Here is a 57,671-nt window from a genome sequence, read left to right on the forward strand (position 1 = left end):
AGGCGCAGCTCGACGGTGAGCCGCTGGCAGTGCATAGCCTGGTGGTATTGCCGCCAGGGCAAGAGATGACATTGTTTGCCGAAACCGACTGCCATGTGATGGTGTTTGGTGGGGCGCCGCTGGACGGGCCGCGGCGGATCAACTGGAATTTCGTGGCGAGCGATCCGGCAGTGATCGAGCACGCCAGACAGCGCTGGGCTGCTGGGGATTGGCCGACGGTGCCGGGGGAGTCAGAACGAATTGAGTTGCCTGTGAAATAGCTATCGCAGGCAAGCCAGCTCCCACACTGGATGGGTGTGCACCTTGAAATGTGGGAACAGGGCTTGCCCGCGATGGCGTCAGAATCAGCCCTTGAACACTTCATCCAACAAGTTATGCATCGACTGGAAAGCCCGCGCAGCGGTCTTGGCGTCGTACATCATCTTGCCTGGCACATTGGCATGGGGATCGGTGAAGGAATGCACTGCGCCGCCGTAGCTCAGCAACTGCCAATCCACACCCGCTGCGTTCATTTCCTCTTCGAACGCTGGCAGTTGCTCTTTGGGCACCAATGGGTCGGACGCACCATGCAATACCAACACTGAACCCTTGATGTTTTTCGCATCCGCCGGGTTCGGCGTGTCGAGGGTACCGTGGAAAGAGACAGCCGCCTTCACCGGCGCACCGGTACGTGCCAATTCCAGAGCGCAGCAACCGCCGAAGCAGAAACCGAAGGTTGCCAGCTTCGACGTATCAACGGCTGTCTCGGTCTGGCCTTGCAGTTGCTCGAAGGCCGCCTGCATACGCTTGCTCAACAATGGACGATCATTTTTCAACGGCATCATCGCTGCGCCGGCTTCATCGCCATTGGTCGGGCGTACAGTTTGCCCATACAAATCGGCAATCAGCACCACGTAGCCTTTGCCGGCAACACTCTTGGCGATTTCTTCGGCACCCGCACTCACGCCCATCCAGTTCGGTGCCATCAGCAGCCCCGGCAGTGGGCCCTTGTGGCTGGCATCGAACGCCAGGCGGCTTTCATAAGACTGGCCATCAATCTGATAGACCACGGAACGTACTGTGACTTGGCTCATCATTTTCTCCAGTTGAGGAGGATTAACGAAAAAACCCGCCGAAGCGGGTTTTTTCTACACCGGTGTTAAACCGACAATTCAACCAACAGCTTGTTCAGTCGGCGCACATAGGCGGCCGGGTCTTTGAGGCTGTCGCCAGCGGCCAGAGCCGCTTGGTCGAAGAGGATGTGCGACAGGTCGCCAAACCGCTCTTCGCTCTGCTCGCCATCGAGTTTCTCGATCAGCGGGTGAGCCGGGTTGAATTCGAAGATCGGCTTGGAGTCCGGGACCTTCTGGCCGCTGGCTTCAAGGATCTGACGCATCTGCATGCCCAGGTCCTGCTCGCCAATGGCCAGGATCGCCGGGGAGTCGGTCAGGCGGTGGGAAACCCGCACTTCACTGACTGCTTCGCCCAGGGACGCCTTGATCCGTTCAACCAGGCCCTCTTTGGACTTGGCGACTTCTTCGGCGGCTTTCTTGTCTTCCTCGGAATCCAGGTTGCCCAGGTCCAGGTCGCCACGGGCAACGTCAACGAACGACTTGCCGTCGAACTCGGTGAGGTAGCTCATCAGCCACTCATCGATACGGTCGGTCAGCAGCAGCACTTCGATGCCTTTCTTGCGGAAGACTTCCAGGTGCGGGCTGTTTTTAACCTGCGCGTAGGTTTCGCCAGTCAGGTAGTAGATCTTGTCCTGACCTTCCTTGGCGCGTGCCAGGTAGTCAGCCAGGGACACAACCTGCTCGCCGTCTTCGCCCTGAGTCGAAGCAAAACGCAGCAGGCCGGCGATTTTTTCCTTGTTGGCAAAGTCTTCCGCCGGGCCTTCCTTCATCACCTGACCGAAGTTTTTCCAGAAGCTCTTGTATTGCTCAGGCTCGTTCTTCGCCAGTTTTTCCAACATGTCGAGCACGCGCTTGGTCAGCGCCGACTTCATGGAGTCGATGATCGGGTCTTTTTGCAGGATTTCCCGCGACACGTTCAGCGACAGGTCGTTGGAGTCGACCACGCCCTTGATAAAGCGCAGGTACAGCGGCAGGAAGGATTCCGCCTGGTCCATCACGAACACGCGCTGCACGTAGAGCTTCAAGCCCTTCGGCGCTTCGCGCTGGTACAGGTCGAACGGAGCACGGGCCGGTACGTAGAGCAGCGAGCTGTATTCCAGCTTGCCTTCAACCTTGTTGTGGCTCCAGCTCAGCGGGTTTTCGTAGTCGTGGCCGATGTGCTTGTAGAACTCCTGGTATTCCTCGTCCTTGATCTCGGTACGCGGACGGGTCCACAGGGCGCTAGCGCGGTTGACGGTTTCCCATTCCTCGGCAGGCTTCTCTTCGCCTTCGGCAGCCGTCTGTTCTTTCGGCAGCTCGATCGGCAAAGCGATGTGGTCGGAGTATTTCTTGATGATGTTGCGCAGGCGCCAGCCATCAGCGAATTCGTCTTCACCGGATTTCAGGTGCAGCACGATGCGGGTACCGCGATCTGCCTTGTCGACAGTGGCGATTTCAAACTCGCCCTCGCCTTTGGACGCCCAGTGCACGCCTTCGCTGGCGTCGAGGCCCGCACGGCGGCTGAATACTTCAACCTTGTCGGCAACGATGAAGGCCGAATAGAAGCCCACGCCGAATTGGCCGATCAGATGAGAATCTTTTTTCTGGTCGCCCGACAGGTTCTTCATGAAATCTGCGGTGCCGGATTTGGCGATGGTACCCAAGTGGGTAATCGCGTCTTCACGGCTCATGCCGATACCGTTGTCTTCGATCGTGACGGTCTTGGCGTCCTTGTCGTAGCTCACACGGATTTTCAGTTCCGCGCCACCTTCCAGCAACTCAGGCTTGGACAGGGCTTCGAAACGTAATTTGTCGACAGCGTCAGAGGCGTTCGAGATCAATTCGCGAAGGAAGATTTCCTTGTTGGAATATAGCGAATGGATCATGAGGTGCAGCAGTTGCTTCACCTCGGTCTGGAAGCCCAGGGTTTCCTTTTGAGTTTCCACACTCATGGTCATCAAACTCCAATTGGATGGCAGTGGCCGCGCCCGAAAGGGTTGGCGGCGGGTTGTCATCAAAGTTGGGGGCTAAGACCGGGATTTCAAGGGCGTGCCAATTCCTCAATCTTGAAATGTGCGCGGGCGGTGGCAATCGGCTCGGCCTCGGTGGTTTGCCAGGCGGTGATCGCCACATTGGCGACGCGCCGGCCCTGGCGGCACACCTGGCATTTGGCGTAAGTGTCGCGAAACTGGCCGGCGCGCAGGTAATCCAGGGAAAAGTCGATGATTTTTGGCAGGCCCGGAGCCCCGGTAAATACCCTTAGATGCAGGGCCGCCGACAGCTCCATGAAGCCGGCGATCACCCCGCCGTGCAACGCCGGCAATATGGGGTTACCAATATTGTCCTTGTTGGCCGGCAGGCGAAACAGCAGCTCATCTCCCAGACGGGTGCATTCGATACCGATCAGCTTGGCATAGGGCACCAAGCCCAGCAGTGCGTCGTAGTTGCCACGCTCGAGAGCCTGCTCCAGACGGGTCTTGAATCGATGCGTCATGCCTGCTCTCCCTTGATCGTGCTGCCCAGCCCTTGCGTGCCTTTTAGGCGCTTGCCCATACGCATGAACGTGCCCACTACATGGGCGATGGGTTGTTGCGGGTCATCCTGATAGGCGAACCCGCGCGTGAAGATCACATCGGTGGTCACCCGGTAACATTGCGCGAAGCCATACACCGGCTTGTGCGGCTCGGCTGCACGCATGTAGTCGATACGCAGGTCCAGGGTCGGGCACACCTCGAATTCGGGTAATACGCACAAGGTGGCCATGCCGCAGGCTGTGTCCATCAACGAGGTCAGGGCGCCACCATGAATCACACAGGTTGCGGGATCACCAACAAGATGTGGCCCATACGGCAACACCAGGGTCATGCCCTCCTCGCTTGCAGCGTGGACAGCCACACCCAGCACCTGACAATGGCGCAGCGCCGAGACAAAGCGCGCGGCACGCTCTAACAAGGGGTTTTCGGTCATTGTTTTTAGACTCTTATTAGTGTGAAAGCAGCGGACTAAATCGCCGGAAAAAGTTTTTGTACGAAAAGCGTTATATATCTGTGAGACAAAAGGAACTAATGCTGGCCCCTTGGGTTCGAAAGGCCAGTAGATATCTTCAATAAGGAGAAACACCCCATGCGCAAGACATTAGCTATTTCCATGATGCTGGCCGCTGCACTCGGTCTGGCTGCCTGCGACAAGAAATCCGAAGACAAAGCCCAAGATGCCGCTGCACATTCTGAGCAAGCACAGCAAGACATGGCTAAAGCACAGGATAAAGTGAACGACGCTGCGAAAGAAAACGCCGAAGCTGCCAAAGCTCAGGCTGAATCGAACGCCGAAGCTGCAAAAGAAGCTGCACCTGCAGAACCTGCCAAGCAGTAATTGCCGGGTGTGAACCTGTAGTGCTGCAAAAGAAAGCCCGCTTATAAAGCGGGCTTTTCTTTGCCAGCTGTTTTATCCGGCCTTTAAGAAACACTCTCTTTTGCAGCATCCGAAGCTTGCATATTCGTCGGGGTATACACCATCACCTGCAAGACGTCGGAGTGAAACTCGCGGCGATAAAGCACCAATACCACCCCGCTGCTCATCAACATGAACAACCAAGGGCTGACAAACCAGGCCAGCATGGTCATGCCGAAGTAATAAGCGCGCAGCCCAAAGTTGAACTGGTTGGCCGCCATCGAAATCACCCGCGCCGCCCGCAAGGCAAATGCATTGCGCTCCTGCTCCGACACGTGCCGCTCACCAATCATCGGCGCCGAGCCCACCAGCACCGCAGCGAAGTTGTACTGACGCATGCACCAGCTGAAAGTAAAAAACGCATAGACAAATACCAGGGCCAGGCACAGCAACTTGATCTCCGACATGCCTTGGGAGGCCTGCTGCACCATAGGAATGTCTGCCAGCAACGACACCGCCCGCTCGGAAGCACCGAGCACGGTCAGAATACCCGCAAGGATGATCAAGGTGCTGGAGGCAAAGAACGAGGCATTACGCTCCAGGTTGCCGATCACGCTGGCATCGGCGATGCGGTTATCGCGCAACAACATGCGACGCATCCAGTCTTCACGGTACAGGTGCAATACGCTGGCCAGGCAGGCCGTATCCCGGGCTTTCCAGGTGGCATAACGGGTGTAGCCACCCCAGCACAGGATGAACCAGAGGGCGGCAAGCAGATGGACTTGATTGGTTTCGACGAACGACATGCGGGTCCTTGTACACAGGATGATAGGGCCGACACGGTTCAAATGTGGGAGCTGGCTTGCCTGCGATAGCGTCTTTGCAGTCACCACCGCGCCAACCGATGTACCGCCATCGCAGGCAAGCCAGCTCCCACACCGACCGGTGTTTTCAACTTGAGATTTTTGACGCCATCCCCAAAAAAAAGACACTGCCATCGACTCAAAAAAAATGCCCCGTATCGTTTGATACGGGGCATTTCAGTGCAGCACAAACCGCGGGTTATGCGACGGCTTCGCTACGCTTGCCCAGCATACGGTCGATCACCACGGCCACCACCAGCGTCATCACTGATGGCACCAACCACGCCAAGCCTTGCTCGCTCAGCGGCAAGTTTGCCAATTGTGTAGGCATCCAACCCGCCAGGCCCGCGCCCTTGAGTGCGTCGATACAACCAAAGATGAATGACACCAGCATCACCGGGCCGACGATACGGCCCTGTTCCTGCCAGAAGCCTTTGCAGAAACTCAGGGCTACCAGCACGATGCACGGCGGGTAGATCGCTGTAAGCACCGGAATCGAGAACGCGATCAGTTTGGTCAGGCCCAGGTTGGACACGAACAGCGAGAACAACGCCAGAATCACCACCAGTGTCTTGTAGGACAGCGGCAGGATTTTGCTGAAGTACTCGGCGCAGGCGCAGGTCAGGCCGACGGCAGTGACCAGGCACGCCAGGGAGATCAGCACGGCGAGGAAGCCGCTGCCCAGGGAGCCGAAGGTGTGTTGCACATAAGCGTGCAGTACGGCTGCGCCGTTGCTGGCACCGGCAGCCACGGCATGGCTGCCCGAACCCAGGCGGAACAGGCTGATGTACACCAGCGCCAGGCCCACGCCGGCAATCAGGCCGGCGATAATGGCGTAACGGGTGATCAGTTGGGGCGACTCGACACCCCGTGAACGGATCGCGTTGACGATCACGATGCCGAACACCAGCGCACCCAGCGTATCCATGGTCAGATAACCATTGATAAAGCCCTGGGAGAACGGTGCGGCCACGTATTCCGGCGTAGCGACGCCCACTTCACCGGCCGGCAAGGCAAACGCGGCAATGCCGAGGATGGCCAGGGCGATGATCTTCAGCGGCGCGAGGAAGCGGCCCACGGTGTCCAGCAGTCGACCTGGGTACAGGGACACAAAGAACACCACCAGGAAATACACCGAGCTGTAGAGGAACAGCGCCAATGGGCTTTCACCGGTCAGTGGCGCCAGGCCCACTTCGAATGACACCGTCGCGGTACGCGGGGTAGCGAACAGCGGCCCCACCGCCAGGTACGCCGCCGCCGCCAGCAGGCCACCGGCGATCTTGCCAATCGGGCTGCTCAGCGCATCCATGCCACCACCGACCTTGGCCAGGGCAATCACGGTGACCACCGGCAAACCGACCGCGGTGATCAGAAAGCCAAGCGCGGCCATCCAGACATGGGGCCCGGACTGCAAGCCCACGATAGGCGGGAAGATGATGTTGCCAGCGCCCACGAACAGGGCAAAGGTCATAAAGCCCAGCGCCAGGATATCCTGGCTTTTCAACACTTTCATTTGAGGAAATACCACACTACTGAATCGGAATTTAGAGAGGGCTTCCCTATGGATGAGGGAAATGCTGCCGGCCCTTATGGGGACCGACCGGTCTAGCGCGCAGCTTCCTTTTGGGATGCGGACGCATAAAGAGGCGGCTAGAGTACAGAATCAGGCTGACAAACGCACTGTTGCGGGGCGAACTGTCCGATAAGCGACATTTTAATGTCGCGTTTCCGTACTTAATTTGGCAAGACAAGCAAAGAATGCGGGAGGGGCGGTGCGACGATTCGACTTGCTCCCTCCCACATTTAATTTTCAGCAACCTGCAGAATGCACAAAGGCCACCCGAAGGTGGCCTTTGTGTGATGAGGCGTCAGCTAAGCGCGAGGCTTACTTGACAGCCCAACCGGTCAGCTCGGCCAGGGCCTTGCCGATGTCTGCCAGCGAACGCACGGTTTTCACGCCTGCGTCTTGCAGAGCAGCGAATTTCTCGTCTGCAGTGCCTTTGCCGCCAGAGATGATTGCGCCAGCATGGCCCATGCGCTTGCCCGCAGGGGCAGTCACACCAGCGATGTAGGAAACAACCGGCTTGGTCACGTGTGCCTTGATGTAGGCAGCCGCTTCTTCTTCAGCCGAACCGCCGATCTCACCGATCATCACGATCGCTTCGGTCTTCGGGTCTTCCTGGAACAGCTTCAGGATGTCGATGAAGTTGGAGCCTGGGATCGGGTCACCGCCGATGCCGACGCAAGTCGACTGACCGAAACCGGCGTCAGTGGTCTGCTTCACAGCTTCGTAGGTCAGGGTGCCGGAACGGGAAACGATACCGACTTTACCTGGCAAGTGAATGTGACCTGGCATGATGCCGATCTTGCATTCGCCTGGGGTGATCACGCCTGGGCAGTTAGGGCCGATCAGGACTACGCCCAGCTCGTCGCACTTAACTTTAGCGTCCAGCATGTCCAGGGTAGGAATGCCTTCGGTGATGCACACGATCAGCTTGATGCCGCCGAATGCTGCTTCCAGGATCGAGTCCTTGCAGAAAGGAGCCGGAACGTAGATCACGCTGGCAGTGGCGCCAGTGGTTTCTACCGCTTCTTTCACGGTGTTGAACACTGGCAGGCCCAGGTGCTCGGTGCCGCCCTTGCCCGGAGTTACGCCGCCAACCATCTGGGTGCCGTACTCGATGGCTTGCTGGGTGTGGAAACTACCTTGCGAACCGGTAATACCCTGGCAGATAACTTTGGTGTCTTTATTGATCAGGACGCTCATTACTTGCCCTCCGCAGCTTTGACAACTTGTTGAGCAGCGTCGGTCAGGCTGGTAGCCGCGATGATGTTCAAACCGCTTTCTGCCAGTACTTTAGCGCCCAGTTCAGCGTTGTTACCTTCAAGGCGAACAACAACCGGGATTTTAACGCCAACTTCTTTCACTGCACCGATGATGCCTTCGGCAATCATGTCGCAACGAACGATGCCGCCGAAGATATTGACCAGTACTGCAGCGACGTTGGAGTCGGACAGGATGATCTTGAACGCTTCGGTAACGCGTTCCTTGGTAGCGCCACCACCTACGTCGAGGAAGTTGGCTGGTTTGCCGCCATGCAGGTTGACGATGTCCATGGTACCCATGGCCAGGCCAGCACCGTTGACCATGCAACCGATGTTACCTTCCAGGGCTACGTAGTTCAGTTCGAACTTGGCAGCGTCCGCTTCACGCTTGTCGTCTTGCGACGGGTCGTGGAAGGTCTTCAGCTTAGGCTGACGGTACATGGCGTTGGCGTCGATGTTGATCTTGGCGTCGAGGCAGTGCAGATCGCCGTCAGCCTTGATCACCAGTGGGTTCACTTCCAGCAGGGCCAGATCGTGATCCTGGAACAGTTTGGCCAGACCTACGAAGATCTTGGCGAACTGGGCAACTTGCTTGCCTTCCAGACCCAGTTGGAACGCCAGTTCACGACCCTGGAATGGCTGAGCGCCAACCAGTGGATCGATAGTAGCCTTCAGAATTTTCTCTGGGGACTCTTCGGCAATCTTCTCGATGTCCACGCCACCTTCGGTGGAGGCCATGAACACAATGCGACGGCTCGAACGGTCAACGACAGCGCCCAGGTACAGCTCTTTAGCGATATCAGTGCACGATTCAACCAGGATCTTGGAGACTGGCTGGCCATTGGCATCAGTCTGGTAAGTCACCAGACGCTTGCCCAGCCACTTCTGTGCGAAGGCCTTGGCTTCTTCCCGGCTCTTAACCAGCTTGACGCCACCCGCTTTACCGCGACCACCGGCGTGGACCTGGGCTTTGACAACCCACTCGCTGCCGCCGATTTTGTCGCAAGCTTCTGCTGCTGCTTCCGGGGTGTCTACTGCGTAGCCCTTGGAAACTGGCAGGCCGTATTCAGCGAACAGCTGCTTACCCTGATACTCGTGAAGATTCATGCTTTTTACCGTCTTCGTTAGGTACTGCGCATTCGGCGCTGCGCTCATTATGAGTGCCGCACCACCTGTGACTGCTGCTTGCGCAACTTGCGGGGCTTATGGCCCGTAAAGCTGCGCAAGGCTGCGTCCAGCGGATATTCCGCGGTGAGTCTTGCGCGCAAGGCTCACGACGGGCAACTCCGCCGTGGTTTCTTATTATCTCGCTTAGCGCTTCTTCTTGTTGGCGATGTGGATGGCACCGCCATTCACTGCCAACGCGGCTTCATGCAGCGCTTCGGACAGGGTCGGATGGGAGAAGACCATCATACCCAGGTCCTCGGCACTGGTGCCGAATTCCATACCGATCGCGCCTTGCTGAACCAGTTCTGCAGCGCTTGGGCCAATCACGTGGACGCCCAATACGCGGTCAGTCTTGGCATCAGCGATGACTTTGACAAAACCACCGGTGTCGTTGGCTGCCATGGCACGGCCGGAAGCGGCGAACGGGAAGGTGCCGACGTTAACTTCAACGCCTTCAGCTTTCAACTGCTGTTCGTTCTTGCCGACCCATGCGATTTCCGGGTGGGTGTAGATAACCGACGGGATCAGGTCGTAGTTCATCTGGGTCTTGTGACCCTTGATGCGCTCGACGACCATGATGCCTTCCTCGGAAGCCTTGTGGGCCAGCATCATGCCACGAACCACGTCGCCGATCGCATATACGCCCGGTACGGTGGTTGCGCAGTGATCATCAACGTGGATGAAGCCACGCTCGTCGATGTTCACGCCGCTGTCGGAAGCCAACAGGTCATTGGTCACTGGACGACGACCAACGGCAACGATCAACTTGTCGAAGGTGATGGTCTGCTCGCCGTCTTTATCGGTGTAGGTCACCACGACTTCTTCGCCGTTGACCTTGGAGCCGGTGACACGGGCGCCGAGCTTGATGTCCAGACCTTGTTTGGTCAGGGTTTTCAGCGCCTCTTTGGAGACTGCAGTGTCGGCCGCCAGCAGGAACGTGTCCAGGGCTTCCAGCACGGTGACTTCAGCGCCCAGACGGGACCATACCGAACCCAGTTCCAGACCGATTACGCCAGCGCCGATCACGCCCAGGCGCTTAGGCACAGCCTGGAATTCCAGGGCGCCGGTCGAATCAACGATCACGTTGTTGTCAACTGGAGCAGGCGGAATGTCGATTGGACGCGAGCCGGGTGCCAGGATCACGTTTTCGGCTTCGATGACTTCAACCGAACCATCTGGTTTGGTGACTTCGACTTTCTTGCCGGCCAGCAGCTTGCCGTGGCCTTGAATGGAAGTCACACCGTTGGCCTTGAACAAGGTGGCAACGCCGGAAGTCAGGCCTTTGACGATGTTGGCTTTACGGCCGACCATTGCTGGCACGTCCATGGTTACGCCAGCATGGTTGATGCCGTGGATCGCGAAGCCGTCTTGGGCTTCGTGGAATTTCCAGGAGCTGTCCAGCAGCGCCTTGGAAGGAATGCAACCAACGTTCAGGCAGGTACCGCCCAGCGCCAGTTTGCCTTCCTTGTCGGTGTACTTTTCGATGCAAGCAGTCGAGAGGCCCAGTTGCGCAGCCTTGATGGCGGCAACATAGCCGCCAGGGCCTGCACCAATCACTACAACGTCAAATTTCTGTGTCATGAAAATAGATCCTCTATTTGCGACAAGCTTCTAGCCACAAGCTGCAAGCCAAGCTGCTTTTTCCTACAGCTTGTAGCTCGCAACTTGCAGCTGCTTCTATCAGATGTCCAGGAGCAGGCGAGCCGGGTCTTCCAGCAGGTTCTTGATGGTCACCAGGAACGTCACGGCTTCTTTACCATCGATCAGGCGGTGATCGTAAGACAATGCCAGGTACATCATTGGGCGGATCACGACCTGGCCGTTGATGGCCATCGGACGCTGGATGATGTTGTGCATGCCCAGGATCGCGGCTTGCGGTGGGTTGACGATCGGCGTCGACATCATCGAACCGAAGGTACCACCGTTAGTGATGGTGAAGGTACCGCCGGTCATCTCGTCGATGGTCAGCTTGCCGTCACGGGCTTTCTTGCCGAAGCCGGCGATGCCGCCTTCGATTTCGGCCAGGCTCATCAGCTCGGCGTTACGCAGCACTGGAACCACCAGGCCACGGTCGCTGGACACGGCAACGCCGATATCTGCATAGCCGTGGTAAACGATGTCGCCGCCGTCGATGGAAGCGTTGACTGCCGGGAAGCGCTTGAGTGCTTCGGTGGCCGCTTTCACGAAGAACGACATGAAGCCCAGGCGCACGCCGTTGTGGGACTTCTCGAACAGGTCCTTGTACTTGGAGCGCAGAGCCATGACTTCGGTCATGTCGACTTCGTTGAACGTGGTCAGCATCGCCATGTTCGACTGCGCTTCAACCAGGCGCTTGGCCACGGTGGCACGCACGCGAGTCATCGGTACGCGCTTCTCGGTACGGTCGCCGGCAGCGAACACCGGGGCAGCAGCCGCTGGAGCAGCAGCCTTGGCAGGCGCGGCAGCCGGAGCGTTCTTCTTGGCTTCAACCGCAGCAACCACGTCTTCCTTGGTCACGCGGCCGTCTTTGCCGGTGCCCTTGATGGAAGCCAGGTTGATGCCGTTCTCTTCAGCCAGTTGACGCGCAGCTGGCGCAGCGATTGGATCTTCGCCACCGACTGCCGGTGCAGCGGCAGGCGCCGAAGCAGCCAGTGCAGCCGGTGCAGCAGCAGCGGCGGCAGGAGCAGGAGCTGCAGCAGCGCTGCCCTCTTCGATCGAACCCAGTACCTGGTTCGACAGAACGGTAGCGCCCTCTTCAGCCACGATCGCGCCCAGCACGCCGTCAGCTTCGGCCAACACTTCCAGTACGACCTTGTCAGTCTCGATGTCGACGATCAGGTCGTCACGCTTGACGGCCTCGCCTGGTTTCTTGTGCCAGGTGGCAACGGTGCCATCGGCAACCGATTCCGGGAATGACGGGGCTTTGATTTCGATAGCCATTATCTGTAGGTCCTTAAAATTCGGTTTCAGTCAGCGCGAAGGCGTTAAACAGTGAAAGCATCTTGCAGCAGTTTTTCCTGCTGCTCGGCGTGCATCGACGCATAGCCACACGCAGGTGCAGCAGAAGCATCACGACCGGCGTACTCAAGGACCAAGGCCTTGTTGTGGTTGCCGATGCTGCGACGCAGATGATGCTGGCTGCTGTACCAGGCGCCCTGGTTCATCGGTTCTTCCTGACACCACACCACGTTCGTGAGGTTGGTATAAGGCGCGATGATCTCCATGAGGTCATCTTCCGGGAACGGGTAAAGCTGCTCGATACGCACGATGGCGATGTCTTCGCGGCCTTCGGCACGGCGTTTTTCCAACAGATCGTAATAGACCTTGCCGCTGCACAGGATCAGGCGAGTGACCTTGGCGGCGTCCAGTGTATCGATCTCTGGAATCACGGTCTGGAACGAACCTTGGGCCAGATCTTCCAGGGTCGAAACGGCCAGTTTGTGACGCAACAGCGATTTCGGGGTCAGCACGACCAGCGGCTTGCGCAGCGGGCGGATCACCTGGCGACGCAGCAAGTGGTAGATCTGCGCCGGGGTGGTCGGCACGCACACCTGGATGTTGTGCTCGGCGCACAATTGCAGGTAACGCTCCAGACGGGCCGAAGAGTGCTCCGGACCCTGGCCTTCATAACCGTGTGGCAGCAGCATGGTCAGACCGCACAGGCGGCCCCACTTGTGCTCGCCGCTGGTGATGAACTGGTCGATAACCACCTGGGCACCGTTGGCGAAGTCGCCGAACTGGGCTTCCCAGATCACCAGCGCATTAGGCGTGGTGGTGGAGTAGCCGTATTCGAACGCCAGTACGGCTTCTTCGGACAGGAACGAATCGTACAGGTCGAAACGTGGCTGGCCTTCGTACAGGTTCTGCAACGGAATGTAGGTGCCCGCGTCTTTCTGGTTGTGCAATACAGCATGACGGTGCGAGAACGTACCGCGGCCGATGTCCTGGCCGGTCATGCGGATCGGGTGACCTTCGAACGCCAGGGTCGCGTACGCCATGGTTTCGGCGTAACCCCAGTTGATCGGCAGGCCGCCGGCTTGCATCTTCTGACGATCTTCGTAGATCTTCGCCACCTGGCGCTGTACGACGAAGCCTTCGGGAATTTCCAGCAGCTTGGCGGACAGTTCCTGCAACGTCTTCAAATCGAAGGATGTATCGTGACGTGCAGTCCAGGTGTGGCCCAGGTAAGGACGCCAGTCAACGAACAACTCTTTGTTCGGCTCCTTGACCAGGCTTTTCACTACATGCAGGCCATTGTCCAGCGCGTTGCGGTATTCATCGACTTTCGCCTGAACACGCGCATCGTCAACCACGCCGGCCTTGGTCAGGCTTTCGGCGTACAGCTCACGGGTGGTGCGCTGCTTGGTGATCTGCTGGTACATCAACGGCTGGGTGCCGCTTGGCTCGTCCGCTTCGTTGTGACCGCGACGGCGGTAGCAAACCAGGTCGATCACCACGTCACGCTTGAACTGCATGCGGTAGTCGACTGCCAGTTGGGTCACGAACAGCACGGCTTCCGGATCATCGCCATTCACATGGAGGATCGGCGCCTGGATCATCTTGGCAACATCGGTGGCGTACTCGGTGGAACGCGCGTCCAACGGGTTGCTGATGGTGAAGCCGACCTGGTTGTTGATGACGATGTGAACGGTACCGCCGGTCTTGAAGCCGCGAGTCTGCGACATCTGGAACGTTTCCAGGACCACGCCTTGACCGGCGAATGCCGCGTCACCGTGGATGGAAATCGGCAGAACCTTCTCACCGGTGGCATCGTTACGACGATCCTGGCGCGCACGTACCGAACCCTCGACCACTGGCGAAACGATTTCCAGGTGGGATGGGTTGAACGCCATGGCCAGGTGAACTTCACCGCCGGTGGTCATCACGTTGGACGAGAAGCCCTGGTGGTATTTAACGTCACCGGAACCCAGCTCGACCTTCTTCTTGCCTTCGAACTCGTCGAACAGCTCGCGCGGGTTCTTGCCGAAGGTGTTGACCAACACGTTCAGGCGACCACGGTGAGCCATGCCGATCACGATTTCCTTGGTGCCGTAGGAACCGGAACGCTGGATCAGCTCGTCGAGCATCGGAATCAGGCTTTCGCCGCCTTCCAGGCCGAAACGCTTGGTGCCCGGGTATTTGGTACCCAGGTATTTTTCGAGGCCCTCGGCCGCGGTCACGCGCTCCAGCAAGTGGCTGCGGACATCGGCGGACAAGACCGGACGGCCACGCACGCCTTCCAGGCGGTGCTGGAACCACTGGCGCTGCTCGGAATCGGTGATGTGCGTGAACTCAGCGCCGATGGTGCGGCAATATGTCTGCTGCAACGCTTCGTGAATTTCGCGTAGGCTCGCTTCCTCTTTGCCGATGAACAGGTCGCCGGCACGGAAGGTCGTATCAAGATCGGCATTGGTCAAGCCGTAATGATTGATCGACAGGTCTGCAGGTGCAGGACGCTGCCACAGCCCCAGCGGGTCAAGCTGGGCTGCCTGGTGGCCACGCATACGGTAGGCCTGGATCAGTCGCAGTACTTCAACTTGCTTCTTCTCGTGCTCACTGCTCACGCTGCCGGCGGAAACCGGTTGGGCGCGGCGCTGGTTCTTTGCCAGCAGCACGAACTGATCGCGAATTGTTGCGTGCGATACATCGGTGGCAGCGTTGCCGTCTGAAGACAACGTCTGAAATTTGGTGCGCCATTCTTCTGGCACAGCGTTAGGGTCGTGCAGGTAGAGCTCATAAAGCTCTTCCACATAGGCAGCGTTACCACCTGAAAGATAGCCGCTGTTCCACATGCGCTGCATCACGCTTTCTTGCATGCTTGGTCACCCTCGATTTGGGGACACCACCGGCGAAAACACCGAGTCTGCTTGCAAAAGGCCAAGTGCAGCGACCAAAACAAGCCACTTAGGATCACGCTGATAGTTCGGGTACCAACCCGAATGCCCCTGCTTGTCTCATTTCTTCAAAATAAGAGCCGCGGCTTTGTAAGTCGCTGCTCAAGTTAAAACTACGGCGCCGGTTGAAGCCTGCGCCGCAGCATTTACGGGCACAACGGTCCTGCTATTACTACAACGTCAGTTACACGCCGCTGTGCAGCAGCATGTTACGGATGTGACCAATGGCCTTAGTCGGGTTCAGGCCTTTGGGACATACGTTGACGCAGTTCATGATCCCGCGGCAGCGGAATACGCTGAACGGGTCATCCAGCGAAGCCAGGCGCTCGGACGTCTTGGTATCACGGCTGTCTGCCAGGAAGCGGTAGGCTTGCAGCAAGGCAGCTGGACCCAGGAACTTGTCCGGGTTCCACCAGAAGGATGGGCACGAAGTCGAGCAGCAAGCGCACAGGATGCACTCGTACAAGCCATCGAGCTTTTCACGCTCTTCCGGGGATTGCAGACGCTCGATGGCCGGAGCCGGCGTGTCATTCTGCAAGAACGGCTTAACTTTCTCGTATTGCTTGTAGAAGATGCTCATATCGACGACCAGGTCACGGATAACCGGCAAACCTGGCAGAGGACGAACGATCAGCTTGTTGCCTTTGACAACAGCAGACAGCGGCGTGATGCACGCCAGGCCATTCTTGCCGTTGATGTTCATGCCGTCGGAGCCGCAAACACCCTCACGGCAAGAGCGACGATAGGAGAAACCTTCGTCCTGCTCTTTGATCAGTGCCAGTACATCCAGCACCATCAGGTCTTTACCACCGGTATCGACCTGGAACTCCTGCATGAACGGCGCAGCGTCCTGATCAGGGTTGTAGCGATAAACACTGACTTTCAACATGGCAGCCACCCTTAGTAAGTCCGAATCTTCGGTTCAAACGTCGGCACCGTCTTCGGCGAGAAGTTCACGGCACGCTTGGTTACGCGCTTGTCACCCGGGAAGTACAGGGTGTGGCACAACCAGTTTTCGTCATCGCGATCTTCAAAGTCTTCACGAGCGTGAGCACCACGGGATTCTTTACGAACCTCGGCGGCGATCGCCGTCGCTTCAGCCACTTCCAGCAGGTTTTGCAGCTCAAGGGCTTCGATACGAGCGGTGTTGAACGCCTGGCTCTTATCGTTGATCTTGACGTTGGCGATACGCTTGCGCAGGTCAGCCAACTGGGCGATACCTTTCTGCATGTATTCGCCGGTACGGAACACACCGAAGTAGTTCTGCATGCAGTTTTGCAGCTCGCGACGCAGGGTTGCCACGTCTTCGCCATCAGTGCGCTCGTTCAGAGCGTTCAGGCGCGCCAGGGCCGCTTCGATATTGGCGTCGGTGGCGTCATCGTATTCGATGCCGTCGGTCAGCGCCTTTTCCAGGTGCAGGCCGGCCGCGCGACCGAACACTACCAGGTCGAGCAACGAGTTGCCGCCCAGGCGGTTGGCACCGTGAACCGATACACAAGCCACTTCACCTACCGCGAACAGACCATGGATGATCTCGTCCACGCCTTCGGCATTCTGGGTGATCGCCTGGCCGTGAATGTTGGTCGGTACGCCGCCCATCATATAGTGGCAGGTCGGAACAACCGGAACCGGAGCAACCACTGGATCAACGTGGGCAAAGGTCTTGGACAGTTCGCAGATACCTGGCAGGCGGCTGTGCAGCACTTCTTCACCGAGGTGATCGAGTTTGAGCAGTACGTGGTCACCATTCGGGCCACAACCGTTACCGGCGATGATCTCTTTAACCATCGAACGGGCCACGACGTCACGGCCAGCCAGGTCTTTGGCGTTCGGAGCATAACGCTCCATGAAACGCTCGCCGTGCTTGTTGATCAGGTAACCACCTTCACCACGGCAACCTTCGGTGACCAGTACACCGGCGCCGGCGATGCCGGTGGGGTGGAACTGCCACATTTCGATGTCTTGCACCGGTACGCCAGCACGCAGTGCCATGCCGACGCCGTCACCGGTGTTGATCAGGGCATTGGTGGTCGAGGCGTAGATACGGCCTGCACCGCCAGTCGCCAGCACGGTAGCCTTGGCGCGGATGTAGGTGGTTTCACCGGTTTCGATGCAGATGGCGATCACGCCGACGAACTCGCCCTTGCCGTTCTTCACCAGATCAACAGCGTAGTACTCGTTCAGGAACGTGGTACCGGCTTTCAGGTTGCCCTGATAAAGGGTGTGCAGCAGCGCGTGACCGGTACGGTCGGACGCAGCGCAAGTACGGGCAGCCTGCCCGCCTTTACCGTAATCCTTCGACTGGCCGCCGAATGGACGCTGGTAGATACGACCCTGCTCGGTACGCGAGAACGGCAGCCCCATGTGGTCCAGCTCGAACACTGCGGCCGGGCCTTCCTGACACATGTACTCGATAGCGTCCTGGTCACCGATGTAGTCGGAACCCTTGACGGTATCGTACATGTGCCAGCGCCAGTCATCGTTCGGGTCGGCGGAGGCGATGGCGCAGGTGATGCCACCCTGGGCCGATACGGTGTGGGAGCGCGTCGGGAACACCTTGGTGATCACGGCAGTCTTGTGACCACCCTGGGCCAGCTGCAGCGCAGCGCGCATGCCCGCACCGCCGCCACCAATAATGATGGCGTCGAATGAAATAGTTGGAATGTTAGCCATGAATCAGATACCCCAAAGAATCTGCACACCCCAGACGAAGTAAGCGAACATCGCGACGCCGCATACTGCCTGGAAGAGGAAACGTACTGCAGTCGCGGACTTGCCCAGCGCCATCGGCGTCAGGTAGTCGGTCGCGATGGTCCACATGCCGACCCAGGCGTGTGCGCCCAGGGCTACAAGGGCCAGCAGACTGAAGATTCGCATCGCATTGTGGGAAAACAGCCCGTGCCACTGCTCATAGCCGATGCCCGGGTTTGCGACGAGGTATCCGATCAGAAAAATGAAATAAGCCGCGAGAACGACCGCAGACACACGCTGTGCCATCCAGTCATAGAGGCCCGAACGCGACAGATTCGTTACGCTGGTTACCATATCCAAACTCCTGCCAGAACGATCAGCACCACGGAAATGGCGATGATGATTTTCGAGCCCAGGCGGCCGCCTTCCAGCGTCTCACCGATGCCCATGTCCATGATCAAGTGGCGCACACCGGCTACCAGGTGATACAGAAGAGAGGACAGGAGGCCCCATGCTACGAACTTGGCCAGCGGGCTGGTCAAGCATGCCTTCACCTCGGCGTAACCTTCCTCGGAACCCAGGGATTTGCTCAATGCATAAAGCATGATGCCCAAGCCCAGGAACAGGATGATGCCGGAAACACGGTGCAGGAACGACGTAACGCCGGTGATGGGGAGTTTGATGGTCCTTAGGTCTAGGTTTACAGGTCGTTGGCTATTCACGGCTTTTTTTCACACTGAAGAGCCCCTAACAATCAGGGCAAAGTTGTTGGGGAGTGCGACTGGTCAGGTAAGCACCACCCAGGGAGTGCGACCCCCAATGAAAGCAAGCCCAAAAGCCCTTGGCGGTCGGTGGCCGAGTATAGACAGTTAGGTTACTAATGACAACGCGCGCACCTCACCCTAATAGCTGATTGCGCTGGCGGGATAAAAGGCGTAAATGGCAGGCAATTTCGACGAAAAAGTACGGTTAAAGCCTTCTGGCGCAAGACTTTAGGCAAATTGACATCTGGATTTATATCAATATAGTGGTGCGGGCCCTGCGTGGGGGGTCTGTCTGATGATTTGAAGCATAAATAGGAGGCCACATGGCTGACAAAAAAGCGCAGTTGATCATCGAGGGCGCAGCCCCCGTCGAGCTGCCCATTTTAACCGGCACCGTTGGTCCCGATGTTATCGACGTACGGGGCCTGACGGCCACGGGCCGTTTTACTTTCGACCCAGGCTTCATGTCGACCGCTTCCTGCGAGTCGAAGATCACCTATATCGATGGTGACAATGGCATTCTGCTTCATCGCGGCTACCCGATCGAACAACTGGCTGAAAAGTCGGACTACCTGGAAACCTGCTACCTGCTGCTAAATGGCGAATTGCCAACAGCCGAGCAAAAGGCCCAGTTCGTCAGCACCGTGAAGAACCACACCATGGTTCACGAGCAGTTGAAGACCTTCTTCAACGGCTTCCGTCGCGACGCCCACCCGATGGCCGTCATGTGCGGCGTGGTCGGTGCCCTGTCGGCCTTCTATCATGACTCCCTGGACATCAATAACGCCGAGCATCGCGAAATTTCCGCGATCCGCCTGGTTGCCAAGATGCCGACCCTGGCCGCAATGGTTTACAAGTACTCCATGGGCCAGCCCATGATGTACCCGCGCAACGATCTGACGTACGCGGAAAACTTCCTGCACATGATGTTCAACACCCCGTGCGAGATCAAACCGATCAGCCCGGTGCTGGCCAAGGCAATGGATCGGATCTTCATCCTCCATGCCGACCACGAGCAAAACGCCTCCACTTCTACCGTCCGCCTGGCCGGCTCTTCGGGTGCCAACCCGTTTGCCTGTATCGCCGCCGGTATCGCCGCACTGTGGGGCCCTGCCCACGGCGGTGCGAACGAAGCCGTATTGACCATGCTCGATGAAATCGGCGATGTATCCAACATCGACACGTTCATCGCCAAGGCCAAGGACAAGAACGATCCATTCAAGCTGATGGGCTTCGGTCACCGGGTCTACAAGAACCGCGACCCTCGCGCGACCGTCATGAAGCAGACCTGCGACGAAGTGCTGAAGGAACTGGGCATCAAGAACGATCCGCAACTCGAACTGGCCATGCGCCTGGAAGAGATCGCCCTGACCGACCCGTACTTCATCGAGCGCTCGCTGTACCCGAACGTCGACTTCTACTCGGGGATCATCCTCAAGGCGATCGGCATTCCAACCAGCATGTTCACCGTGATCTTCGCCCTGGCGCGGACCGTAGGCTGGATTTCCCACTGGAAAGAAATGCTCTCCAGCCCGTACAAGATTGGCCGCCCACGCCAGCTGTACACCGGCTACGAGTCGCGTGACATTACCAAGCTGGAAGATCGCAAGTAAGCACTTAACGGCTTGCTTGTAATGAGAACGGCCTCCCTTAGCGGAGGCCGTTTTTGTTTGTGTGGCCTGATCTACCGCCATCGCAGGCAAGCCAGCTCCCACAGTCGATCGGGTTCACACAGTCAACCTGTGGGAGCCGGGCTTGCCCGCGATGAGGCCAGCCCAGGCAACACAAAAGACCCAGGCAAAAAAATACCCCGGCCTTGCGACCGAGGTATCTCTTATGCATCTGACGACTTAGTGATTAACCGCCCCGCTCGCCCCCAGGCCAGTCTGCGAACGCACAAACTGCGGGAAATACAGCGCACGCTCTTTCTCCGCCGCCGCCGACTTGTCGGTGATGGAGAAGAACCAGATGCCGATGAACGCAATGATCATCGAGAACAGCGCCGGGTATTCGTACGGGAAGATCGCCTTTTCATGGTGCAGGATCGAGACCCAGATGGTCGGGCCGAGGATCATCAGGCCCACGGCACTGATCAAGCCCAGCCAGCCGCCGATCATGGCGCCACGGGTGGTGAGGTTTTTCCAGTACATGGAAAGCAGCAACACCGGGAAGTTACAGCTGGCGGCAATCGAGAACGCCAGGCCGACCATGAACGCAATGTTCTGGCTTTCGAACAGGATGCCCAAGCCAATCGCCAGCACCGCCAGGGCGATGGTGGTGATCTTCGATACGCGAATTTCATCCTTCTCGTTGGCCTTGCCTTTCTTGATCACGCTGGCATACAGGTCATGGGACACCGCCGAAGCACCGGCCAGGGTCAAGCCGGCAACCACCGCAAGGATGGTGGCGAAGGCCACGGCCGAGATGAAGCCCAGGAAGATACTGCCGCCCACCGCGTTGGCCAGGTGCACCGCCGCCATGTTGTTACCGCCAAGCAAGGCGCCTGCTGCATCCTTGAACGCCGGGTTGGTGCTGACCAGCAGAATCGCGCCAAAGCCGATGATGAACGTCAGGATGTAGAAGTAACCAATGAAGCCGGTTGCATACAGCACGCTTTTACGCGCTTCCTTGGCATCGCTCACCGTGAAGAAGCGCATCAGGATGTGCGGCAGGCCGGCGGTACCGAACATCAGGGCCAGCCCAAGGGAGAATGCCGAGATCGGGTCTTTCACCAGCCCACCCGGGCTCATGATCGCTTCACCTTTAGGGTGAACCTTGATCGCCTCGGCAAACAGCGTGTTGAAGTCGAAGTTGACGTGCTTCATCACCATCAGCGCCATGAACGAAGCACCGGAGAGCAGCAGCACTGCCTTGATGATCTGCACCCAGGTGGTCGCCAACATGCCGCCGAACAACACGTACAGGCACATCAGAATGCCGACCAGAATCACCGCCACATGGTAATCCAGGCCGAACAGCAGCTGGATCAACTTGCCCGCGCCAACCATCTGCGCGATCAGGTAGAACGCCACCACCACCAGCGAGCCACAGGCCGACAGGCTGCGGATCTGGGTTTGCCCGAGGCGATAGGACGCCACGTCGGCAAAGGTGTACTTGCCCAGGTTACGCAGGCGCTCGGCGATCAGGAACAGAATGATCGGCCAGCCCACCAGAAAGCCGATCGAGTAGATCAGGCCGTCGTAGCCGGAGGTGAACACCAGCGCGGAAATCCCCAGGAAGGACGCGGCCGACATGTAGTCGCCGGCAATCGCCAGGCCATTCTGGAAACCAGTGATCTTGCCGCCTGCTGCATAGTAGTCAGCCGCCGACTTGTTGCGCTTGGACGCCCAATACGTGATGCACAGGGTGGCGCCGACAAACGCGACGAACATCACGATGGCCGAGACGTTCAGCGGTTGCTTGTGCACTTCACCGGTCAATGCGTCCGCCGCCCAGACGGCCGGAGCAAACAGCGAAGCGCCGAATATAGCCAATAGACGCCGGATCATTGCGCAGCCTCCTTGAGAATCGCATTGTTCAGGTCGTCAAATTCGCCGTTGGCCCGGCGTACGTAGATGCCGGTGAGAATGAAGGCAGACACAATCAGCCCGACGCCCAGGGGAATGCCCCAGGTAATCGAGGAACCGGGGCTGATCTTGGCCCCCAGTATTTGTGGCCCGTAGGCAATCAACAGGATGAAAGCGGAGTAAAGCCCTAGCATGATCGCCGAGAGAATCCAGGCGAATCTTTCCCTTTTCCTGACCAGCTCCTTGAAACGCGGGCTGTTTTGAATCGAGAGGTAAATGCTGTCGTTCATTGTTTTTATCCTCGCAGCACAGCTTTTTTATTATTTTGGAACATATCCACTGTATGCGGCTGCGGAAGAGGTTCCAGACGACCTTAGTAGTAGATCGAGTGTAGCGAGGGATGGCCAAAGCGCAGGAAGATTTGAGGCGGTGCGAAACCAATGTGGGAGGGGGCTTGCTCCCGATAGCGATGTGCCAGTCAAAAAATCTGTGACTGGCCTACCGCTATCGGGAGCAAGCCCCCTCCCACAGGGGTACATCAGCGGCTTTTATTTAGCGGTCCACTCAGCGACGCGCTCAGGGTGCTTGGCCACCCAATCCTTGGCCGCTGCGTCTGGCTTGGTGCCTTCCTGGATAGCGAGCATGACTTCACCGATTTCATCCTTGGAGGCCCACTGGAATTTTTTCAGGAAAGCTGCCACTTCCGGCGCTTTCTTTTCCAGGCCCTTGCTGCCGATGCTGTTGACGGTTTCAGCAGCACCATAAATCCCTTTTGGGTCGTCCAGGAAACGCAGTTTCCACTTGGCGAACATCCAATGGGGCACCCAACCGGTTACCGCAATGGATTCCTGCTTGTCTTCGGCACGTGTCAGCTCAGCGATCATCGCCGCGCCCGAGCTGGCTTGCAGTTTGTAGTCCAGGCCGTATTGCTTGATGGCGTCGTCGGTCTTGAGCATCACGCCTGAACCGGCGTCGATGCCGACGATCTTGTTTTTGAAGGTGGTGTCGGTCTTGAGGTCTTCGATGGATTTGGCCTTGACGTACTCCGGTACGATCAAGCCAATTTTTGCATCCTTGAAGTTGGGGCCGTAGTCGACCACCTTGTCCTTGTTCTTGGCCCAGTATTCACCATGGGTCACCGGCAGCCAGGCAGACAGCATGGCATCGAGCTTGCCGGTGGCGACGCCCTGCCACATGATCCCCGTGGCGACCGCTTGCAGTTTCACGTCATAACCAAGCTTTTGCTTGATCACTTCCGCCGCCACATGGGTCGTGGCAACGCTGTCGGACCAACCGTCCACGTAACCGATGCTCAGGGTTTTGCTGTCGGCACTGACCAGTGTGGAGCCCATCGCAACTACCAGCGTGGCAGCTGCGCCCAAGAGTCGTCGCATCTTCATATGTACTTCCCCGAAAGTGCTGCGCCCGACGGATGCCGAGCGACATCAACCTGTTGTTATGCGGTGCACCGCGCCCCCTTCACGCGCATCGATCCGGTTGCTGAGGCATCAGTGGAGTACTGACAGTTTTATCATCAACCTGCGTAGGCCTTTGCCCTGCTCTGTGGGCGACCTTGGTTGAGCAAGAAACGACATCACATCGCCAGCAGGACATTTTGTAGGAGTTATCCTCAGAATCCCGCCCGAAGTTTGCATGTCAAAATTATGCAGCCGCACTGGCACGCGCCAAATCCGGGTAAGATGCGCGCCTTTGCTCCCCCAGATAAGCCGACCATGCCTGCGACTGCCCGCTTTCCTGCCCTGCCCTATTTTCTTGCCTTGATCCTTGGTGTGCTTGCCCTCGCCGGCTACTGGTATGGCCTCGGCCGGCCGGTAGTGCTGCCGGATGTGGCGAGCGCCAGTCACAAGTTGCAGTGTGCGTCCTACACGCCCTTCGACAAGGACCAGTCGCCGTTTGACCAGCCATTCAAGCTGCGCCCCGAACGCATGGATGCCGACCTGGCCTTGCTGGCCACACGCTTTGAATGCATCCGCACCTACTCCATGACCGGCCTGGAAGCCTTGCCGGGCATGGCGCGCAAGCATGGTTTGAAGGTCATGGCCGGCGCCTGGGTCAGCAGTGATCCGGTGGCGACCCAGAAAGAAATCAACGAACTGATCGCGGCGGCCAACACCAATCCCGACATCGTCACTTCGGTGATCGTCGGCAACGAGGCGCTGCTGCGCAAGGAAGTCACGGCCAAGCAACTGGTGGCGCTTATCCATCAAGTCAAAAGCCAGATCAAGCAACCGGTCACCTATGCCGATGTGTGGGAGTTCTGGCTGCAACACCCGGAAATCGAGCCGGCGGTGGACTTCCTGACCATTCACCTGCTGCCGTACTGGGAAGATGAGCCGTCCGGCATCGACCAGGCGCTCAAGCATGTAGGCGATGTACGCCAGACCTTCGGCCACAAGTTCGCGCCCAAGGACATCGTGATCGGCGAGACCGGTTGGCCCAGCGAAGGCCGTCAGCGCGAGACTGCTGTGCCGAGCCGGGTGAATGAAGCCAAGTTCATGCGCGGCTTTGTCGCCATGGCCGAAGCCAATGGCTGGCGCTACAACCTGATCGAAGCGTTTGACCAGCCATGGAAACGTGCAAGTGAAGGCGCAGTGGGCGGTTATTGGGGGCTGTTCGATGCAGACCGCCAGGACAAGGGCATCCTCGCAGGGCCGGTGACCAATGTGCCGTACTGGCCGTTGTGGCTGGGCGTAGGCGCAGTGATTCTGCTCGGCACCCTGACGCTCGGTGGCCGCGTTCGCAGCAAGCGCTCCGCGGTGCTCCTGCCACTGCTCGGTGCGGTGGCTGCCTGCTCCATCGGCACCTGGGCCGAACTGACCCGCGTCACTGCGCGTTTCAACGATGAATGGGTATGGGCAGGCTTGCTGGTGGTCTTGAACCTGTTGGTGCTGGCCCACGCCGCCCTGACCCTCGGCGCCCGTGACGGGTGGCGTGAGCGAGCGTTCAACTGGCTGGAGCAACGCGCAGGCTGGTTGATGGCAATCGCTGGGTTTGCGGGAGCCATCATGATGCTGGCGCTGGTGTTTGACCCGCGTTATCGCAGCTTTCCAAGCGCGGCGCTGGTGCTGCCAGCCCTGGTGTACCTGGTGCGCCCGGTGACCGGGCCGCGTCGGGAGATTGCGCTGCTGGCCTTCATTATCGGTGCCGGCATTGCGCCACAGCTGTACCGTGAAGGTCTGTTGAACCAGCAGGCTTGGGGTTGGGCGGTGGTCAGCGTGCTGATGGTTGCGGCTTTGTGGCGTTGCTTGCGAGTGCGCAAGGCTTAAGATCGCTATCGCAGGCAAGCCAGCTCCCACATTTGACCGTGCTCACAGATAGAAATGTGTGAACCCAATCAACTGTGGGAGCTGGCTCGCCTGCGATGAGGCCACATCAGGCGCCGCCAGGCTTCCTGACCAACCGCAACCCCGCAATCACCACCGCAAACACCGCAAACGTGGTGTTATACAACGCCAAGGCCGGTAACCCGAACACCATCCCCAGCACCGCCAAGCCCCACCCCGCACGCCCCGGTACAAAAAAGCCCAACACCGAGGTGATCAACGCCGCCCAGCCCAGCACCTTGAAGTGAATCATCAACCCCAGGTTCGCACGCACCTGGCACTCCCAGCGGCTGGCCTCCTCTGCGCAGAGGCCGACCCACTGCCCATCCTCCATAAAGCCATAACGTGCGGCATAACTGGCAGCCAGCCATAACGGCAGAGCAACAAGCAGCAAAATCAACGGCAAGCGGCGGGACATGGGGCACTCCGATAGGCAAAAACGGCGCTCAGCTTAATCCCACCGCGGCCGTTAGCAAGGTGTTCGCGCAGATATCTGTTCAACAATGCATGGCAAAGTGTATCGTCTGGCTACTATTACCCCGATTCCGACGTTTTTTCCGACTTTTCGTGCCGCTGCCTGGCACTTCGGTGGTAACGCGGTGGTCATAGCCTGCGAATTTCATTCAGCACGTTTCCTCTTAGGGATTAAGTCATGCTCCGTTCCTTGCGCTGTGCTGCCTTGCTGGGCAGCCTATTTTTGAGTGCGTCAGCACTGGCCGTCGATATCGACCAAGCCAGCTATGGCTACCCTTTGACCAACCCGTTCGAAGCGACCATCGCCACCACGCCTCCCGATCTTCGGCCAACCTTGCCGACCGATGATGAGATCAACCAATCCGATTACACCCTGAATATGCGCCCCGAGCGTGAGTTCAGCCTGCCCGATAACTTCTGGGCAGTGAAGAAGCTCACCTATCGCATCGCCAAGCAGGACCGCGCCGCGCCGCTGATCTTCCTGATCGCGGGCACCGGTGCGCGGTTCGACAGCAGCATCAACGAATACCTGAAAAAGCTGTATTACCAGGCCGGCTACCACGTGGTGCAGTTGTCATCGCCCACCAGTTTCGACTTCATCAGCGCCGCCTCGCGCTTCGCCACCCCGGGTATCACCCAGGAAGACGCCGAAGACATGTACCGCGTGATGCAAGCCGTGCGTGCACAAAATGCCTCGTTGCCGGTGACCGACTTCTACCTCACCGGCTACAGCCTGGGCGCCCTGGATGCAGCGTTTGTCAGCAAGCTGGATGAGACCCGCCGCAGCTTCAACTTCAAGAAAGTGCTGCTGCTCAACCCGCCGGTCAACCTCTACACCTCGATCACCAACCTCGACAAGCTGGTACAGACCGAGGTCAAGGGCATCAACAACACCACCACCTTCTACGAGCTGGTGCTGAGCAAACTGACCCGTTACTTCCAGCAAAAAGGCTATATCGACCTCAACGATGCCCTGCTCTATGACTTCCAGCAGTCCAAGCAGCACCTGAGCAACGAACAGATGGCCATGTTGATCGGCACCTCGTTCCGCTTCTCGGCTGCCGACATTGCCTTTACCTCGGACCTGATCAACCGCCGTGGCCTGATCATTCCGCCTAAATACCCGATCACCGAAGGCACCAGCCTCACGCCGTTCCTCAAGCGTGCCCTGCAATGCGACTTCGACTGCTACCTCACCGAGCAAGTGATCCCGATGTGGCGCGCCCGCTCCGACGGCGGCAGCCTGCTGCAACTGATCGATCAGGTCAGCCTGTACGCCCTCAAGGACTACCTGCGCGACAGCCCGAAAATCGCCGTAATGCATAACGCCGATGACGTGATCCTCGGCCCTGGCGATCTGGGTTTCCTGCGTAAAACCTTCGGCGATCGCTTGACCGTCTACCCGCTGGGCGGCCACTGCGGCAACCTCAATTACCGCGTCAACGCCGACGCCATGCTGGAGTTCTTCCGTGGCTAAATATCTTCTGCTGCTCGCCGCACTGATGTGCGCAGGCGTGGCCAATGCCGACAACAGCAAGGCTCAAGAGCCCATCAAGGTCGATGCCGACGGCTTCAAGGAGCCGCTGACCAAGCTCAAGTTCAACCCGGGCCTGGACCAGCGTGAATTCGAGCGTTCCACGCTCACCGCGCTCAACGTCTACGACCCGCTGGAGTCGTGGAACCGCCGCGTTTACCACTTCAACTACCGCTTCGACCAATGGGTGTTCCTGCCGGTGGTCAATGGCTACCGCTACGTCACGCCGAGCTTCCTGCGCACCGGTGTGAGCAACTTCTTCAACAACCTGGGCGATGTGCCCAATCTGTTGAACAGCCTGTTGCAACTCAAGGGCCATCGCTCCCTGGAAACCACCGGGCGCCTGCTGGTCAACACCACCATCGGCGTCGCCGGCCTGTGGGACCCGGCAACGGCCATGGGCCTGCCACGCCAGAGTGAAGACTTCGGCCAGACCCTGGGCTTCTACGGCGTACCGGGCGGTGCCTATGTGATGTTGCCGATCTTTGGCCCGTCGAACCTGCGTGATACCACCGGCTTGCTGGTGGACTACACGGCAGAATCGCAGATCAACTTCCTCAACGTGTCCGAAGTCAGCTCCAACCACCCGGAAGTCTGGGCCCTGCGCGCAGTGGACAAGCGCTACCAGACCAGCTTTCGCTATGGTCAGATGAACTCGCCATTTGAGTATGAGAAGGTGCGGTATATCTATACGGAGTCGCGTAAGTTGCAGATTGCCGAGTAATTCGCGCCAATAAAAAAGGCCATTCGATTGAATGGCCTTTTTTGTGCCTGCTACGTCATGCCCTGAGCGCTTTCCAGCCCTTGCCCACGATGCTGACCGCCGCCAGCACCACAGCCCCGGCAATAATCCCCGCCACCGCATTCAGCAACGTCGGCATCAGCCACGCCAGCGCCCCTGTGCTTTGGCTGACTGTCTCGATCCAATGGTGCACCACCGGCACGCCATGGGTGAGAATCCCGCCGCCGACCATGAACATCGCCGCCGTGCCAATCACTGACAGGCTCTTCATCATGTAGGGGGCCGCACTCAGAATCGCGCCGCCAATACTGCGCGCCACCTGACCCGGCTTCTGCGTCAGCCACAGCCCCAGGTCGTCGAGCTTGACGATACCGGCGACCAAGCCGTAAACGCCAATGGTCATGACAATGGCGATACCGGACAGCACGATCACCTGTTGAGTCAGCTGCGCATCGGCAACGATGCCAAGGGTGATGGCGATGATTTCCGCTGAAAGGATGAAGTCGGTACGGATTGCGCCCTTGATCTTGTCTTTTTCAAAGGCCACCAGATCGGTTGCCGGGTCTGCCACGGCCTCTGCCAACTGCGCGTGTTGGGCCTGGTCTTCAGCCTTGCTGTGCAGGAATTTGTGCGCGAGCTTCTCAAAACCTTCGAAACATAGATAAGCGCCGCCAAGCATCAGCAAGGGGGTCACTGCCCAGGGCGCGAAGGCACTGATCAGCAACGCGGTCGGCACCAGTATCAATTTGTTGAGAAACGAGCCTTTGGCCACGGCCCATACCACGGGAATTTCGCGCTCGGCACGCACGCCGGAGACCTGCTGGGCGTTGAGCGCCAAGTCATCCCCGAGCACCCCCGAGGTCTTCTTCGCGGCCATTTTTGTCATCAGTGCAACGTCATCGAGTACCGCGGCGATATCGTCGAGCAAAACCAACAAGCTGCTTCCTGCCATGAATCGGGCATCCGTCAAGAAAAGGTGCTGCGAGCATAGCGCGGCGCAAGGGGTTGCGGGCAGATTGTTGAGGCCCGCGGATGGCCGGTGCTACCATGCGCAACCGCCTGTCATGGCAAGGAAACGTCTGGTTTATGAGCAGCATTCGCGAGCGCAACAAAGAAAAAATCCTGCGGGCGGCGAGCGAGGAGTTTGCCGACAAGGGCTTCGCCGCGACCAAAACCAGCGACATCGCCGCCAAGGCCGGGCTGCCCAAGCCCAACGTCTACTACTACTTCAAGTCCAAGGACAACCTCTACCGCGAGGTGCTCGAAAGCATTATCGAGCCAATCCTCGCCGCTTCCACGCCGTTCAACCCCGACGGCGAGCCCAAGGAAGTGCTGAGCAATTACATCCGCTCGAAAATCCGCATCTCCCGTGACCTGCCATTTGCCTCCAAGGTGTTCGCCAGCGAAATCATGCACGGCGCCCCGCACTTGAGCACCGAGCAGATTGAACAGCTCAACGCCCAGGCCAAGCACAATATCGATTGCATCCAGAACTGGGTGGATCGTGGGTTGATTGCGGCTATCGACCCTAATCACCTGATGTTCAGCATCTGGGCGGCGACCCAGACCTATGCGGACTTTGACTGGCAGATCTCTGCCGTTACCGGCAAGGCCAAGTTGGATGAAGCCGATTATGAGGCGGCGGCGCAGACGATTATCCGGCTGGTGCTCAAGGGGTGTGAGCCGGACTGATAGACCGCGGCGAGGCTATCGCAGGCAAGCCAGCTCCCACACGGATTTGCGCCGGACACAAAATGTAAAGTGGTCACAATCCCCTGTGGGAGCGGGCTTGCCCGCGATAGCGCCCATCCAGACACATCCTGCTAAAAGCCTGCCGATCAGCCTTCGCCCCTCAGTCTAGCCTCTCAGAACACCATCTGAAGAGAGGCCAAGGAATGCCCGATCTCCCTGCTTCAAATCGCCTGCGCATCGGTCGCTATAACGAATCCAACCGCATTTACCTGCTCACCACCAACACCCTTGAACGCGAGCCCATCTTCAGCGACTTCAAACTCGGCCGTCTGGTCGTACAACAATTCAGGATCGCTCAATATAAAGGGCTCGCAACATCATTGGCCTGGGTAGTAATGCCTGATCATTTCCATTGGCTTGTTTCTCTGGAGAAAGGTTCGCTTGCCGACTTGATGCGCCAAGTTAAATCCAAGAGCACCCGAGTGGTGAATGCGGTGGCTGGCCGCCAAGGTCGCCTCTGGCAGCCGGGCTTTCATGATCATGCCGTGCGTCGAAAGGAAAGCCTTGAGGGGATTGCACGTTACATCGTAGCCAATCCACTCAGGGCCGGGCTGGTAAAGAAATTTGGTGACTATCCGCTGTGGGATGCCATTTGGGTTTGACTGTAGACCGAGTCGACTGCATCGCAGGCAAGCCAGCTCCCACACTGAGTGGGCTCACACAGTTAGATCTGTGAACACCGTCAATGTGGGAGCTGGCTTGCCTGCGATAGCTTACTCACAGTCAGAACGACTCAAGCCGACACCCCCGCATCCGCCATCAACCCCACCCCCTCAATCGCCGTGATCGCACACTGCTCGTCAATGTCCGACGTATCCCCGGTGATTCCAATCGCCCCCAACACCACCCCCGACTGATCCCGTATCAACACCCCGCCCGGCGCCGGCACCACACTGCCCTGCCCCAGGCTGTTCAACGCTGCGATAAACGCCGGCCGCTGCTGCGCATCCAGCGCTAGTAAACGTGAGCCCTTGCCCAAGGCAATCGCCCCCCAGGCCTTGCCGATGGCGATTTGCGGGCGCAGCAGGCTGGCGCCGTCTTCGCGCTGCAAGGTAATCAAGTGCCCCCCGCTATCGAGTACCGCGATGGTCAGCGGCGCTGCAGAAATCGTGCGGCCTGCGGCGATGGCTTGGCCGGCCAATTGGGTGGCGAGTTTCAAGGTTAAAGCGCTCATGGTGCCGTCCTTCTTTTGTTATTGGAAAGCGGTGGAGTTCTGTTTGATCAGATGCTCGATCGAATAAATAGAACACAATGACATTTGTTTTTGTATACAATATTTTCAAACAAAGGCTCCATACGTCGAAAAAAGCCGTTCCGACGAACGCAAAGGCCGTTTCATAAAATGCATTGACCTGCGCAGTCCGCCGTGAATACACTTTGGACAGACACCACTTGTATACAATTACAAAACGCAAGAGGCACCAAAACCATGAGCAAAATGAGAGCAATCGAAGCCGCTGTCCTGGTGATGCGCCGTGAAGGTGTGGATACCGCCTTCGGCATCCCGGGCGCCGCGATCAACCCGCTGTATTCAGCCTTGCAGAAGGTGGGTGGCATCGATCACGTCCTTGCTCGCCACGTTGAAGGCGCCTCGCACATGGCCGAGGGCTATACCCGCACCAAGGCCGGCAATATCGGCGTGTGCATCGGCACGTCGGGCCCGGCGGGCACCGACATGGTCACCGGCCTGTACAGCGCCTCGGCCGACTCGATTCCGATCCTGTGCATCACCGGGCAAGCGCCGCGTGCACGGATGCACAAGGAAGACTTCCAGGCCGTCGATATCACCAGCATCGTCAAGCCCGTGACCAAGTGGGCCACCACCGTGCTCGAACCCGGCCAGGTGCCCTACGCGTTCCAGAAGGCTTTCTATGAAATGCGTTCCGGGCGCCCCGGCCCGGTACTGATCGACTTGCCGTTCGACGTACAAATGGCCGAGATCGAATTCGACATCGACGCCTACCAGCCACTCCCCCTGGCCAAGCCGTTGGCCACCCGCATCCAGGTCGAGAAAGCCTTGGCGATGCTGGACCAGGCTGAACGCCCATTGCTGGTGAGCGGTGGTGGCGTGATCAACGCCGACGCCAGCGAGTTGCTGGTGGAGTTCGCTGAGTTGACCGGCATCCCGGTGATTCCGACCCTGATGGGCTGGGGCACCATTCCCGATGACCACCCGCTGATGGTCGGCATGGTCGGCCTGCAGACGTCCCACCGTTATGGCAACGCGACGATGCTCAAGTCGGACGTGGTGCTGGGTATCGGCAACCGCTGGGCCAACCGTCACACCGGCTCGGTGGAGGTGTACACCGAAGGGCGCAGATTCATTCACGTTGACATCGAGCCGACGCAGATTGGCCGCGTGTTCACCCCGGACCTGGGCATCGTCTCCGACGCAGGCTCTGCGCTGACGATGTTCATTGAAGTGGCCCGCGAATGGAAAGCCGCCGGCAAGCTCAAGGATCGCAGCGCCTGGTTGCATGACTGCCAGCAACGCAAAGCCACGCTGCACCGCAAGACGCACTTCGACAACGTGCCGGTCAAGCCGCAACGCGTGTACGAAGAGATGAACCAGGTGTTCGGCAAAGACACCTGCTACGTCAGCACCATCGGCCTGTCGCAGATTGCCGGCGCGCAATTTTTGCATGTGTACAAGCCACGCCACTGGATCAACTGCGGCCAGGCGGGCCCGCTGGGCTGGACCATTCCGGCGGCACTCGGCGTGGTCAAGGCCGACCCGAGCCGCAAGGTGGTGGCGCTGTCAGGCGACTACGACTTCCAGTTCATGATCGAAGAACTGGCGGTGGGCGCGCAGTTCAAGCTGCCGTACATCCACGTGGTGGTGAACAACTCTTACCTGGGGCTGATCCGCCAGGCCCAGCGTGGGTTCGAGATGGACTACTGCGTGCAGCTGTCTTTCGACAACCTCAACGCCCCGGAACTCAACGGTTATGGCGTCGACCATGTGGCGGTTGCCGAGGGCTTGGGCTGCAAGGCGCTGCGTGTGTTCGAGCCGGGCCAGATCCAACCGGCCCTGCGCAAAGCTCAGGAAATGATCGAAGAATTCAAAGTGCCGGTGATCGTTGAGATTATTCTGGAGCGAGTCACCAATATTTCCATGGGCACCGAGATCAACGCCGTCAACGAATTCGAAGACCTGGCCCTGGTCGGCAACGATGCGCCGACTGCCATTTCCCTGCTCGATTAAGGAGAACCCTATGCCGCGCTTTGCCGCCAACCTGTCCATGCTGTTTACCGAACAGGACTTCCTTGCTCGCTTCAAGGCAGCCGCCGATGCCGGCTTCGAAGGTGTGGAATACCTGTTCCCGTACGAATTCAGCTCTGCCGATATCAAGGCGCAGCTCGATGCCAACGGCCTGACCCAGGTGCTGTTCAACCTGCCGGCCGGTGATTGGGCCAAGGGCGAGCGCGGCCTGGCCTGCCACCCGGACCGGGTCGAGGAGTTTCGCGCCGGGGTCAAGCTGGCCATCGCCTACGCCCAGGTGTTGGGCAATACCCAGATCAACTGCCTGGCGGGTATCCGGCCACAAGGCGTCGATGACGAGACCGTGGAAAAAACCTTCGTCGCCAACCTCAAGTACGCCGCCGAGAAGCTGCAGGCGGCGGGTATCAAGCTGGTGATGGAGATGATCAACACCCGCGACATTCCGGGCTTCTACCTCAACAACACGGCGCAGGCTCTGTCGATTCGCGAGCAAGTGGGCAGCGCCAACCTGTTCCTGCAATACGACATCTACCACATGCAAATCATGGAAGGCGACCTGGCGCGGACCCTGCAAACGCACCTGGGTGAGATCAACCATATCCAGCTGGCGGACAACCCGGGGCGCAACGAGCCAGGTACCGGTGAGATCAACTACCGCTTCCTGTTCGAGCATCTGGACCGCATTGGTTACGCGGGTTGGGTCGGCTGTGAGTACAAGCCGTTGACCACGACCGAGGCGGGTTTGGGTTGGCTCAAGACCCATAACGCCATCTGACAACTGACACAACATAAAACAATGTGGGAGCGGGCTTGCCTGCGATGCAAACACCTCGGTGTATCAGTCAGGTCCGGTTGATGCCATCGCAGGCAAGCCAGCTCCCACATTAAAAGAGGATTTTGATCATGGCTAAAATCGGATTTATCGGCACCGGGATCATGGGCCAACCCATGGCCGCCAACCTGCAGAAAGCCGGTCACCAACTGTTTCTCTCCGAGCACCACGGCAAAGCGCCCGCCGAGCTGCTTGCTGCCGGCGCCATCGCCTTGGCCAACCCGCAGCAGGTCGCCCAGGAAGCGGAATTCATCATCGTCATGGTGCCCGACACCCCACAGGTCGAAGACGTGCTGTTGCGCGCCGATGGCGTGGCCGCCGGTCTGTCACCCAATAAAGTAGTGATCGACATGAGCTCGATCTCCCCCACCGCCACCAAGGCGTTCGCGGCGAAGATCAACGAAACCGGCGCGCAGTACCTGGATGCACCGGTGTCTGGCGGTGAAGTCGGCGCCAAGGCCGGTACCTTGAGTATCATGGTCGGTGGTGAACCGCAGACGTTCGAACGCGCATTGCCGCTGTTCCAGGCCATGGGCAAGAACATCACCCTGGTGGGCGGTAACGGCGATGGCCAGACCGCCAAGGTCGCCAACCAGATCATCGTCGCGCTGAACATCCAGGCGGTGGCCGAAGCATTGCTGTTTGCCTCGAAAAACGGTGCCGACCCGGCCAAGGTGCGTGAAGCGTTGATGGGTGGCTTTGCGTCGTCGAAGATTCTGGAAGTACATGGCGAACGCATGATCAAGGGCACCTTCGATCCGGGCTTTCGCATCAACCTGCACCAGAAAGACCTGAACCTGGCATTGGCCGGCGCCAAGGAACTTGGGATCAACCTGCCGAACACCGCCGGCACCCAGCAAGTGTTCAGCACCTGCACGGCAATTGGCGGCGGTAACTGGGACCACTCGGCACTGATCAAGGGCCTGGAGCATATGGCCAATTTCTCCATCCGCGACAAGTAACCCACCTTGGAATGCAATCCAGTGTGGGAGGGGGCTTGCTCCCGATAGCAATCTGTCATTCAACCACTATGTCGACTGATACACCGCTATCGGGAGCAAGCCCCCTCCCACATTTTGACCGCATTTCAAATCTGAAATGGCTGCACTCCTAACAATAAGAATCCCCCGGGAGCCCGCTTATGTCGGTCGATCCGCAACACCTGCTTCGCGAGCTGTTTGCCACAGCCATCGACGCCGCCCACCCCCGGCAAGTCCTTGAACCCTACCTGCCTGTTGACCGCAGTGGCCGAGTGATCGTGATCGGCGCCGGCAAGGCCGCGGCCGCCATGGCGCTGGTCGTCGAAGACTGCTGGCAGGGAGAGGTCTCGGGCCTGGTGGTCACCCGCTACGGGCACGGTGCGCCGTGCAAAAAAATCGAGGTGGTCGAAGCGGCCCACCCGGTGCCGGATGCTGCCGGCCTGGCTGTGGCCCAGCGCGTACTGGCGCTGATCAGCAACCTGGGCGAAGAAGACCGTGTGATTTTCCTGCTGTCCGGCGGCGGTTCCGCGCTGCTGGCCTTGCCCGCCGAAGGCATCAGCCTGGCCGACAAGCAAAGCATCAATAAAGCCCTGCTCAAATCCGGTGCCACCATTGGCGAGATGAATTGCGTGCGCAAGCACCTCTCGGCGATCAAGGGCGGGCGACTGGCCAAGGCCGCATGGCCGGCTACCGTGTACACCTACGCAATTTCCGATGTGCCGGGCGACCAGGCCACGGTGATCGCCTCGGGCCCAACCGTCGGTGACCCGAGCACTTCGCAACAAGCCCTGGCAATCCTCAAGCGCTATGGCATCGACGCTCCCGCCTCGGTGCGCAGTTGGTTGCAAAACCCCGCCTCGGAAACCGTCAAGCCTGGCGACCCGGTGCTCGCCCGCAGCCACTTCCAATTGATCGCCCGCCCCCAGCAATCCCTGGAAGCCGTGGCCGTGAAGGTCCGCCGGGCAGGGTTCAGCCCACTGATCCTCGGTGACTTGGAAGGTGAAGCGCGGGAGGTGGCCAAGGTGCATGCCGGCATCGCCCGGCAGATTGTGCAGCACGGCCAGCCCCTGGCAGCGCCGTGCGTGATCCTTTCGGGCGGCGAAACTACCGTCACCGTGCGCGGCAACGGCCGTGGCGGACGCAATGCCGAATTCCTGCTCAGCCTCACCGATAGCCTCAAGGGCATGCCCGGCGTTTACGCCCTGGCCGGCGACACCGACGGCATCGACGGCTCGGAAGACAATGCCGGCGCGATCATGACCCCCTGCAGCTACCGCCGTGCCGAAGCCCTCGGCCTGAGCGCCAGCGACGAGTTGGATAACAATAATGGCTATGGCTATTTCTCCGCCCTGGGCGACTTGATCGTCACCGAGCCGACCCGCACCAACGTCAACGATTTCCGCGCCATCCTGATCCTTGAGACTGCCAACCATGACGCCTGACAAGAAGGTCAAAATCCTCGCCACCCTGGGCCCGGCCACCGACGGTATCGATGACATTCGCGAGCTGGTGCAAGCCGGGGTGAATATCTTCCGCCTCAACTTCAGCCACGGCGAGCACGCCGACCATGCGCAGCGTTACCAGTGGATTCGCCAAGTGGAGCGCCAGCTGAATTACCCGCTGGGCATCCTCATGGACCTGCAAGGGCCGAAGCTGCGGGTCGGACGTTTTGCCGAAGGCAAGGTGCAGTTGATTCGCGGCCAGGCCCTGCGCCTGGACCTCGACCCGACACCTGGCGACCAGCGCCGCGTCAACCTGCCCCATCCGGAAATCATCGCTGCCCTTGAACCGGGCATGGACCTACTGCTCGACGACGGCAAACTGCGCCTGCGGGTAATCACCAAACACGCCGACGCCATCGACACCACCGTGCTCAACGGCGGCGAGCTGTCCGACCGCAAAGGCGTAAACGTCCCCCAAGCGCTATTGGAACTCAGCCCGCTCACCGCCAAGGACCGCCGCGACCTGAGCTTTGGCCTGGAGCTGGGCGTGGACTGGGTGGCGCTGTCCTTTGTGCAGCGCCCGGAAGATATCCGCGAGGCCCGCGAGCTGATTGGCGACAAGGCCTTCCTGATGGCCAAGATCGAGAAGCCCTCAGCCGTGCAGCGCCTGCAGGAAATCGCCGAGTTGAGCGATGCGATCATGGTGGCCAGAGGCGACCTGGGCGTGGAAGTGCCGGCCGAAAGCGTGCCGCAGATCCAGAAAGACATCATCAGCACCTGCCGCCAACTGGGCAAGCCGGTAGTGGTCGCCACGCAGATGCTCGAATCCATGCGCTTCTCCCCGGCGCCGACGCGTGCCGAAGTCACCGATGTCGCCAACGCCGTGGCCGAAGGCGCGGACGCGGTGATGCTGTCGGCGGAAACCGCGTCGGGCGAGTATCCGCTGGAAGCCGTGCAGATGATGAGCAAGATCATCCGCCAGGTGGAAAACGGCCCGGATTACCAGGCGCAACTGGACGTCAGCCGGCCCAAGGCGGATGCCACGGTGTCGGACGCCATCAGCTGTGCGATCCGGCGCATCAGCAGCATCCTGCCGGTGGCGGTGCTGGTGAACTACAGCGAGTCGGGCAGTTCCAGCTTGCGCGCCGCACGGGAACGGCCGGTGGCGCCGATCCTCAACCTCACGCCGAACCTGTCCACGGCGCGACGCTTGAGCGTGGTGTGGGGCGTGCATTCGGTGGTCAATGATTGTTTGCGCCAGGTCGACGAGGTGTGTTCCACCGCGCTGGAAATTGCCCAGGCTCAGGGTATGGCGCAGCGTGGGGATACCTTGGTGATTACCGCAGGGGTGCCGTTCGGGCAGCCGGGGTCGACCAACTCGCTGCGTATCGAAACCCTACTGTAGGAGCGAGCTTGCTCGCGAAGAACGTCAACGATGACGCGGGTATCCTGAATGCACGCGGCGCCCTTGGGTTTTTCGCGAGCAAGCTCGCTCCTACAGGGAGCTGCCATGCACAACCAGACCTGCCCCGACTGGGCCGAAGCCCTGCTCAACGGCTGCAGCCAGATTTTCCTGCAGCGCCACCCGCTGTGCGGCCTGCTGTGCCTGCTGGCGATCCTGATCGGCGCCCCGGCCTTGCTCGGCGGTGCGCTGCTGGGCGGCGTCGCGGGGTTGCTCACCGCCCAGCGCCGCGGGTATCCCAAAGCTGAGCGTCAGGCCGGGCTGTATAGCTACAACGGCGTACTGCTGGGCTTGTTGATCAGCCAGCACTTTGCCTGGTCGGCGCTGGTGCCGCCGTTGATCCTGGCGGGCGGCGGCTTGAGCGCTATCCTCACCCGACAATGGTTGAAACACGCCAGCCGGCCCCACAATTTGCCCGCCTACACCGCGCCCTTTGTTGGCCTCGGCTGGCTGCTGCTCGGCCATGTACCTCAATCTACGCTTGCGCCGGCCCAGGTCGACATGTTCGCGGTACTCACGGCGCCCTTTTCCGGTCTTGGGCAAATCATGCTGCTGGAGCAGCCCCTGGCGGGTCTTCTGATCACCTTGGGCTTGCTGCTGGCTGACCGCCGCGCGGCCGCATGGGCTTTGTGCGGCGCCAGCCTCGGTGTGCTGGCCGGCCTGTGGCTGAACGAGCCTTCCGGTGCCCTGCTCGGTCTGCACAGCTATAACCCGGCATTGGCGGCCCTGGCCCTGAGCCCGTTAAGTCGCCAGCCCTGGTTGCCGCTGCTGGGCATCGGCCTGGCCATCCTGCTCACGCCGGGCTTTGCCGCCCTGCACCTGCCCGCACTTACCGCACCGTTTATCCTCGCCTGCTGGCTGGTGCGCGCCGGCCACCGGTTGCTTCACAAACCCCGCATGGACAGCCCGTTCGAATCCCCCTAGGCTTGCTCGATATTCGCTTCAGGCAGGATTTATGGACAGCAACAACGACTGGCGCCAGCGGCTCTACATCATGGTGTTTCAAAGCGATACCGTCGCCGGGCGGCGCTTTGACGGCATCCTGCTGCTGATCATCCTCGCCAGCCTGGTGATCGTGATGCTCGACAGCATCGACCAGATCCACCAGAACTACGCGGACGTGCTGGCCTATATCGAGTGGGGCTTCACGCTGATCTTCGCCATCGAGTACGGCCTGCGCCTGTATTGTTCGCCCAAGCCGCTGCGCTATGCCTTCAGCTTTTATGGCCTGGTGGACCTGCTGGCCATCGTCCCCGGCATCCTCGCCCTGTACTACAGCGATGCGCAGTACCTGCTGATCATCCGCATCATTCGGATGCTGCGAATCTTCCGCGTGCTCAAGCTCAGCCCCTACCTCAAGCAAGCCAATTATTTGATGGCGGCGCTGCGCGGCAGCAAGCAGAAGATCGTGGTGTTCCTGGTCAGCGTGTGCACGCTGGTGACGGTGTTCGGTACCTTGATGTACGTGATCGAGGGCCCGGAACATGGGTTCACCAGCATTCCCAAGGGCATCTACTGGGCCATCGTGACCCTGACCACCGTGGGCTTCGGCGATATCGTGCCCAAGACACCGCTGGGCCAGGTGATTTCATCGTTGGTCATGATCACCGGTTATTCGATCATTGCCGTACCTACAGGCATTTTTACCGCCGAGCTGGCCAGTGCCATGCGCGGTGAACAGCTGCGTACCGAGTGCCCGGCGTGCAAGAAAGACAGCCACGAACCCAACGCCGCGTTTTGCTCGCGCTGTGGCAGCAATCTTTTCCATAAACTGGAATAAGCAAAGTTCGTTTTAATCTTTAAAGGTCTATGCAGGCCCGGCTATAGTCGCTGGCAAATTGCCTCCCCTCTTCTCGAACAACAAGGAATGAGCAGTGAAAAAAATCCTCAGCGCCTCTCTTCTGGCCGCCGGCCTGGCCTTGGCGGGCTCTGCCCAGGCAGCGACCACCCTGCTCAACGTCTCCTACGACGTGATGCGCGACTTCTACAAGGACTACAACGCCGCTTTTCAGAAGCATTGGGAAGCCGAGCACCCGAACGACAAGTTGACGCTGCAGATGTCCTTCGGCGGCTCCAGCAAACAGGCGCGCTCGGTAATCGACGGCCTGCCGGCTGATGTGATCACCATGAACATGGCCACCGACATCAATGCCCTGGCCGACAATGGCAAGCTGGTGCCGGACAACTGGGTCACGCGCCTGCCGAACAACAGTGCCCCCTTTACCTCTGCGACCGTATTCATCGTGCGCAAAGGCAACCCCAAAGCCCTGAAAGATTGGCCGGACCTGCTCAAGGACGGCGTGCAAGTGATAGTGCCCAACCCGAAAACCTCGGGTAACGGCCGCTACACCTACCTGTCGGCCTGGGGTTATGTGCTCAAGAACGGCGGCGACGAAGAGAAGGCCAAGGCCTTCGTCGGCAAACTGTTCAAACAAGCGCCCGTGCTGGACACCGGTGGACGTGCCGCGACCACTACGTTCATGACCAACCAGATCGGCGACGTGCTGGTGACCTTTGAGAACGAAGCAGAAATGATCGCCCGTGAGTTTGGCCGCGATCAGTTCGAAGTGATCTATCCAAGCGTTTCCGCCGAAGCCGAGCCGCCCGTTTCGGTGGTCGACAAAGTGGTCGAAAAGAAAGGCACCCGTGCTGCCGCTGAAGACTACCTGAAGTACCTGTGGTCGCCAGAGGGTCAGGAAATTGCGGCCAACAACTACCTGCGCCCACGGGATCCTAAGGTGTTGGCCAAATACACCGACCGCTTCCCGAAGGTGGACTTCCTGTCGGTGGAGAAAACCTTTGGTGACTGGCGCACGGTGCAGAAGACCCACTTCAACGATGGTGGGGTGTTTGACCAGATCTACTCTGGCCAGTGAATGATCTTGACTGAATAGACTCGATCAAAATTGTGGGAGGGGGTTTGCTCCCGATAGCGGTGTGTCAGCCAATGCCTGTGCTGACTGACACACTGCTATCGGGAGCAAGCCCCCTCCCACATTGGGTTTTGTATTGAGTCATTATTTCGCGGCATGACAGTTATCACGCCAAGCGGCCTACTCACTGCCGGCCCTTGCCTTTACTCTCTCACCCCATCGTCCTTCGCCTTACGAGCACGCCATGAACGCTACCTCTCACGCCACAGGCACCATGACCCGGAGCATGGTCATGCTGTTCGCGTTTTGCTGCGGCGCCATCGTCGCCAACATCTACTACGCGCAGCCAATCATCGAACTGATCGCCCCGGACATCGGCCTGACACCGGCGATGGCCAGCCTGATCGTGTCGCTGACACAAATCGGTTATGCCCTGGGCCTGTTCTTCCTGGTGCCGCTGGGTGACTTGCTGGAAAACCGCAGGCTGATGATCTTCACCACCGTGCTGGCTATCGCGAGCCTGTTGGGCGCAGCGTTCACCGAACAGCCCAACCTGTTCCTGCTGGTGTCGCTGCTGATCGGCTTCAGTTCGGTATCGGTGCAGATCCTCATCCCGCTGGCCGCGCACCTGGCCCCTGCCGAATCCCGTGGCCGTGTGGTCGGTAGCATCATGGGCGGCTTGCTGCTGGGCATTCTGCTGGCGCGGCCGGTGTCCAGCGTAGTGGCCGACCACTTCGGCTGGCGTGCGATGTTTATGGCCGCCGCCGCCTTGATGGCGTTTATCAGCGGGGTGCTGATGCTGACCATTCCCAAGCGTCAACCCGATCACAGCGCCAGCTACGCGCAATTGCTGCGCTCCCTGGGCACCTTGCTGCGTAAGCAGCCGGTATTGCGCCAGCGTGCGTTTTATCAGGCGTGCATGTTTGCCACCTTCAGCCTGTTCTGGACCGCTGCTCCACTGGAGCTGGCGCGCAACCATGGCCTGAGCCAAAGTGAAATCGCGCTGTTCGCCCTGGTGGGTGCCCTGGGCGCCATCGCCGCGCCCATCGCCGGTCGCCTGGCCGATGCCGGCCACACCCACCGCGCCTCGCTGCTGGCAATGCTGTTTGGCGCGTTGAGTTTCCTTCCGGCGTTCGTGCATCCGTTGTACAGCGTGATCGGCCTGGCAGTGACCGGCGTGGTTCTGGACTTCTGCGTGCAGATGAACATGGTCCTCGGCCAGCGCGCTGTATACGCCCTCGATGCCCACAGCCGCAGCCGCCTGAACGCGCTCTACATGACCAGCATCTTCATCGGCGGTGCGTTCGGTTCGGCAATTGCCAGCAGCGTGTATGAACACGGCGGCTGGCTGAGTGTGATGCTGGTGGGCAGCGCTTTCCCACTGGTGGCGTTGCTAGGGTTCCTGGGTACTTCCCGTAAAGTCTCCGTGACTACCGCCTGACCACTCTCATCAACACTTTTTATCACGCACAAAAGGGCAGGACTGGATCAACTACTGATCAGTCCTGCCCAGCTTGACTTCATGCAATGACGATTCTAGAAAATCGCCATTAATCTATCAGAGATAACCGTCATCCTTGACGTTCAGCCCAATGACATCTTCCGGGCTGATCATTCGCGTGCTTTTAATCAGGAAGTCGGTCTTGCCATCTCCATCCAGGTCTATTGCCAGCAGATAACGGCCCGATTGCGGATTGAACTTGATAATAGTGTCACCCGCTTTACCGCTGTAGCTATCAACGAAGTTAAACGCGACCTTGCCGTCAATGGCCATTTGCGACAAATCTATCTTGTCCTGGCCCGTGTTGAAGTCCACCAGTAGATCGGCATTGGTGCGGCTCGAGTCCGTGAAGGCATTGAACTTGAACGTGTTCCAGCCACCTCCGCCGACTAGAGTATCGCTCCCACCCCCACCGACCAACACGTTGTCCGCTATGTTGCCAATGATCCGATCATTACCGTGACCACCGATCGCATTTTCGATCACAGTTTTCTCGGTGATCCTGACGTTCTCCTTCATGCCACCTACGCTGGAGCGCGAACCACCTCGCAAGTCAATCGACTGATCCTGCTTGAAACCGGAGAAATCGAACGTATCGTTGCCTCGATCATCCCAAACGGTAAAGTCTGGTTTGTCCGAAGCGGATGTCAGGGTCATCTCTGGCTTTCCGGTGTTGGAGTTGAAGCCATAGATAGTGTCATCCGAGTTGGAGTTGCGGCTTGGCTTGGGCTCGTCATTTGGCGTTTTATCGGCGCCAGCCTTGGGCTCGTCCTTTGGCGTTTTATCGGCGCCAGCCTTGGGCTCGCCCTTTGGTGTTTTATCGGCGCCAGCCTTGGGCTCGCCCTTTGGCGTTTTATCGACGCCTGGCTTGGGCTCGTCCTTTGGCGTTTTATCGACGCCTGGCTTGGGCTCGTCCTTTGGTGTTTTATCGGCGCCAGCCTTGGGCTCGTCCTTTGGCGTTTTATCGACGCCTGGCTTGGGCTCATCCTTTGGCGTTTTATCGGCGCCAGCCTTGGGCTCGTCCTTTGGCGTTTTATCGACGCCTGGCTTGGGCTCATCCTTTGGCGTTTTATCGGCGCCAGCCTTGGGCTCGTCCTTTGGTGTTTTATCGGCGCCAGCCTTGGGCTCGTCCTTTGGCGTTTTATCGGCGCCAGCCTTGGGCTCGTCCTTTGGTGTTTTATCGGCGCCAGCCTTGGGCTCGTCCTTTGGTGTTTTATCGGCGCCAGCCTTGGGCTCGTCCTTTGGTGTTTTATCGGCGCCAGCCTTGGGCTCGTCCTTTGGTGTTTTATCGGCGCCAGCCTTGGGCTCGTCCTTTGGTGTTTTATCGGCGCCAGCCTTGGGCTCGTCCTTTGGTGTTTTATCGACGCCAGCCTTGGGCTCGTCCTTTGGTGTTTTATCGACGCCAGCCTTGGGCTCGTCCTTTGGTGTTTTATCGACAATTGGCTTGGGGTGATCATCTCCCTCAGGCTTGGGTTCACATCTAAGTACTTCAGTGCCAAACCCGGAGATGAACGAAAAAGACAAAGTGGAAGTGGCGACTTCTCCAAGTTGCAGCAGCCTGGGGGGCACACCGATATTGACGCTCGATCCGAGCAATCGAGGCAGGAGGGTGAGTCCGCCTGTCACCTGCTCAGATAAACTCAGCAGCTGGGAGTTATTTGAGGGGTTCAGACGAGTGGTCGAGTGCTCGTGGTGATGCGCTCTACTGGCTTCATTGTTGCCAGGAAGTGCCGCAGGTGACGACGGCTGAGCGGCATGGCTAGAAACCTGGAGGCTCAAAACAGGTGCACTTATATTCAACATAATGTTACCTTCTCGATTAGTAATAGAAAAACAACAACCCAACATTTCGCAAACACTACCATTTACGAACTTTTGCAAAATCGTTTCGCCCAACGTACAAGCCCAGCAAAAATTGCACTTTTTACATACTGGAAAGTTTACGTGCAGCAGCGCTTATCAAACTGCAGGCAACATAATGCAGCCGACGCATATGCGAATTTAAAAACAACATCACGACAACTAGACTAGTTACAGTATTTTATTTGAAAACTCTTATCGCATTCGCACTCTTGAACTGTTCGACCCGCCAAGCCCGCTCTGTAAAGCCATGCTGCTCAAGGGCTGGCAGTAGTACCGATCGAAGCTCTCCATTTGGCTCGGGGCATGGCTCCGGCTTGGGATCCGGTGGCTTAGGGCATGGCTCCGGCTTGGGATCCGGTGGCTTAGGGCATGGCTCCGGCTTGGGATCCGGTGGATTAGGGCATGGCTCCGGCTTGGGATCCGTTGGCTTAGGGCGCGGCTCCGGCTTGGGATCCGTTGGCTTAGGCTGCGGCTCCGGCTTGGGATCCGTTGGCTTAGGCTGCGGCTCCGGCTTGGGATCCGTTGGCTTAGGCTGCGGCTCCGGGGTACCGCCGTGCCCCATTACGTCGCCGGCTTTAATCCGGCCAATGCTTTTTATCAGCAAATCAGCTTTACCATTTCCCGTCACGTCCAGGGCTAGGCTACCCTCGCCACTGCCCTCGTCGTACTTGAGCATGATTTGGCCTGGATGGCCGCTTAAATGATCGACAACCTTTGGCGCACTAATACCTGACGCTTTCAGGATACCTGAGAGATCAATCTTGTCTGTACCGCTCTCAAAATCCAGAATGACGTCGGGATTGTCGGGGGTTGATTCACTTGCTCGGCCATAAACAAAGGTGTCCCCTCCCCCGCCCCCGAGTAATCTGTCCGCCCCACCGCCCCCTTTGAGGCGATTAGCGACCTCATTACCTTTCAGGGTGTCGTTGCCTTTACCCCCCACTGCGTTTTCAAGTACAACGCCCTTGGCGATAGAGACATTCCCCTTCAACGCCCCAACATCTGAAAATGACTCTGCATTGAGATTGATGTTCTGGTCCTGTGAAAACCCGGAGAAATCCAATGTGTCATTTCCACCTCCATCCCAAACACAGAAGACAGGACTGTCGTTCGCTCCCTTCAGACTCAACGCTTCACGGTTGGTATTGGAGTTGAACCCATAGGTCGTATCAGTATTACGGGTTTTGGTATTGACCCCGTATAGCCTCTGTACAGCTGCAATATCATCCATCAACGGTGCAGAAGGCAGCTTTGAGTTGAAATTATGTCCGGGCTGATTTTTCTCCGAGAAATAGCTCATTACCGAGCGCGCCCTGGTATCCCCCGCGTACACCGCGTCACGCCCATAGTCCGCAAAACCATTATATGCACCAGGATGCTCTAAGCCGATGGAGTGCCCTATTTCATGAACAAGTGCTGTGCGGAAAAAACTTCCGACTTCTGGATTCTCCCCTGCGTTCGCCGTTCCAATATTTGCAAATGTTTTATACCTGTACTTGTTGGGCAAAATGGCCACACCACCCGCCGTTCCAGGCATATCATTGATATCTATATGACCGTCAGCGTTTTGTGCATTTTCAGCGAATGTCACGTTGGCGACATCCGCCCAAGACTGCATCGCTTGCCTGGCCTGCTCCGCCTGCTGCGCGGTGAACCCCTTGGAAATACGAAACGACAAATCGATTTTTTTATCGTTGTTGCGATCACTAAAACGCAAACCCTGCCGGGTGATTTGTTTCCCAGCCTGCTCCGTCGTGAATTCCCTCTTATTACTGTGCAGCGTATACCCCTCGCCAGGCCCATCAACAGGTCTATCAGGATTAACATCACGCCTGGGATCAAGTCTTTCAAAAACACCAACTTGAGCAGCTGGCGCTATTAACGAGCTCATAAGCAAAATTCCTCACGCAACCAAATTCAAAGTAGCAACCGCCAAACTCGAAAGACTAAATGCCAACACAGAAACGGTGCCAGTCATCGGCACATGGCTAAGTTCTCACATCACACTCATTCATACCACGCGCAAATTAATTCACTCCGACACACTCTAAACCCTGAACACACTTTGAGCGCACAACTGCAAAAACCTGAAACCATACAAACATATGATATCTTTTAGACTTGATCGCAACCTGCTGATCTTGTTAAAAATAAAGAACTAAAAACAAAATAAACCATGAAATATTATCAACCCATTACTCACAATTAGATAACACCACTTGCCCTCAACAACAACATCCAATCGATTACTCACACCCCCTACTACTTTGCTCACCGTATAACCAAAAAATCTCAGCACCTAACGTTAACGAAAAAACCCGCACTTCCAACCCTCGTGTATTGTGTCTGCCTGACAACCATGACTTTATACACTTCCATAACTGAACGGTCTTACGACCGAATGCTTAGTGGTTTGTAGAAGGTAAGTAAGTGAAGAAAACCCTACATATAGGGCGGCGACGCTGCTTGGAATCTGACACGCCGTGCTGTTTACCCGTAATAACGCAGATCATTTCGCAGCAACAAACATTCGTCCTCCCGCGTCAACACGTGCAGCGAGACTGTCAGTTTTTGTCCGTTGGTTTCAGCGAGTAGAGAGAAAGCATCAAGCCCTGATGGCCTGACGAGCGCATGAGCACATGCCTTGATGCTGCAATGCAAAAAAAAACAGACTTGATCGCGATGTCACCCGCGTATCAAGTCTGTAGATAAAAGTGAAAAATGATTGTTTAGCGCATAGAACAACATCAACGCGAATATTGGTTCACGTCGCTCACACCCGTGTAGGCATTTCATGCCATCCCATTACGTCTCGCGAGCCGAAAGGCCGAGTACTTTTTATCAGGAAGTCAATTTTTTGGTCACCCGACAGGTCAACCCCGAGGAAATAACGTCCGCTCTGCGGGTTGAATCTAATAACGGTTTCGCCAGGTCGACCCGTGAACCTGGGCACCAGCTTCAACTCAACGCCGGTCGTCGCAGCCAGGCCCCTTAAATCGATCTTGTCCCAACCGGCCTTGAAATCAGTCAGTAGGTCAGCCTTCGCGTAGGTAGAGTCTGACGCTGTATTATATTTGAAGATATTGCTCCCACCGCCGCCGCTTAATGTATCCGCGCCCTCACCACCGGTCAGTACATTATTAGATGCATTGCCAAGGATCCGATCATCGCCTGAACCGCCGATAGCATTTTCAATGGCCGACCCGATGCTGATGTGAACATTATTAACCAGCCCACCCAAGCTGGAATAGGCACCGGCACCCAAATTTATGACTTGATGCTGCCTGAACCCGGAGAAGTCCAATGTATCGTTACCCAGTATATCCTCAACCCTGAACCATGGCGTGTCATACGTCGAGGTGAACGACATATCGGGATTTCGGGTATTTGAATTAAAGCCATACACTGTATCCCCCGGAAAATACTGCGTAGACACTTCATTCAGCGCGGGGTTTAAATAGGCCCTTGCCTCAGGTATCGGGCGTGTCTGGACCAAGGGTCTCGAATTCGGCCGTGGCTCGAATTGCGGAATTGGCTTGCGCTCACCCCATTCGTCGCGCCCTGTGAAAACCTGCTTAAACTTTCCGTAATAATCTGTGAACTTACTCACGGTGTCCCTGAAGGCGCCGCTCATCCAGTAATAATGGGTGAACGCCTGAGTGTGTTCGTTTCTGGAGAAAGGCGGGGTCAGCCCTCCATTGTTGCCATACGCGCGGTTAGTGCCCTCCTTGAACGCCGAGAAGCGCTCAGCAGATGATGAATAGCCGCTATATTGTACGGTGCGCTCGCTGGAGTACCTGGGCATCATCGCTTCGCCAGCAGCGCCTTGCGGCGGGAAGCTGGAGAATGCTGACGGGTTATACACCTGGGAACCCATACCGGAACCATATACATTCATAATGTCAATACTCCATCCAAATCATATATCAATTTAAATAATTACCATCTATCGCATGATTAGGAGATACGTACAAAACAAACACTCACACGATCAAAGCGCGGCCAAATTCGCACAAACATTCCCCCGCTCACAACAGCCTATTTATTTCAAACTAAAACTTACACCCCACAGACAAGAAAACTTAGGAAAACACCACCTAACCGAAACATCAACATACAACCAGACATTCCAGACCTATGATTTTCAAACAACAGTCTTAGACAAGGCCGCTGAACCACAGGTTGTTCACTAACAAAATTACATTATCTGAAAATCGATAACACTCCGTTCACCATACGCTTGAAGACCGAAGTCACTTTCTTGATAACCCCCATTCCATACCAGGGTGACGGCTCAGGCGCAGGGCGCGGATCCGTGTCTGAATGCGTATCCGGATCGGACGGTGGAACGGGAGCCGGGTACGGGTCGGGCACAGCAGTAATGTTGGTTTCAGAAGCCGGAATCACCGTGGGTGACTGATTGTTCCAAACCACATCCGTCGGTTTTATCTGGCCTTGGCTGACCACCAACAGATCCGCCGTACCATTGCCTGTCGTATCCACCGCCAGGGTGTAACGGCCAGTTGTAGAGTCGCGGCCAAGCACCGCCTCACCTGCACTGCCGCTGAATTGATCGGCAAAGCTCAACGACTTGAGCCCCACCGCCCGAAGGGCTCCGGTCAGGTCGATCTTATCGATCCCGCTGTGAAAGTCCTGGATGATATCCGGATGCTGCGGCGTCGAATCGCTGACGCGCTGATAGACGAACGTATCCGCCCCGGCCCCACCGTGCAGCTTATCTACGCCCCGGCCGCCCGTGAGGCGATTGTTTTCTTCGTTGCCCACCAAGGTATCGTTGCCGGAGCCGCCAATGGCGTTTTCCACGCTCACGCCCTTGGCAATCGACACATTCCCCCGCAAGCCACCTACATCTGAGAATGTCTCGGCCTTGAGGTTGATGGTTTGGTTCTGGGTAAACCCGGAGAAGTCGAGCGTGTCGTTACCACCGCCGTCCCAAACGGTGAAAACTGGTTTTTCATTCCCGCGCTTGAGGCTATAGAACTCCCGGCCAGAGTTGGAATTGAAACCGTAGGTGGTATCGGTATTGCGTGTTTTTGTATTCGCGCCATAAAGCCGCTGGGCAGCGGCAATATCATCCATCATTGGCGCCATCGGGCTGTGCCCGGCAAAGTTGTGCCCAGGCTGATGAGTCTCCGCCCAGTAACTCATGACACTGCGTGCCTTGGTGTCCTGCGCATATTCGGCAGAGCGGGAATAATTGAAGCCCCCGCCATCGTATGCACCCGGATGACTGAGCCCCAGGGTATGTCCCAACTCGTGGATCAACAGCCCAAGGAAATGGCTGCCAATTGTCGGGTTATGCTCACCACTGGTCCCGATATTGGCCTGCATTCTGGAGTTATACCGGTTAGGCAAGCTCGCCCAGCCTGACGAACCTGACATACCCCTGATACTAATGGTTCCGTCGGTGTTAGAGCCGTTTTCTACAAATTCGATATTGGCTATGTCCGCCCAGTATTGCAGGGCTTGTCTGGCGCGTTCCTTCTGAGCAGCGTTGAAGCCACTGGAAAAATTGAAACCCACTACAACTTTGCCATCTTTATTGAGGTCATGAAACTTGGAGCCACTGCGCGTGATTTTTTTCGCCGCCTGATCCGTGGTAAAGGCTTTTTTATTATTCGCCCAACGTAGAATGTCGTGCTCGGCGGTTGATAAATTGAAGTGCGATGTCACTGGGGACTGCTCGCGGGCAGCCTGTCTGACAGGGAGATGCATGGCGTATTGTCACTCTCAACAGTGAAGAGTTAACCGTCCATGTATGAATTACCGACACTGGTCGATCCATTGCCAGCCCGATAAAAATCCCATATTTAAAACATCTTCACTACCGCTATTTAATTGCAGTAACACGCAATAAACGCGCCAGTAAAAAAACCGTACAAGTTTTAGTTGGCGCGACACATCCGTACATATCAACACGCCCAAAAGCCTGATAACAGAAAAAGAAAAACGTAGAAAATATTTAATTAAATGGGTCAAGAATTGAGCTTCAAACATTACGAAACCCACTCAAACACCCCGAAGAAAAAAAACTCAACGCCAAGGTTCTGATCTGATGCTCGAGCATGGCCGAGCCTTACACGAAGAGGTTGTCCTGACCTACCGCGACATGCTGCGCATCACCCGTGACGATCACGAGTATCCGTGATCCAGGCAACACAGCAGGCGCTCAACGGTATGCTCCAGAGGCCCGGAATTATCCAGCACAAACAAACCCGCGCCGTTTCCGGCAATCAGCTCAGCGGTAAATCGCGCGTTGCGCGCCAATCGCTCTTCGATGTCCGCCAATGACTCACGCCCGCGTGCGATCAAACGTTGGCGCAATACGGCTTGATCGACCGTCAGCAGCAACACCAACAATGTGGGGTAACGCTCACGGGTCTGCGCCAGGTGGGCGCGAGAGCCATTGACCAGCACATCGTCCCCTGCGGCCAGCCACTCGTCGATTTCCCTGGGGATGCCATACGACAAGCCATTGGCCTGCCAGCTCAAGGCAAACGCGCCCTCGGCGTCCATCCGCGCAAACTCCTGCGGGCTCACCCCTTGCGCCGCTTCGCCCACTGCCTCCGCCGAGCGTGTGATCACCCGGCGCACCATGCGACAACCACGCGCCTGCAAGCGCAGGCGTGCGGCATCCAGCAGGCTGTCCTTGCCCGAACCCGATGGCCCGATGAGATAGATCAACCTGCCCGTCATCAAAACACCCTCTTGGCTTGTCTCCAGGCTTGTTGCGCCCCCGGCAACGCGTCGCAGTAACCGACCTGCGCCAAGTAGCGACCACTGGAAAGTATATCCAGCAATTTTTCGCCAGCCAGGCCGGCGGCGGCCACATTACCCGAGTGCGCGCTGCCGCGCACCTGTGGGAGGGGGCTTACTCCCGATGGCGGTGTGATATTCAGCTGATCCTTGACTGACCTGATGCTATCGGGAGCAAGCCCCCTCCCACATTTGCCCTCTAGTGCTTGGAAAAATGCATTTCACAGGCACGAAAAAGGCGACCCTCAGGTCGCCTTTTGTCATTGCGCGTACTGCTTGCTCAACCCCGGCGGCACGCCCTGCACATTGGTTTCTTCCCAGGGCCCGTTGGGGCTGATGGAACGGCTCCAGCCGTTGCTCCAACGGTAGTAGGTACGCTGGCGGTAGAAGGTGTCGGGCTGGTCGTCGAGCACGTACACCTGCATCTTGCCGTCCCAGTGGCTGGCAGCCCCCGGTGGTGGAGCAAAGGTGGGTGACTTGCTTGGCAGTGGCTTTGGCGGCGGGGTCACCGGGCCGGAAGGCTTGGTACTCGGCTGAGTCGACGGGCCCGATGGCGGGATGGTCGGGCCGGTGGGTGCCGCAGGTGGGCGGTGGACCGCACAGGCGCTCAGGCCGAGTACCAGGCTGAGCAGGGTGATGCGTGCAAATGCGGTCATGGGCGTTTCCTCAGAATTACTTGTCCGGAGTGTCGATGGTCAATTGCTGCAGCGCAGTGGTGCTGCTGGCCAGCGGTTGGCTGCGGCCGATCCATTCGCCAGTGGTCGGTTGGCCGGCCCGGGATATGCGCGCAACCAATTGGACTTCGGGGAAGTTGGACAGTTTCAACTGCGGCATCATCGCGTCGGCATCGCCCAGTTCGACGGTGATGGGAAGTTCGGCAACGGTGACGCGCTTGGCCGCCAAGGGTGCCGGTGGGCCGCTGACTGCACGGGCGAAGATGAACACACTGTCGGTCGGCAAGGCTTTGGCTTTCGCTTCGGCGGACAGGTCTACACGCACGGTCATTACCGCCTTGCGCGCGACCGTACCGCCGCTCTCTTTAAGCTTCTCGCCAGCCCGGTCAATACCGCCTTGCAGCGCTACACGGGAGTTGTCCTGCGGTGGCAGTTGCGCCAGCAGACGGTTCCAGTAATCGATTGCTTCCTGATAACGCTGGCCTTCAAAAGCGGCGATCCCCAACAGGCCAAGGCTGGTGACTTCCTTGGGATCGAGCTTTAACGCCTCGTCGGTCAGCGCCTGCACCTTGGGCGACCACTGTTTGTTGTCGGCAAAGTATTGTGCCTGGGCCCACTGGCCAAGCAATTCCGGCTGGCGCCCGGCCAAGGCTACGGTGCGTTCAAAGACTTTGGCGGCATCGGCGGAACGGTCCTGAGCCATGTAGGCGCGCCCCAGGAAATACAGGCCCTCGGCCGAATCCGGCTGGGCTGCCGCGGCACGCTCCAGGCGCTGAGTCATGTCGGCCATGGACACCGGAGGCTGTGAGAATTCACGGGTCAGTTCGACCTTGTCGCTTGCCCCATAATGCAGGTACAGCGCAACGCCAAGCACAGGCACCAGAAACGCCGCCAAAAACGGCAGCGGTTTGCCCAGGCGCGATTCACGGGGCTTTTCCACGCCCTCGGTATCGGCCAGCAACTCGCGAGCCGCCTCGGCGCGGCCCGTATCCAGTTGCACGGCGTTCAATACACCTTCGTCTTGCTGCACTTGCAGCTCGGCGACACGTTCCTGATACAGCGCCACGTTCAGCGCGGTACGATCCTCTTCACGCTGGGCGCGACGGTCACGCAGTACAGGAATCAACAGGAAACTCAGGGCAATCAGAAGCAGCAAGCCGGCTGCGAGCCAGAAATCAATCATCAGTCTTGGTGTCCAGCAATTGGTCGAGGCGTTTACGCTCTTCAGGGGACAGCGCGTCGGAACCATCGGTAGGCGCGGCGCGGCGACGGCGCACGATCACCGCCATCACCACGACGCCGGCCAGCAGCAGCCCGGCGGGGCCGAACCACAGCAGCGCGGTCTTGCCGGTAAGGGCCGGTTTGTAGCGCACGAAATCACCGTAGCGGTCGACCATGAAGTCGATGATCTGCTGGTTATCCTTGCCCTCCCCCAACATGCGGAAGATTTCTTTACGCAGGTCAGCGGCGATGGGCGCGTTGGAGTCGGCGATGTCCTGGTTCTGGCACTTGGGGCAGCGCAGTTCCTTGGTCAGGTCGCGGAAACGCTCACGCTCGGCGTCATTGGCAAATTCATAGGTGTCGATGGCGGCATGGGCCACACCGGCCAGGCCCAGGGCTAAAACAGCAGCGGTCAACCAACGCTTCATGGCTTGGCCTCATCGACCAGGGCCTGGTACTTGGCGGCCAGTTGCTCACGCCAGACTACCTCGTCGATCACGCCGACGAACTTGTCGCGGATCACGCCCTTGGCATCGATGAAGAAGGTTTCCGGCGCGCCATAGACGCCCAGGTTCAAACCCAGGTTGCCGTCTTCATCACGGATATCGAGCTGGTACGGGTTATGAAACTCGGCCAGCCATTTCAAGGCCGCCGCATTGTCGTCCTTGTAGTTGATGCCGTAGATCACCACGCCCTTTTCGGCCAGCTTGTTCAGCACCGGGTGTTCGACGCGGCATGAGATGCACCAGGTGGCCCACACGTTGACCAGCGCCGGCTTGCCCTGCAGGTCTGCCTGGGTCAGGGTCTTGTCACCCTGCACCGTCGGCAGGTTGAACGCGGGAAACGGCTTGCCGATCATCGCCGAGGGTAACTCGGCCGGGTCCAGGTACAGCCCGCGATACAGGAACACTGCCATCAGCAGAAACAACGCCAGCGGCACCACCATCAACCAACGTTTCATACTGCCGCTCCTGAAAGGCCCAATGCTTCACGCACACGGCTGCTGACCTTGACCCGATAACGCCGATCCAGCGCGGCGAGCAAACCGCCAAAGCCTGTGAGCAACCCGCCGAACCAGATCCAGCGCACGAAGGGTTTGACATGCACCCGCACAGCCCAGGCGCCGTCGCCCAAGGGTTCACCCAGCGCCACATACAGGTCACGGGTGAAACCGGCGTCGATACCGGCTTCGGTCATCATTGAACTTTGCACTGTGTACAGGCGCTTTTCAGGGTGCAATACGGCGATTTCCTTGCCATTGCGCACTACGCGCACGGTGCCTTTATCCGAGGTGAAGTTCGGCCCTTCGAAGTGCCTGGCGCCTTCGAAGATGAACTGGTAACCGGCCAGGTCCATGGACTCACCCGGCGCCAGGCGCAGGTCGCGCTCGGCGCTGTTCTGGCTGGAGAGCACTACGCCCAAAGCACACACGGCGATGCCAATGTGAGCGATCTGCATGCCCCAGTAACTACGGGTAAGGGTGGGCAAGCCTTTGATCAGGCCTTTGTGGCGCGTCTTGTCGAAGATGTCCCGCACGCCGGCCAGCAACACCCAGGCCGCCAGCAGGAACGTGGCGAGTACCGCCCAATTGGAGTCGCCGTAGGCGAACCCGGCGATCACTGCCAGGGCCACGCTGCCCAACAGCACCGGCATCAACATGCCTGCCAGCCACTTCACCGGGGTGTCTTTCCAGCGCACCAGCACACCGACCGCCATCACTACCATCAACAGGCCCATCAACGGGATGAACAACGCATTGAAGTACGGCGGGCCCACGGACAGCTTGGCGCCGCTCAAGGCATCCAGCACCAGCGGGTAGAGGGTGCCGAGCAGGATCATTGAAGCGGCGACCACCAGTACCAGGTTATTGCCCAGCAGCAGGGTTTCGCGCGACCACAGGTTGAAACCGACCTGGCTCTTGACCACCGGTGCGCGCAGGGCGAACAGGGTCAGGGAACCACCCACCACAAACAGCAGGAAGATCAGGATGAACACGCCGCGCTCGGGGTCGGAGGCAAACGCATGCACTGACGTCAGCACCCCCGAACGCACAAGGAAAGTGCCGAGCAGGCTGAGGGAAAACGCGGCGATGGCGAGCAATACCGTCCAGCTTTTGAATACGCCACGCTTTTCGGTCACTGCCAGGGAGTGAATCAGCGCCGTGCCCACCAACCAGGGCATGAAGGACGCGTTTTCCACCGGGTCCCAGAACCACCAGCCGCCCCAGCCAAGTTCGTAGTAGGCCCACCACGAACCCAAAGTGATACCGATGCCGAGGAAAGCCCAGGCGACGATGGTCCATGGCCGTGACCAACGCGCCCACGCCGCATCCAACCGCCCGCCAAGCAAGGCAGCGATGGCAAACGCAAAAGCTACGGAGAAGCCCACGTAACCCATGTAGAGCATCGGCGGGTGCACGATCAGGCCGATGTCCTGCAACAGCGGGTTGAGGTCATGCCCGTCTGCCGGGATCTGCGGCAGGATGCGGCTGAACGGATTGGAGGTCATGATCAGAAACAGCAGGAAGCCGATGCTGATCATGCCCATCACCGCCAGGACTCGCGCCAGCATCACTTGCGGCAGTTGGCGCGAGAACACCGACACGGCAAAAGTCCAGCCGCCGAGGATCAGCGCCCACAGCAGCAACGAACCTTCGTGGGCGCCCCACACGGCGCTGAACTTGTAGTACCAGGGCAAGGCGCTGTTGGAGTTGTTCGCCACATAGGCGACGGAAAAGTCGTCGGTCATGAAGGCATAGGTCAGGCAACCGAAGGCGAACAGCAGGAAGGCAAACTGACCCCAGGCGGCCGGCTGCGCCAGGCTCATCCACAAACGATCGCCGCGCCAGGCACCGAGCAACGGCACCACGGCCTGGACCACGGCAAAGCACAGGGCGAGGATCATCGCCAGTTGGCCCAGTTCAGGAATAAACAATGCGGACGTCATCACTTAGCCCTCCTTGGCTGGGGTCGCGGGTGCGGACTGGCCACTGTCTTTCAGGGCCTTGGTGACCTCGGGCGGCATGTACTTTTCATCGTGCTTGGCCAGTACTTCGTCCGCCACTACCACACCATCGGCGTTGAGTTTGCCCAGAGCGACGATGCCCTGGCCTTCGCGGAACAGGTCCGGGAGGATGCCGCGGTAGGTGATGGTCACGGCCTTGTTGAAATCGGTGACCACGAAGGTCACGTCCAGAGAATCGCCGGAACGCTTCAACGAGCCCTGCTCCACCATGCCGCCGGCACGGATGCGCGTGTCCAGCGGGGCTTCGCCGTTGGCGATCTGGGTGGGGGTGTAGAACAGGTTGATGTTCTGCTGCAGGGCGCTCAAGGCCAGGCCCACGGCAATGCCGACGCCGACCAGGATGGCAAGGATGATCAACAGACGCTTTCTACGCAGCGGATTCACTTTTCGGTCTCCCGGCGCAGACGTCGCGCCTCTTGTTGCAGGTAACGCTTGCGGGCCAGGATCGGCGCGGCGACGTTGAGGGCCAGCACCGCCAGGCAGATGCCGTAGGCGCTCCAGACATACAGGCCGTGGTGGCCCATGGCGAGAAAATCACTGAAAGAAGCAAAGCTCATCCCCGCGCTCCCAGGCTGGCTTGCACTTGGGCTTTGACCCAACTGGTGCGGGCTTCGCGCTTGAGCACTTCAAGGCGCATGCGCAGCAACAGCACGGCGCCGAAGAAGCAGTAGAACCCCAGCACCATCAGCAGCAGTGGCGCCCACATTTCCACGGGCATCGCCGGTTTTTCGGTGAGGGTGAAGGTGGCGCCCTGGTGCAGGGTGTTCCACCACTCTACCGAGTATTTGATGATCGGGATGTTGATCACGCCGACAATCGCCAGCACCGCGCAGGCTTTGGCGGCGCTATCGCGATTGCTGATGGCGTTGCCCAGGGCAATCAGGCCGAAGTACAGGAACAGCAGGATCAGCATCGAGGTCAGGCGTGCATCCCACACCCACCAGGAACCCCAGGTCGGCTTGCCCCAGATCGCGCCGGTGACCAGCGCCACGGCGGTCATCCACGCACCAATAGGTGCAGCGCATTGCAGGGCTACATCGGCCAGTTTCATCTTCCACACCAGGCCGACGATGCCGCACACCGCCAGCATCACGTAGCAGGACTGGGCCAGCATCGCGGCAGGGACGTGGATATAGATGATGCGAAAGCTATTGCCTTGCTGGTAGTCCGGCGGCGCGAAGGCCAGGCCCCAGACCAGGCCGGTGCCGATCAGCAATACGGCGGCGACGCTCAACCACGGCAGCAGCTTGCCGCTGATGCCATAAAACCATTTGGGCGAGCCGAGCTTGTGAAACCAGGTCCAGTTCATTGCATTTTCCATCACGGGTGCTTTTCGTCGTGGCGAAAAGCTTAGGGTCTTTACTGACTCAACGTCATTAACGCCGAGTCAGACCTCATTATTCACCGACGCTGATTTTCAGGCCGGCGGCTATAGCAAAGGGTGTCAGGGTTACCGCCAGGGCGGTCAGGCTACCAAGCCACAAGAGGTAACCGGTCGCCGGCATCCCCATGAGCGCGGCTTGCAAAGCGCCGCTGCCCAGGATCAACACCGGGATATACAAAGGCAGAATCAACAGGGCCAGCAGCAGGCCACCCCTTTTCAAGCCCACAGTCAAGGCGGAGCCCACCGCCCCCAACAGGCTGAGCACCGGCGTACCGAGCAACAAGGACACCAGCAACACGGGCAGGCATTCGACAGGCAAGCCCAGCATCATCGCCAGCAGCGGCGAGAGCAAGACTAGCGCCAGGCCGGAAAAAGCC

General features: G+C 58.5%; 52 protein-coding genes (2 of these 52 cut by a window edge). 17 read left to right on the plus strand and 35 right to left on the minus strand.

Annotation, left to right across the window (positions count from 1 at the left end; translation table 11 throughout):
* Positions 1-260: the end of a pirin family protein gene (locus QMK52_RS25670; RefSeq protein WP_005786595.1), read on the plus strand. Its footprint begins 607 nt before the window's first position; the window shows 260 of its 867 coding nt (coding positions 608-867); its start codon lies off the left edge, out of view; the stop codon is at positions 258-260.
* Positions 261-344: 84 nt separating this feature from the next.
* On the opposite strand, the gene QMK52_RS25675 is transcribed toward QMK52_RS25670, so the two are convergent.
* The 4 genes from QMK52_RS25675 to QMK52_RS25690 all read right to left on the minus strand — a co-directional run bounded on the left by QMK52_RS25675 (position 345) and on the right by QMK52_RS25690 (position 4,058).
* Positions 345-1,073: a dienelactone hydrolase family protein gene (locus QMK52_RS25675; RefSeq protein ID WP_320403634.1), complete on the minus strand. Its 729-nt coding sequence runs from the start codon at positions 1,071-1,073 to the stop codon at positions 345-347.
* A gap of 65 nt (positions 1,074-1,138) precedes the next feature.
* A complete protein-coding gene (htpG, locus tag QMK52_RS25680; protein WP_005786592.1) occupies positions 1,139-3,043 on the minus strand; it encodes a molecular chaperone HtpG in 1,905 nt (634 codons plus the stop codon).
* A gap of 89 nt (positions 3,044-3,132) precedes the next feature.
* The gene (locus QMK52_RS25685; protein ID WP_005786590.1) at positions 3,133-3,585 is read right to left on the minus strand and encodes a PaaI family thioesterase; all 453 of its coding nucleotides are present in this window, start codon (positions 3,583-3,585) and stop codon (positions 3,133-3,135) included.
* The gene (locus tag QMK52_RS25690; protein WP_005786588.1) at positions 3,582-4,058 is read right to left on the minus strand and encodes a PaaI family thioesterase; all 477 of its coding nucleotides are present in this window, start codon (positions 4,056-4,058) and stop codon (positions 3,582-3,584) included. The genes QMK52_RS25685 and QMK52_RS25690 overlap by 4 nt, the downstream gene beginning before the upstream one ends.
* 156 nt (positions 4,059-4,214) lie before the next feature.
* Here QMK52_RS25690 and QMK52_RS25695 point away from each other — a divergent pair, with 156 nt between their 5' ends.
* Positions 4,215-4,463 carry a hypothetical protein gene (locus tag QMK52_RS25695; protein ID WP_320403635.1) on the plus strand — a complete coding sequence of 83 codons (249 nt, stop codon included), beginning with the start codon at positions 4,215-4,217 and terminating at the stop codon, positions 4,461-4,463.
* A gap of 83 nt (positions 4,464-4,546) precedes the next feature.
* On the opposite strand, the gene QMK52_RS25700 is transcribed toward QMK52_RS25695, so the two are convergent.
* From QMK52_RS25700 to sdhC, 11 genes are all read right to left on the minus strand, one after another.
* The gene (locus QMK52_RS25700) at positions 4,547-5,287 is read right to left on the minus strand and encodes a DUF599 domain-containing protein (protein WP_005786585.1); all 741 of its coding nucleotides are present in this window, start codon (positions 5,285-5,287) and stop codon (positions 4,547-4,549) included.
* Positions 5,288-5,543: 256 nt separating this feature from the next.
* Positions 5,544-6,857 carry a branched-chain amino acid transport system II carrier protein gene (brnQ, locus tag QMK52_RS25705; protein ID WP_005786584.1) on the minus strand — a complete coding sequence of 438 codons (1,314 nt, stop codon included), beginning with the start codon at positions 6,855-6,857 and terminating at the stop codon, positions 5,544-5,546.
* A gap of 372 nt (positions 6,858-7,229) precedes the next feature.
* Positions 7,230-8,111: a succinate--CoA ligase subunit alpha gene (gene sucD, locus QMK52_RS25710; protein ID WP_005786582.1), complete on the minus strand. Its 882-nt coding sequence runs from the start codon at positions 8,109-8,111 to the stop codon at positions 7,230-7,232.
* On the minus strand, positions 8,111-9,277 hold the full coding sequence (gene sucC / locus QMK52_RS25715; protein ID WP_005786580.1) for an ADP-forming succinate--CoA ligase subunit beta: 1,167 nt from the start codon (positions 9,275-9,277) through the stop codon (positions 8,111-8,113). Before sucC ends, sucD begins: the two co-directional genes overlap by 1 nt.
* A 204-nt stretch (positions 9,278-9,481) precedes the next feature.
* Positions 9,482-10,918 (minus strand): dihydrolipoyl dehydrogenase, encoded by a 1,437-nt coding sequence (gene lpdA / locus QMK52_RS25720; protein WP_005786578.1) that lies wholly within the window; start codon positions 10,916-10,918, stop codon positions 9,482-9,484.
* Between the two features lie 99 nt (positions 10,919-11,017).
* Complete coding sequence (gene odhB, locus QMK52_RS25725; protein ID WP_005786576.1) at positions 11,018-12,256, minus strand: 2-oxoglutarate dehydrogenase complex dihydrolipoyllysine-residue succinyltransferase; 1,239 nt, start codon at positions 12,254-12,256, stop codon at positions 11,018-11,020.
* A 44-nt stretch (positions 12,257-12,300) separates the two neighbouring features.
* Positions 12,301-15,132 carry a 2-oxoglutarate dehydrogenase E1 component gene (locus QMK52_RS25730; protein ID WP_005786575.1) on the minus strand — a complete coding sequence of 944 codons (2,832 nt, stop codon included), beginning with the start codon at positions 15,130-15,132 and terminating at the stop codon, positions 12,301-12,303.
* A 262-nt stretch (positions 15,133-15,394) separates the two neighbouring features.
* Entirely contained in the window at positions 15,395-16,099 is a 705-nt protein-coding gene (locus QMK52_RS25735; RefSeq protein ID WP_005786573.1) for a succinate dehydrogenase iron-sulfur subunit, read from the minus strand.
* An 11-nt stretch (positions 16,100-16,110) separates the two neighbouring features.
* Positions 16,111-17,883 (minus strand): succinate dehydrogenase flavoprotein subunit, encoded by a 1,773-nt coding sequence (gene sdhA / locus QMK52_RS25740; RefSeq protein WP_005786572.1) that lies wholly within the window; start codon positions 17,881-17,883, stop codon positions 16,111-16,113.
* Positions 17,884-17,886: 3 nt separating this feature from the next.
* Positions 17,887-18,255 (minus strand): succinate dehydrogenase, hydrophobic membrane anchor protein, encoded by a 369-nt coding sequence (sdhD, locus tag QMK52_RS25745; protein WP_003172805.1) that lies wholly within the window; start codon positions 18,253-18,255, stop codon positions 17,887-17,889.
* On the minus strand, positions 18,249-18,623 hold the full coding sequence (sdhC, locus tag QMK52_RS25750) for a succinate dehydrogenase, cytochrome b556 subunit (RefSeq protein ID WP_003190005.1): 375 nt from the start codon (positions 18,621-18,623) through the stop codon (positions 18,249-18,251). The genes sdhD and sdhC overlap by 7 nt, the downstream gene beginning before the upstream one ends.
* A 365-nt stretch (positions 18,624-18,988) precedes the next feature.
* On the opposite strand from sdhC, the gene gltA reads away from it, so the two are divergent.
* On the plus strand, positions 18,989-20,278 hold the full coding sequence (gene gltA / locus QMK52_RS25755; protein WP_005786568.1) for a citrate synthase: 1,290 nt from the start codon (positions 18,989-18,991) through the stop codon (positions 20,276-20,278).
* A 237-nt stretch (positions 20,279-20,515) separates the two neighbouring features.
* Here the strand turns inward: gltA and QMK52_RS25760 are convergent, their stop codons facing one another.
* The 3 genes from QMK52_RS25760 to QMK52_RS25770 form a co-directional block, all read right to left on the minus strand.
* Positions 20,516-22,174 carry a cation acetate symporter gene (locus tag QMK52_RS25760; RefSeq protein WP_005786566.1) on the minus strand — a complete coding sequence of 553 codons (1,659 nt, stop codon included), beginning with the start codon at positions 22,172-22,174 and terminating at the stop codon, positions 20,516-20,518.
* Positions 22,171-22,482 (minus strand): DUF485 domain-containing protein, encoded by a 312-nt coding sequence (locus QMK52_RS25765; RefSeq protein ID WP_005786564.1) that lies wholly within the window; start codon positions 22,480-22,482, stop codon positions 22,171-22,173. Before QMK52_RS25765 ends, QMK52_RS25760 begins: the two co-directional genes overlap by 4 nt.
* 258 nt (positions 22,483-22,740) lie before the next feature.
* Positions 22,741-23,592, minus strand: coding sequence for a glycine betaine ABC transporter substrate-binding protein (locus QMK52_RS25770; protein ID WP_005786563.1), 852 nt, complete (start codon positions 23,590-23,592; stop codon positions 22,741-22,743).
* Between the two features lie 333 nt (positions 23,593-23,925).
* On the opposite strand from QMK52_RS25770, the gene QMK52_RS25775 reads away from it, so the two are divergent.
* Positions 23,926-25,479, plus strand: a complete 1,554-nt coding sequence (locus QMK52_RS25775; protein ID WP_320403636.1) for a glycosyl hydrolase family 17 protein — start codon at positions 23,926-23,928, stop codon at positions 25,477-25,479.
* Between the two features lie 106 nt (positions 25,480-25,585).
* Here the strand turns inward: QMK52_RS25775 and QMK52_RS25780 are convergent, their stop codons facing one another.
* A complete protein-coding gene (locus QMK52_RS25780) occupies positions 25,586-25,954 on the minus strand; it encodes a hypothetical protein (RefSeq protein ID WP_005786559.1) in 369 nt (122 codons plus the stop codon).
* 234 nt (positions 25,955-26,188) lie between these two features.
* On the opposite strand from QMK52_RS25780, the gene QMK52_RS25785 reads away from it, so the two are divergent.
* Together QMK52_RS25785 and QMK52_RS25790 are read left to right on the plus strand one after the other, a co-directional pair.
* Positions 26,189-27,487: a serine protein kinase PrkA gene (locus QMK52_RS25785; RefSeq protein WP_005786557.1), complete on the plus strand. Its 1,299-nt coding sequence runs from the start codon at positions 26,189-26,191 to the stop codon at positions 27,485-27,487.
* Positions 27,480-28,268 (plus strand): VacJ family lipoprotein, encoded by a 789-nt coding sequence (locus QMK52_RS25790; RefSeq protein WP_005786555.1) that lies wholly within the window; start codon positions 27,480-27,482, stop codon positions 28,266-28,268. Before QMK52_RS25785 ends, QMK52_RS25790 begins: the two co-directional genes overlap by 8 nt.
* Positions 28,269-28,323: 55 nt before the next feature.
* Here QMK52_RS25790 and QMK52_RS25795 read toward each other — a convergent pair whose 3' ends face one another.
* A complete protein-coding gene (locus QMK52_RS25795) occupies positions 28,324-29,238 on the minus strand; it encodes a DUF808 domain-containing protein (RefSeq protein ID WP_005786553.1) in 915 nt (304 codons plus the stop codon).
* 134 nt (positions 29,239-29,372) lie between these two features.
* On the opposite strand from QMK52_RS25795, the gene QMK52_RS25800 reads away from it, so the two are divergent.
* Positions 29,373-29,978, plus strand: a complete 606-nt coding sequence (locus QMK52_RS25800) for a TetR/AcrR family transcriptional regulator (protein WP_005786551.1) — start codon at positions 29,373-29,375, stop codon at positions 29,976-29,978.
* 203 nt (positions 29,979-30,181) lie between these two features.
* On the plus strand, positions 30,182-30,640 hold the full coding sequence (locus QMK52_RS25805) for an REP-associated tyrosine transposase (RefSeq protein WP_320403637.1): 459 nt from the start codon (positions 30,182-30,184) through the stop codon (positions 30,638-30,640).
* Between the two features lie 131 nt (positions 30,641-30,771).
* Here the strand turns inward: QMK52_RS25805 and QMK52_RS25810 are convergent, their stop codons facing one another.
* Positions 30,772-31,212 carry a GlcG/HbpS family heme-binding protein gene (locus QMK52_RS25810; RefSeq protein ID WP_005786547.1) on the minus strand — a complete coding sequence of 147 codons (441 nt, stop codon included), beginning with the start codon at positions 31,210-31,212 and terminating at the stop codon, positions 30,772-30,774.
* Between the two features lie 255 nt (positions 31,213-31,467).
* Here QMK52_RS25810 and gcl point away from each other — a divergent pair, with 255 nt between their 5' ends.
* The 9 genes from gcl (at position 31,468) to QMK52_RS25855 (ending at position 42,291) form a co-directional block, all read left to right on the plus strand.
* Positions 31,468-33,243, plus strand: a complete 1,776-nt coding sequence (gene gcl, locus QMK52_RS25815) for a glyoxylate carboligase (protein ID WP_032877099.1) — start codon at positions 31,468-31,470, stop codon at positions 33,241-33,243.
* 10 nt (positions 33,244-33,253) lie between these two features.
* Positions 33,254-34,036 carry a hydroxypyruvate isomerase gene (gene hyi / locus QMK52_RS25820; RefSeq protein ID WP_005786543.1) on the plus strand — a complete coding sequence of 261 codons (783 nt, stop codon included), beginning with the start codon at positions 33,254-33,256 and terminating at the stop codon, positions 34,034-34,036.
* Positions 34,037-34,164: 128 nt separating this feature from the next.
* Positions 34,165-35,055 carry a 2-hydroxy-3-oxopropionate reductase gene (locus QMK52_RS25825; RefSeq protein ID WP_005786541.1) on the plus strand — a complete coding sequence of 297 codons (891 nt, stop codon included), beginning with the start codon at positions 34,165-34,167 and terminating at the stop codon, positions 35,053-35,055.
* 179 nt (positions 35,056-35,234) lie between these two features.
* Entirely contained in the window at positions 35,235-36,515 is a 1,281-nt protein-coding gene (locus tag QMK52_RS25830; protein WP_320403638.1) for a glycerate kinase, read from the plus strand.
* Complete coding sequence (gene pyk / locus QMK52_RS25835; RefSeq protein ID WP_320403639.1) at positions 36,505-37,920, plus strand: pyruvate kinase; 1,416 nt, start codon at positions 36,505-36,507, stop codon at positions 37,918-37,920. Before QMK52_RS25830 ends, pyk begins: the two co-directional genes overlap by 11 nt.
* A 105-nt stretch (positions 37,921-38,025) precedes the next feature.
* A complete protein-coding gene (locus QMK52_RS25840) occupies positions 38,026-38,901 on the plus strand; it encodes an urea transporter (RefSeq protein WP_320403640.1) in 876 nt (291 codons plus the stop codon).
* Between the two features lie 31 nt (positions 38,902-38,932).
* The gene (locus QMK52_RS25845; RefSeq protein WP_005786531.1) at positions 38,933-39,757 is read left to right on the plus strand and encodes an ion transporter; all 825 of its coding nucleotides are present in this window, start codon (positions 38,933-38,935) and stop codon (positions 39,755-39,757) included.
* 94 nt (positions 39,758-39,851) lie between these two features.
* Positions 39,852-40,853, plus strand: coding sequence for a sulfate ABC transporter substrate-binding protein (locus QMK52_RS25850; protein ID WP_005786529.1), 1,002 nt, complete (start codon positions 39,852-39,854; stop codon positions 40,851-40,853).
* A gap of 241 nt (positions 40,854-41,094) precedes the next feature.
* Positions 41,095-42,291 (plus strand): MFS transporter, encoded by a 1,197-nt coding sequence (locus tag QMK52_RS25855; RefSeq protein ID WP_320403641.1) that lies wholly within the window; start codon positions 41,095-41,097, stop codon positions 42,289-42,291.
* Positions 42,292-42,408: 117 nt separating this feature from the next.
* On the opposite strand, the gene QMK52_RS25860 is transcribed toward QMK52_RS25855, so the two are convergent.
* The 14 genes from QMK52_RS25860 to ccmB form a co-directional block, all read right to left on the minus strand.
* Entirely contained in the window at positions 42,409-44,154 is a 1,746-nt protein-coding gene (locus tag QMK52_RS25860; protein ID WP_320403642.1) for a M10 family metallopeptidase C-terminal domain-containing protein, read from the minus strand.
* A 238-nt stretch (positions 44,155-44,392) separates the two neighbouring features.
* Positions 44,393-46,105 (minus strand): M10 family metallopeptidase C-terminal domain-containing protein, encoded by a 1,713-nt coding sequence (locus tag QMK52_RS25865; protein WP_320403643.1) that lies wholly within the window; start codon positions 46,103-46,105, stop codon positions 44,393-44,395.
* Between the two features lie 882 nt (positions 46,106-46,987).
* Positions 46,988-48,112: a M10 family metallopeptidase C-terminal domain-containing protein gene (locus QMK52_RS25870; protein ID WP_320403644.1), complete on the minus strand. Its 1,125-nt coding sequence runs from the start codon at positions 48,110-48,112 to the stop codon at positions 46,988-46,990.
* A 305-nt stretch (positions 48,113-48,417) separates the two neighbouring features.
* Positions 48,418-49,950 (minus strand): M10 family metallopeptidase C-terminal domain-containing protein, encoded by a 1,533-nt coding sequence (locus tag QMK52_RS25875; protein ID WP_320403645.1) that lies wholly within the window; start codon positions 49,948-49,950, stop codon positions 48,418-48,420.
* A gap of 417 nt (positions 49,951-50,367) precedes the next feature.
* A complete protein-coding gene (phnN, locus tag QMK52_RS25880; protein ID WP_005786520.1) occupies positions 50,368-50,931 on the minus strand; it encodes a phosphonate metabolism protein/1,5-bisphosphokinase (PRPP-forming) PhnN in 564 nt (187 codons plus the stop codon).
* A 320-nt stretch (positions 50,932-51,251) separates the two neighbouring features.
* The gene (locus tag QMK52_RS25890; RefSeq protein WP_005786516.1) at positions 51,252-51,647 is read right to left on the minus strand and encodes a hypothetical protein; all 396 of its coding nucleotides are present in this window, start codon (positions 51,645-51,647) and stop codon (positions 51,252-51,254) included.
* A 16-nt stretch (positions 51,648-51,663) separates the two neighbouring features.
* Positions 51,664-52,848 (minus strand): c-type cytochrome biogenesis protein CcmI, encoded by a 1,185-nt coding sequence (gene ccmI, locus QMK52_RS25895; protein WP_005786514.1) that lies wholly within the window; start codon positions 52,846-52,848, stop codon positions 51,664-51,666.
* On the minus strand, positions 52,841-53,314 hold the full coding sequence (locus tag QMK52_RS25900; RefSeq protein ID WP_005786512.1) for a cytochrome c-type biogenesis protein: 474 nt from the start codon (positions 53,312-53,314) through the stop codon (positions 52,841-52,843). Before QMK52_RS25900 ends, ccmI begins: the two co-directional genes overlap by 8 nt.
* A complete protein-coding gene (locus QMK52_RS25905) occupies positions 53,311-53,847 on the minus strand; it encodes a DsbE family thiol:disulfide interchange protein (RefSeq protein ID WP_005786510.1) in 537 nt (178 codons plus the stop codon). The genes QMK52_RS25900 and QMK52_RS25905 overlap by 4 nt, the downstream gene beginning before the upstream one ends.
* Entirely contained in the window at positions 53,844-55,832 is a 1,989-nt protein-coding gene (locus tag QMK52_RS25910) for a heme lyase CcmF/NrfE family subunit (protein WP_320403646.1), read from the minus strand. Before QMK52_RS25910 ends, QMK52_RS25905 begins: the two co-directional genes overlap by 4 nt.
* 3 nt (positions 55,833-55,835) lie before the next feature.
* A complete protein-coding gene (ccmE, locus tag QMK52_RS25915) occupies positions 55,836-56,294 on the minus strand; it encodes a cytochrome c maturation protein CcmE (RefSeq protein ID WP_005786506.1) in 459 nt (152 codons plus the stop codon).
* Entirely contained in the window at positions 56,291-56,467 is a 177-nt protein-coding gene (ccmD, locus tag QMK52_RS25920; protein WP_005786504.1) for a heme exporter protein CcmD, read from the minus strand. The genes ccmE and ccmD overlap by 4 nt, the downstream gene beginning before the upstream one ends.
* Positions 56,464-57,219, minus strand: a complete 756-nt coding sequence (locus QMK52_RS25925; RefSeq protein ID WP_320403647.1) for a heme ABC transporter permease — start codon at positions 57,217-57,219, stop codon at positions 56,464-56,466. The genes ccmD and QMK52_RS25925 overlap by 4 nt, the downstream gene beginning before the upstream one ends.
* Positions 57,220-57,307: 88 nt before the next feature.
* Positions 57,308-57,671 carry the 3' portion of a heme exporter protein CcmB gene (gene ccmB, locus QMK52_RS25930; RefSeq protein WP_005786500.1) on the minus strand. Its footprint extends 305 nt past the window's final position, so the window shows 364 of its 669 coding nt (coding positions 306-669); the start codon falls outside the window, past its right edge — the gene reads right to left on this strand; the stop codon is at positions 57,308-57,310.

It is taken from the genome of Pseudomonas sp. P9_2 (assembly GCF_034008255.1).
In the GTDB taxonomy this organism is placed as follows: domain Bacteria; phylum Pseudomonadota; class Gammaproteobacteria; order Pseudomonadales; family Pseudomonadaceae; genus Aquipseudomonas; species Aquipseudomonas synxantha_A.

What these genes read in the sequence shown, in the direction of transcription:
- QMK52_RS25890 (WP_005786516.1), bottom strand. Translation starts at nt 51,647, where the DNA reads ATGACCGCATTTGCACGCATCACCCTGCTCAGCCTGGTACTCGGCCTG.
- QMK52_RS25800 (WP_005786551.1), top strand. Translation starts at nt 29,373, where the DNA reads ATGAGCAGCATTCGCGAGCGCAACAAAGAAAAAATCCTGCGGGCGGCG.
- ccmD (WP_005786504.1), bottom strand. Translation starts at nt 56,467, where the DNA reads ATGAGCTTTGCTTCTTTCAGTGATTTTCTCGCCATGGGCCACCACGGC.
- QMK52_RS25780 (WP_005786559.1), bottom strand. Translation starts at nt 25,954, where the DNA reads ATGTCCCGCCGCTTGCCGTTGATTTTGCTGCTTGTTGCTCTGCCGTTA.
- QMK52_RS25690 (WP_005786588.1), bottom strand. Translation starts at nt 4,058, where the DNA reads ATGACCGAAAACCCCTTGTTAGAGCGTGCCGCGCGCTTTGTCTCGGCG.
- ccmI (WP_005786514.1), bottom strand. Translation starts at nt 52,848, where the DNA reads ATGATTGATTTCTGGCTCGCAGCCGGCTTGCTGCTTCTGATTGCCCTG.
- QMK52_RS25845 (WP_005786531.1), top strand. Translation starts at nt 38,933, where the DNA reads ATGGACAGCAACAACGACTGGCGCCAGCGGCTCTACATCATGGTGTTT.
- pyk (WP_320403639.1), top strand. Translation starts at nt 36,505, where the DNA reads ATGACGCCTGACAAGAAGGTCAAAATCCTCGCCACCCTGGGCCCGGCC.
- QMK52_RS25855 (WP_320403641.1), top strand. Translation starts at nt 41,095, where the DNA reads ATGAACGCTACCTCTCACGCCACAGGCACCATGACCCGGAGCATGGTC.
- QMK52_RS25875 (WP_320403645.1), bottom strand. Translation starts at nt 49,950, where the DNA reads ATGCATCTCCCTGTCAGACAGGCTGCCCGCGAGCAGTCCCCAGTGACA.
- QMK52_RS25805 (WP_320403637.1), top strand. Translation starts at nt 30,182, where the DNA reads ATGCCCGATCTCCCTGCTTCAAATCGCCTGCGCATCGGTCGCTATAAC.
- brnQ (WP_005786584.1), bottom strand. Translation starts at nt 6,857, where the DNA reads ATGAAAGTGTTGAAAAGCCAGGATATCCTGGCGCTGGGCTTTATGACC.
- QMK52_RS25785 (WP_005786557.1), top strand. Translation starts at nt 26,189, where the DNA reads ATGCTCCGTTCCTTGCGCTGTGCTGCCTTGCTGGGCAGCCTATTTTTG.
- QMK52_RS25765 (WP_005786564.1), bottom strand. Translation starts at nt 22,482, where the DNA reads ATGAACGACAGCATTTACCTCTCGATTCAAAACAGCCCGCGTTTCAAG.
- QMK52_RS25905 (WP_005786510.1), bottom strand. Translation starts at nt 53,847, where the DNA reads ATGAAACGTTGGTTGATGGTGGTGCCGCTGGCGTTGTTTCTGCTGATG.
- QMK52_RS25770 (WP_005786563.1), bottom strand. Translation starts at nt 23,592, where the DNA reads ATGAAGATGCGACGACTCTTGGGCGCAGCTGCCACGCTGGTAGTTGCG.
- QMK52_RS25685 (WP_005786590.1), bottom strand. Translation starts at nt 3,585, where the DNA reads ATGACGCATCGATTCAAGACCCGTCTGGAGCAGGCTCTCGAGCGTGGC.
- QMK52_RS25730 (WP_005786575.1), bottom strand. Translation starts at nt 15,132, where the DNA reads ATGCAAGAAAGCGTGATGCAGCGCATGTGGAACAGCGGCTATCTTTCA.
- QMK52_RS25695 (WP_320403635.1), top strand. Translation starts at nt 4,215, where the DNA reads ATGCGCAAGACATTAGCTATTTCCATGATGCTGGCCGCTGCACTCGGT.
- QMK52_RS25865 (WP_320403643.1), bottom strand. Translation starts at nt 46,105, where the DNA reads ATGAGCTCGTTAATAGCGCCAGCTGCTCAAGTTGGTGTTTTTGAAAGA.
- QMK52_RS25675 (WP_320403634.1), bottom strand. Translation starts at nt 1,073, where the DNA reads ATGAGCCAAGTCACAGTACGTTCCGTGGTCTATCAGATTGATGGCCAG.
- hyi (WP_005786543.1), top strand. Translation starts at nt 33,254, where the DNA reads ATGCCGCGCTTTGCCGCCAACCTGTCCATGCTGTTTACCGAACAGGAC.
- sdhA (WP_005786572.1), bottom strand. Translation starts at nt 17,883, where the DNA reads ATGGCTAACATTCCAACTATTTCATTCGACGCCATCATTATTGGTGGC.
- QMK52_RS25870 (WP_320403644.1), bottom strand. Translation starts at nt 48,112, where the DNA reads ATGAATGTATATGGTTCCGGTATGGGTTCCCAGGTGTATAACCCGTCA.
- QMK52_RS25925 (WP_320403647.1), bottom strand. Translation starts at nt 57,219, where the DNA reads ATGAACTGGACCTGGTTTCACAAGCTCGGCTCGCCCAAATGGTTTTAT.
- odhB (WP_005786576.1), bottom strand. Translation starts at nt 12,256, where the DNA reads ATGGCTATCGAAATCAAAGCCCCGTCATTCCCGGAATCGGTTGCCGAT.
- phnN (WP_005786520.1), bottom strand. Translation starts at nt 50,931, where the DNA reads ATGACGGGCAGGTTGATCTATCTCATCGGGCCATCGGGTTCGGGCAAG.
- sdhD (WP_003172805.1), bottom strand. Translation starts at nt 18,255, where the DNA reads ATGGTAACCAGCGTAACGAATCTGTCGCGTTCGGGCCTCTATGACTGG.
- htpG (WP_005786592.1), bottom strand. Translation starts at nt 3,043, where the DNA reads ATGAGTGTGGAAACTCAAAAGGAAACCCTGGGCTTCCAGACCGAGGTG.
- gltA (WP_005786568.1), top strand. Translation starts at nt 18,989, where the DNA reads ATGGCTGACAAAAAAGCGCAGTTGATCATCGAGGGCGCAGCCCCCGTC.
- QMK52_RS25840 (WP_320403640.1), top strand. Translation starts at nt 38,026, where the DNA reads ATGCACAACCAGACCTGCCCCGACTGGGCCGAAGCCCTGCTCAACGGC.
- QMK52_RS25860 (WP_320403642.1), bottom strand. Translation starts at nt 44,154, where the DNA reads ATGTTGAATATAAGTGCACCTGTTTTGAGCCTCCAGGTTTCTAGCCAT.
- lpdA (WP_005786578.1), bottom strand. Translation starts at nt 10,918, where the DNA reads ATGACACAGAAATTTGACGTTGTAGTGATTGGTGCAGGCCCTGGCGGC.
- QMK52_RS25700 (WP_005786585.1), bottom strand. Translation starts at nt 5,287, where the DNA reads ATGTCGTTCGTCGAAACCAATCAAGTCCATCTGCTTGCCGCCCTCTGG.
- QMK52_RS25830 (WP_320403638.1), top strand. Translation starts at nt 35,235, where the DNA reads ATGTCGGTCGATCCGCAACACCTGCTTCGCGAGCTGTTTGCCACAGCC.
- QMK52_RS25810 (WP_005786547.1), bottom strand. Translation starts at nt 31,212, where the DNA reads ATGAGCGCTTTAACCTTGAAACTCGCCACCCAATTGGCCGGCCAAGCC.
- QMK52_RS25910 (WP_320403646.1), bottom strand. Translation starts at nt 55,832, where the DNA reads ATGACGTCCGCATTGTTTATTCCTGAACTGGGCCAACTGGCGATGATC.
- sucD (WP_005786582.1), bottom strand. Translation starts at nt 8,111, where the DNA reads ATGAGCGTCCTGATCAATAAAGACACCAAAGTTATCTGCCAGGGTATT.
- QMK52_RS25775 (WP_320403636.1), top strand. Translation starts at nt 23,926, where the DNA reads ATGCCTGCGACTGCCCGCTTTCCTGCCCTGCCCTATTTTCTTGCCTTG.
- QMK52_RS25825 (WP_005786541.1), top strand. Translation starts at nt 34,165, where the DNA reads ATGGCTAAAATCGGATTTATCGGCACCGGGATCATGGGCCAACCCATG.
- gcl (WP_032877099.1), top strand. Translation starts at nt 31,468, where the DNA reads ATGAGCAAAATGAGAGCAATCGAAGCCGCTGTCCTGGTGATGCGCCGT.
- QMK52_RS25795 (WP_005786553.1), bottom strand. Translation starts at nt 29,238, where the DNA reads ATGGCAGGAAGCAGCTTGTTGGTTTTGCTCGACGATATCGCCGCGGTA.
- QMK52_RS25760 (WP_005786566.1), bottom strand. Translation starts at nt 22,174, where the DNA reads ATGATCCGGCGTCTATTGGCTATATTCGGCGCTTCGCTGTTTGCTCCG.
- QMK52_RS25900 (WP_005786512.1), bottom strand. Translation starts at nt 53,314, where the DNA reads ATGAAGCGTTGGTTGACCGCTGCTGTTTTAGCCCTGGGCCTGGCCGGT.
- QMK52_RS25735 (WP_005786573.1), bottom strand. Translation starts at nt 16,099, where the DNA reads ATGTTGAAAGTCAGTGTTTATCGCTACAACCCTGATCAGGACGCTGCG.
- sucC (WP_005786580.1), bottom strand. Translation starts at nt 9,277, where the DNA reads ATGAATCTTCACGAGTATCAGGGTAAGCAGCTGTTCGCTGAATACGGC.